The sequence below is a fragment of the Alienimonas sp. DA493 genome, from assembly GCF_043951915.1.
Taxonomy (GTDB): domain Bacteria; phylum Planctomycetota; class Planctomycetia; order Planctomycetales; family Planctomycetaceae; genus Alienimonas.
The window spans coordinates 1-56,347 of sequence record NZ_JBINJD010000018.1; the positions used below are offsets into that span (position 1 = coordinate 1).

At 70.5% G+C, this 56,347-nt stretch carries 49 protein-coding genes, 1 tRNA gene and 1 pseudogene; 26 read left to right on the plus strand and 25 right to left on the minus strand.

The window, feature by feature from the left end; translation table 11 throughout:
- Nucleotides 1–718: type IV pili methyl-accepting chemotaxis transducer N-terminal domain-containing protein (locus tag ACG2DA_RS04540; protein ID WP_395254286.1), on the minus strand; the 718-nt coding region annotated here is incomplete at its 3' end.
- Between the two features lie 101 nt (nt 719–819).
- Here ACG2DA_RS04540 and ACG2DA_RS04545 point away from each other — a divergent pair.
- Entirely contained in the window at nt 820–2,145 is a 1,326-nt protein-coding gene (locus ACG2DA_RS04545; RefSeq protein WP_395254287.1) for a molybdopterin molybdotransferase MoeA, read from the plus strand.
- A 14-nt stretch (nt 2,146–2,159) separates the two neighbouring features.
- Here the strand turns inward: ACG2DA_RS04545 and ACG2DA_RS04550 are convergent, their stop codons facing one another.
- The gene (locus ACG2DA_RS04550) at nt 2,160–3,068 is read right to left on the minus strand and encodes an NAD(P)-dependent oxidoreductase (RefSeq protein ID WP_395254288.1); all 909 of its coding nucleotides are present in this window, start codon (nt 3,066–3,068) and stop codon (nt 2,160–2,162) included.
- 183 nt (nt 3,069–3,251) lie between these two features.
- On the opposite strand from ACG2DA_RS04550, the gene ACG2DA_RS04555 reads away from it, so the two are divergent.
- The 4 genes from ACG2DA_RS04555 (at nt 3,252) to ACG2DA_RS04570 (ending at nt 7,866) form a co-directional block, all read left to right on the plus strand.
- Nucleotides 3,252–4,157, plus strand: a complete 906-nt coding sequence (locus ACG2DA_RS04555) for an aminotransferase class IV (RefSeq protein WP_395254289.1) — start codon at nt 3,252–3,254, stop codon at nt 4,155–4,157.
- A gap of 193 nt (nt 4,158–4,350) precedes the next feature.
- Nucleotides 4,351–4,683, plus strand: a complete 333-nt coding sequence (locus ACG2DA_RS04560; RefSeq protein WP_395254290.1) for a hypothetical protein — start codon at nt 4,351–4,353, stop codon at nt 4,681–4,683.
- A gap of 222 nt (nt 4,684–4,905) precedes the next feature.
- Nucleotides 4,906–5,901, plus strand: coding sequence for a 3'(2'),5'-bisphosphate nucleotidase (locus ACG2DA_RS04565; RefSeq protein ID WP_395254291.1), 996 nt, complete (start codon nt 4,906–4,908; stop codon nt 5,899–5,901).
- A 6-nt stretch (nt 5,902–5,907) separates the two neighbouring features.
- Nucleotides 5,908–7,866, plus strand: coding sequence for an SLC13 family permease (locus tag ACG2DA_RS04570; RefSeq protein ID WP_395254292.1), 1,959 nt, complete (start codon nt 5,908–5,910; stop codon nt 7,864–7,866).
- On the opposite strand, the gene ACG2DA_RS04575 is transcribed toward ACG2DA_RS04570, so the two are convergent.
- On the minus strand, nt 7,860–9,476 hold the full coding sequence (locus tag ACG2DA_RS04575) for a permease prefix domain 1-containing protein (RefSeq protein WP_395254293.1): 1,617 nt from the start codon (nt 9,474–9,476) through the stop codon (nt 7,860–7,862). The genes ACG2DA_RS04570 and ACG2DA_RS04575 overlap by 7 nt on opposite strands.
- 13 nt (nt 9,477–9,489) lie before the next feature.
- Nucleotides 9,490–9,888 carry a PadR family transcriptional regulator gene (locus tag ACG2DA_RS04580; RefSeq protein WP_395254294.1) on the minus strand — a complete coding sequence of 133 codons (399 nt, stop codon included), beginning with the start codon at nt 9,886–9,888 and terminating at the stop codon, nt 9,490–9,492.
- Nucleotides 9,889–10,222: 334 nt separating this feature from the next.
- On the opposite strand from ACG2DA_RS04580, the gene ACG2DA_RS04585 reads away from it, so the two are divergent.
- Nucleotides 10,223–11,740, plus strand: a complete 1,518-nt coding sequence (locus tag ACG2DA_RS04585; protein ID WP_395254295.1) for a cytochrome ubiquinol oxidase subunit I — start codon at nt 10,223–10,225, stop codon at nt 11,738–11,740.
- Nucleotides 11,741–11,791: 51 nt separating this feature from the next.
- Complete coding sequence (gene cydB, locus ACG2DA_RS04590) at nt 11,792–12,814, plus strand: cytochrome d ubiquinol oxidase subunit II (RefSeq protein ID WP_395254296.1); 1,023 nt, start codon at nt 11,792–11,794, stop codon at nt 12,812–12,814.
- An 87-nt stretch (nt 12,815–12,901) separates the two neighbouring features.
- On the opposite strand, the gene recG is transcribed toward cydB, so the two are convergent.
- From recG to ACG2DA_RS04615, 5 genes are all read right to left on the minus strand, one after another.
- Nucleotides 12,902–15,010 carry an ATP-dependent DNA helicase RecG gene (gene recG / locus ACG2DA_RS04595; RefSeq protein ID WP_395254297.1) on the minus strand — a complete coding sequence of 703 codons (2,109 nt, stop codon included), beginning with the start codon at nt 15,008–15,010 and terminating at the stop codon, nt 12,902–12,904.
- A gap of 65 nt (nt 15,011–15,075) precedes the next feature.
- A complete protein-coding gene (locus ACG2DA_RS04600) occupies nt 15,076–15,561 on the minus strand; it encodes a hypothetical protein (RefSeq protein WP_395254298.1) in 486 nt (161 codons plus the stop codon).
- 56 nt (nt 15,562–15,617) lie between these two features.
- The gene (locus tag ACG2DA_RS04605) at nt 15,618–16,001 is read right to left on the minus strand and encodes a hypothetical protein (RefSeq protein ID WP_395254299.1); all 384 of its coding nucleotides are present in this window, start codon (nt 15,999–16,001) and stop codon (nt 15,618–15,620) included.
- A complete protein-coding gene (locus tag ACG2DA_RS04610) occupies nt 15,995–16,396 on the minus strand; it encodes a hypothetical protein (RefSeq protein WP_395254300.1) in 402 nt (133 codons plus the stop codon). Before ACG2DA_RS04610 ends, ACG2DA_RS04605 begins: the two co-directional genes overlap by 7 nt.
- Nucleotides 16,386–17,387, minus strand: a complete 1,002-nt coding sequence (locus ACG2DA_RS04615; RefSeq protein ID WP_395254301.1) for a PQQ-binding-like beta-propeller repeat protein — start codon at nt 17,385–17,387, stop codon at nt 16,386–16,388. Before ACG2DA_RS04615 ends, ACG2DA_RS04610 begins: the two co-directional genes overlap by 11 nt.
- A gap of 340 nt (nt 17,388–17,727) precedes the next feature.
- On the opposite strand from ACG2DA_RS04615, the gene ACG2DA_RS04620 reads away from it, so the two are divergent.
- Nucleotides 17,728–19,146, plus strand: a complete 1,419-nt coding sequence (locus ACG2DA_RS04620) for a hypothetical protein (protein ID WP_395254302.1) — start codon at nt 17,728–17,730, stop codon at nt 19,144–19,146.
- Nucleotides 19,147–19,449: 303 nt separating this feature from the next.
- On the opposite strand, the gene ACG2DA_RS04625 is transcribed toward ACG2DA_RS04620, so the two are convergent.
- The 3 genes from ACG2DA_RS04625 to ACG2DA_RS04635 all read right to left on the minus strand — a co-directional run bounded on the left by ACG2DA_RS04625 (nt 19,450) and on the right by ACG2DA_RS04635 (nt 20,747).
- On the minus strand, nt 19,450–19,608 hold the full coding sequence (locus ACG2DA_RS04625; RefSeq protein ID WP_395254303.1) for a hypothetical protein: 159 nt from the start codon (nt 19,606–19,608) through the stop codon (nt 19,450–19,452).
- A 112-nt stretch (nt 19,609–19,720) separates the two neighbouring features.
- Nucleotides 19,721–19,821 (minus strand) — tRNA-Ser (locus ACG2DA_RS04630).
- Between the two features lie 194 nt (nt 19,822–20,015).
- Nucleotides 20,016–20,747: a hypothetical protein gene (locus ACG2DA_RS04635; protein WP_395254304.1), complete on the minus strand. Its 732-nt coding sequence runs from the start codon at nt 20,745–20,747 to the stop codon at nt 20,016–20,018.
- A 407-nt stretch (nt 20,748–21,154) separates the two neighbouring features.
- On the opposite strand from ACG2DA_RS04635, the gene ACG2DA_RS04640 reads away from it, so the two are divergent.
- The 10 genes from ACG2DA_RS04640 (at nt 21,155) to ACG2DA_RS04685 (ending at nt 29,201) form a co-directional block, all read left to right on the plus strand.
- Nucleotides 21,155–21,766, plus strand: coding sequence for a recombinase family protein (locus ACG2DA_RS04640; RefSeq protein WP_395254305.1), 612 nt, complete (start codon nt 21,155–21,157; stop codon nt 21,764–21,766).
- Between the two features lie 277 nt (nt 21,767–22,043).
- On the plus strand, nt 22,044–22,394 hold the full coding sequence (locus ACG2DA_RS04645; protein ID WP_395254306.1) for a hypothetical protein: 351 nt from the start codon (nt 22,044–22,046) through the stop codon (nt 22,392–22,394).
- Nucleotides 22,391–23,797 carry a hypothetical protein gene (locus ACG2DA_RS04650; protein WP_395254307.1) on the plus strand — a complete coding sequence of 469 codons (1,407 nt, stop codon included), beginning with the start codon at nt 22,391–22,393 and terminating at the stop codon, nt 23,795–23,797. Before ACG2DA_RS04645 ends, ACG2DA_RS04650 begins: the two co-directional genes overlap by 4 nt.
- 34 nt (nt 23,798–23,831) lie before the next feature.
- Nucleotides 23,832–24,335, plus strand: a complete 504-nt coding sequence (locus ACG2DA_RS04655) for a hypothetical protein (protein WP_395254308.1) — start codon at nt 23,832–23,834, stop codon at nt 24,333–24,335.
- A gap of 1 nt (nt 24,336) precedes the next feature.
- The gene (locus ACG2DA_RS04660) at nt 24,337–24,609 is read left to right on the plus strand and encodes a helix-turn-helix domain-containing protein (RefSeq protein ID WP_395254309.1); all 273 of its coding nucleotides are present in this window, start codon (nt 24,337–24,339) and stop codon (nt 24,607–24,609) included.
- A complete protein-coding gene (locus tag ACG2DA_RS04665) occupies nt 24,597–25,109 on the plus strand; it encodes a hypothetical protein (RefSeq protein ID WP_395254310.1) in 513 nt (170 codons plus the stop codon). The genes ACG2DA_RS04660 and ACG2DA_RS04665 overlap by 13 nt, the downstream gene beginning before the upstream one ends.
- A gap of 47 nt (nt 25,110–25,156) precedes the next feature.
- Nucleotides 25,157–25,693 carry a DUF2213 domain-containing protein gene (locus ACG2DA_RS04670; protein WP_395254311.1) on the plus strand — a complete coding sequence of 179 codons (537 nt, stop codon included), beginning with the start codon at nt 25,157–25,159 and terminating at the stop codon, nt 25,691–25,693.
- Nucleotides 25,694–26,144: 451 nt separating this feature from the next.
- Nucleotides 26,145–26,597: a hypothetical protein gene (locus ACG2DA_RS04675; RefSeq protein WP_395254312.1), complete on the plus strand. Its 453-nt coding sequence runs from the start codon at nt 26,145–26,147 to the stop codon at nt 26,595–26,597.
- 61 nt (nt 26,598–26,658) lie between these two features.
- On the plus strand, nt 26,659–27,330 hold the full coding sequence (locus ACG2DA_RS04680) for a hypothetical protein (RefSeq protein ID WP_395254313.1): 672 nt from the start codon (nt 26,659–26,661) through the stop codon (nt 27,328–27,330).
- Between the two features lie 134 nt (nt 27,331–27,464).
- On the plus strand, nt 27,465–29,201 hold the full coding sequence (locus ACG2DA_RS04685; RefSeq protein WP_395254314.1) for a recombinase family protein: 1,737 nt from the start codon (nt 27,465–27,467) through the stop codon (nt 29,199–29,201).
- On the opposite strand, the gene ACG2DA_RS04690 is transcribed toward ACG2DA_RS04685, so the two are convergent.
- From ACG2DA_RS04690 to ACG2DA_RS04700, 3 genes are all read right to left on the minus strand, one after another.
- Nucleotides 29,161–29,529, minus strand: a complete 369-nt coding sequence (locus tag ACG2DA_RS04690) for a hypothetical protein (RefSeq protein WP_395254315.1) — start codon at nt 29,527–29,529, stop codon at nt 29,161–29,163. The two genes, ACG2DA_RS04685 and ACG2DA_RS04690, sit on opposite strands and share 41 nt — an antisense overlap.
- A 112-nt stretch (nt 29,530–29,641) precedes the next feature.
- Nucleotides 29,642–30,904, minus strand: a complete 1,263-nt coding sequence (locus ACG2DA_RS04695) for a Gfo/Idh/MocA family protein (RefSeq protein ID WP_395254316.1) — start codon at nt 30,902–30,904, stop codon at nt 29,642–29,644.
- Between the two features lie 143 nt (nt 30,905–31,047).
- Nucleotides 31,048–33,240 (minus strand): hypothetical protein, encoded by a 2,193-nt coding sequence (locus ACG2DA_RS04700; protein ID WP_395254317.1) that lies wholly within the window; start codon nt 33,238–33,240, stop codon nt 31,048–31,050.
- A 95-nt stretch (nt 33,241–33,335) separates the two neighbouring features.
- On the opposite strand from ACG2DA_RS04700, the gene ACG2DA_RS04705 reads away from it, so the two are divergent.
- The 3 genes from ACG2DA_RS04705 (at nt 33,336) to ACG2DA_RS04715 (ending at nt 38,039) form a co-directional block, all read left to right on the plus strand.
- The gene (locus tag ACG2DA_RS04705) at nt 33,336–34,523 is read left to right on the plus strand and encodes a DUF6655 family protein (RefSeq protein ID WP_395254318.1); all 1,188 of its coding nucleotides are present in this window, start codon (nt 33,336–33,338) and stop codon (nt 34,521–34,523) included.
- Nucleotides 34,524–34,639: 116 nt separating this feature from the next.
- Nucleotides 34,640–35,299 (plus strand): DUF1080 domain-containing protein, encoded by a 660-nt coding sequence (locus tag ACG2DA_RS04710; protein WP_395254319.1) that lies wholly within the window; start codon nt 34,640–34,642, stop codon nt 35,297–35,299.
- A gap of 211 nt (nt 35,300–35,510) precedes the next feature.
- Nucleotides 35,511–38,039, plus strand: coding sequence for a M1 family metallopeptidase (locus tag ACG2DA_RS04715; RefSeq protein ID WP_395254320.1), 2,529 nt, complete (start codon nt 35,511–35,513; stop codon nt 38,037–38,039).
- 157 nt (nt 38,040–38,196) lie between these two features.
- Here ACG2DA_RS04715 and ACG2DA_RS04720 read toward each other — a convergent pair whose 3' ends face one another.
- Nucleotides 38,197–40,056 (minus strand): Na+/H+ antiporter NhaC family protein, encoded by a 1,860-nt coding sequence (locus tag ACG2DA_RS04720; protein ID WP_395254321.1) that lies wholly within the window; start codon nt 40,054–40,056, stop codon nt 38,197–38,199.
- Nucleotides 40,057–40,074: 18 nt separating this feature from the next.
- Between ACG2DA_RS04720 and ACG2DA_RS04725 the strand changes: the two are divergent.
- From ACG2DA_RS04725 to ACG2DA_RS04745, 5 genes and pseudogenes are all read left to right on the plus strand, one after another.
- Nucleotides 40,075–40,200 (plus strand): annotated as a pseudogene (locus ACG2DA_RS04725) (IS5/IS1182 family transposase); the annotation flags it as partial.
- Between the two features lie 298 nt (nt 40,201–40,498).
- Nucleotides 40,499–41,473, plus strand: a complete 975-nt coding sequence (locus ACG2DA_RS04730) for a universal stress protein (protein ID WP_395254322.1) — start codon at nt 40,499–40,501, stop codon at nt 41,471–41,473.
- 151 nt (nt 41,474–41,624) lie between these two features.
- Nucleotides 41,625–42,029, plus strand: coding sequence for a cupin domain-containing protein (locus tag ACG2DA_RS04735; RefSeq protein WP_395254323.1), 405 nt, complete (start codon nt 41,625–41,627; stop codon nt 42,027–42,029).
- Nucleotides 42,030–42,085: 56 nt separating this feature from the next.
- On the plus strand, nt 42,086–42,829 hold the full coding sequence (locus ACG2DA_RS04740) for an SDR family oxidoreductase (protein WP_395254324.1): 744 nt from the start codon (nt 42,086–42,088) through the stop codon (nt 42,827–42,829).
- Between the two features lie 151 nt (nt 42,830–42,980).
- A complete protein-coding gene (locus ACG2DA_RS04745; RefSeq protein WP_395254325.1) occupies nt 42,981–44,312 on the plus strand; it encodes a PQQ-binding-like beta-propeller repeat protein in 1,332 nt (443 codons plus the stop codon).
- Nucleotides 44,313–45,046: 734 nt separating this feature from the next.
- Here ACG2DA_RS04745 and ACG2DA_RS04750 read toward each other — a convergent pair.
- The 9 genes from ACG2DA_RS04750 to ACG2DA_RS04790 form a co-directional block, all read right to left on the minus strand.
- A complete protein-coding gene (locus tag ACG2DA_RS04750; RefSeq protein WP_395254326.1) occupies nt 45,047–46,651 on the minus strand; it encodes a sulfatase in 1,605 nt (534 codons plus the stop codon).
- Between the two features lie 54 nt (nt 46,652–46,705).
- Nucleotides 46,706–47,611 carry a family 16 glycosylhydrolase gene (locus ACG2DA_RS04755; protein ID WP_395254327.1) on the minus strand — a complete coding sequence of 302 codons (906 nt, stop codon included), beginning with the start codon at nt 47,609–47,611 and terminating at the stop codon, nt 46,706–46,708.
- Nucleotides 47,612–47,704: 93 nt separating this feature from the next.
- Nucleotides 47,705–49,213, minus strand: coding sequence for a DUF1501 domain-containing protein (locus tag ACG2DA_RS04760; protein ID WP_395254328.1), 1,509 nt, complete (start codon nt 49,211–49,213; stop codon nt 47,705–47,707).
- A gap of 59 nt (nt 49,214–49,272) precedes the next feature.
- Nucleotides 49,273–52,047: a PSD1 and planctomycete cytochrome C domain-containing protein gene (locus ACG2DA_RS04765; protein WP_395254329.1), complete on the minus strand. Its 2,775-nt coding sequence runs from the start codon at nt 52,045–52,047 to the stop codon at nt 49,273–49,275.
- A gap of 136 nt (nt 52,048–52,183) precedes the next feature.
- Nucleotides 52,184–52,423 (minus strand): hypothetical protein, encoded by a 240-nt coding sequence (locus ACG2DA_RS04770; protein WP_395254330.1) that lies wholly within the window; start codon nt 52,421–52,423, stop codon nt 52,184–52,186.
- A 60-nt stretch (nt 52,424–52,483) separates the two neighbouring features.
- Nucleotides 52,484–53,641 carry a sulfatase-like hydrolase/transferase gene (locus tag ACG2DA_RS04775; RefSeq protein ID WP_395254331.1) on the minus strand — a complete coding sequence of 386 codons (1,158 nt, stop codon included), beginning with the start codon at nt 53,639–53,641 and terminating at the stop codon, nt 52,484–52,486.
- A 63-nt stretch (nt 53,642–53,704) separates the two neighbouring features.
- On the minus strand, nt 53,705–55,423 hold the full coding sequence (locus ACG2DA_RS04780; RefSeq protein WP_395254332.1) for a LamG-like jellyroll fold domain-containing protein: 1,719 nt from the start codon (nt 55,421–55,423) through the stop codon (nt 53,705–53,707).
- Between the two features lies 1 nt (nt 55,424).
- A complete protein-coding gene (locus ACG2DA_RS04785; RefSeq protein WP_395254333.1) occupies nt 55,425–55,976 on the minus strand; it encodes a sigma-70 family RNA polymerase sigma factor in 552 nt (183 codons plus the stop codon).
- Between the two features lie 126 nt (nt 55,977–56,102).
- Nucleotides 56,103–56,347, minus strand: a 245-nt coding sequence (locus ACG2DA_RS04790; RefSeq protein WP_395254334.1) for an H-X9-DG-CTERM domain-containing protein, incomplete at its 5' end; no start/stop codon positions are given.

Below are 56,347 nucleotides of genomic sequence, written 5' to 3' on the forward strand. Positions count from 1 at the left end.
GGCCGGCCGGCCGCAGCACGAACAGGCCCACCGCCGCCAACGCGATCAGCACCAGGAACGTCAGCCCCCAGCCGGTCCGCCGCAGCGCCGCCACGCGGGCCTGCGCCTCGTCTTCGTAGAGGGACACGATCCGGTCCATCCGCGGCAGGTACTCCCGTTCGGCGGCGAGCAGCGCCCGGCGGCGCTCCGCCGGGTCGCCGCGGCCGGCGATCAGGTCGGCGGCGGCCCGGCGGGCGGCGTCGAAGTGCGGCTCCAGCTCGTCGAACGCGGCCCTCACCGGCGGGGGGTTCTTTCCCGGCAACTCCAGGGCGGCGTCGCCGTTCCGCAGCCCGCGGTGGGAGCGGGTCCACAGCGCCAGCGTGTCCCGCAGCTCCTCGCGGCGGGCGGCCCGTTCGTCGGGGGAGGCGGCGTCTTCCCCGGCCAGCGCCGCCTTCGCCAACCGCTGGCTGAGCATCCGCTGCCGGCCCGCCACGTTGATCACCGGCGCGTCGGTCGTCAGGTCCAGCAGGGCCGGCTGCACGAGCGTTTGGTTCGCCACCGCCAGCAGCGCCGCGGCGGTCATCGCGGCGGCGAACCGGCGGTTCAGCATCCGGCGCGGATCGGCCTCCGGGGCGGCCGGTTCCGGCGCCGCGGACGCGGTCGGTTCCGGCGCCCGGCGCGCGGTCGGCCCGGAAGATGCAGGCTCCGCGACGGCGGGCGGATCGGCGGGGTCGATCATGGGCGGTTCGGTTCGTGCTCCGGGAGGGGCGGGCCGCTTCGCTCCGACGGCGCCCGGGGCCAACTCCGACCTACCGTACTCTCTCGCCCCCGCATGCCGGCATGCCCACGTTCGCCTTCGACAGCCCCGCCGCCGCGATCGACGCCTCCCGGGCGGCGTTGGGGACGGTCGGCACGGAGGAGGCCCCCCTCGCCGAAGCCGTCGGCCGCGTGCTGGCGGTCGCCCCGACGCTGGACCGCGACAGCCCGGCCTGCGACCTGTCCGCGATGGACGGCTACGCCGTGGGCGCCCCGGACCTGCCGGAGGACGCCGGCTCGCTGTCGGTCGTGGGGGAGGCCGCCGCGGGCAGCCCGCCGCCGGAGCACGTCGCCGGGTCGGCGGTGCGAATCTTCACCGGCGCCCCGGTGCCGGAGGGCTGCGACCGGGTGATCCGTCAGGAACAGGTGACCCGCGGGAGCCGCGGCCAGGCCGGAACGGACCGCATCGCCGTGCCCGCCGGGCTGGCCCGGGCCGTGCCCGCCGGGGCGAACGTCCGGCGCCGCGGGGAGAACGGCTGGGCCGGCGACCCGATCGCGGCGCCGGGCGCGACGGTGAACGCCGCGATCGTCGCGGCGGCGGCGGCCTGCGGGTACGCCGTGCTGACGGTCCGACGCCGGGTGCGGGTCGCGGTGCTGGTCACGGGGGCGGAGGTGCGGTCCTCGACGCTGCCGGCGTCGGCCCCGCTGCGGGACGCCGACGCCCGCCTGCCCGTTCCGCGGGACCTCGCCCCCTGGGACGTCCGCGACGCCAACGGCCCCGCCGTCGCCGCCCTGCTGGCCCGCCGGCCGTATCTGCGCGTCTCCCCGCCGGCGTACGTCGGCGACGACCCGACTCTGCTGGCCCAGACCCTCGCGGTGCTGCTCGACCGGCACGACGCCGTGGTGACGACCGGCGGGGTCTCCGTCGGCGAGTACGACTTCGTCCCCGACGCCGTCCGGGCGATCGGCGGACGCCCGCTGTTCCATGGCCTGCCGGTCCGCCCCGGCAAACCGGTTTTCGCCGCGACGGTGGGGGCCGGACCGGGCGGCGCCGGGTCCGGCGGGGGGCGGTTGCTACTCGGCCTGCCGGGCAACCCGGCGGCGGCGCTGTGCCTGGCCCGGCGGATCGGCGTCGACCTGCTCCGCCACGTCGCCGGGTTCCCGGGGCCGGAGCCGACGGCGCCGGTGGAGATCCCGCCCCCGGACGATCCCGCCGACCGCCCCCTGCCGCTGTGGCGGTTCCGTCCGGTCCGACTGAACGAGGACGCCGCGACGGCGGGACGCCCGACGGCGGAAATCGTCGACGGCCGCGGCGCCTCCGACACCGTCGCCCTGTCCCGATCGGACGGGTTCGTCGAACTCCCCCCGCACGCCGCGTCCGCCGGCCGACAGACGTTCCGGGCCTGGTGAGGCCGCCCGCCCCACTATTCGCCCCACGGCCGGCCGGCGAGGTCCGCGACGACCCGCACCAGCGCCTGGGTGCCGTCCCGCCCGCCGCCGGCGGCGGCGACGGCGTTATAGAGCTGCCGGGCGAGGGCCAGCCCCGGCAGGCAGAGGTTCATGCGGTCCGCTTCGCTCAGGGCCAGGCCGAGGTCCTTGAGGAAGTGCTCGACGTAGAACCCGGGGGCGAAATCGCGCTTCAACATCCGCGGCGCCAGGTTCGAGAGGCTCCAAGAGCCCGCGGCCCCGCCGCTGACGCTTTTCAACACCGTCTCTAAATCCAGCCCCGCCCGGGCGGCGTAGACCAGCGCCTCGCAGACGCCGACCATATTGGAGGCGATGAGGGTTTGATTGACCATCTTCGTGTGCTGCCCGGCCCCGGGGCCGCCCTGCAACACGACCGTTTTGCCCAGCACGTCGAACAGCGGGGCGAGGGCGTGGAACGCCGCTTCGTCCCCGCCGCACATGATCGACAGCGCCCCGTTCCTCGCCCCCACGTCCCCGCCGCTGACGGGGGCGTCCAGACTGCGGACCCGCCGTTTCTCGGCGGCCTCGGCGATCTCGACCGCCAACGCGGGGGCGCTGGTGGTCATATCGACGAGGATTGAATGAGGTCTCGCCCCGGCGAGCACGCCGTCTTCCCCCAGCACGACGGCCCGCACGTCGTGCGGATAGCCGACCATCGTGATCGTCACGTCGCTGTTCTCCGCGACGGCCCGGGGATCGTCGGCGAGCGTCGCCCCCTTCGCCGTCAGCGGTTCGGCCTTCGCCGGGGTGCGATTATAAACGGTGAGGGAGTAGCCCGCGTCCAGCAGCCGCTCGGCCATCGCGGCGCCCATCACGCCGGTGCCGATCCAGCCGACGCGGGTCGTTTCGGGGGAGACGGGCGACATCTTTTGAAGGCGGAAGGGGGCAGGCGGAGGGCGGATGGGGAACGATCGCCAACACTAACCCGAAGCGTCAGCGAGGGCCTCCGCGCAGCGGGAGCCGCGTCCCGCCGGGCGGCGGGCGACGCCCTCGCTGACGCGTCGGGTTGGTGTGACGCGGGGGTCGGAGAGATTCTCTAAGCTGCCCCGGTGACCGCCGCCGCCCCGCCGCCCGATCGCCCCGTCGCCTACCTCGGCGGTCGGCTGCTGCCCGCGGCGGACGCGGCCCTGCCGCTGGACGACGCCCTGGCGACCGGCGGGGCGGCGGTGACGGAGCGGCTGCGGACCTTCGACGGCGTCCCCTTCGCCGTCGACCGGCACCTCGACCGCTTGGAACGCAGCGCCGCCGGGGCGTTCATCGATCTGCCCGCCCCGCGGGAGGAGTTGGCGGAGGCGGTCGCCGCGGTCGTGCGGCACAACGTCGCCCTGCTGACGCGAACCGGGGCCGCGGGGGACGAACTGAGCGTCGGCCTGTTCGTCTCCGCCGGTTCGCCCGGCGGGCCTTCGCGTGCAGGGGTGACGACGACGGTCCTCGAAGCCGAACGGTTCGCGGCGGAGTATCGCGAGGGCGTGCGGCTGGTCGTCCCGGCGACGCGGCAGATCCCCGCCGTCTGCCTCGATCCCCACATCAAAACCCGCAGTCGGCTGCATTGGCGGATCGCCGCCCGGCAGGCGGCGACGCTCGAGCCGGGGGCGAAGCCGCTCCTCCTCCACATCGACGGGACGGTCGCGGAAACGGACACCGGCAACGTGCTGAGCGTCCGCGGCCGCACGATTTGCGTCCCGCCGCTGTCCGGCACGCTGGAGGGCGTCACGCAGGCCGTCACCCGGGAGTTGGCGACGGACCTCGGCTTTCAATGGGAAGAACGCCCGTTGACCGTCGCGGACCTGTGCACGGCGGACGAGGCGCTGGTGGCCTCCACCACGCCCATCCTGTGGCCCGCGGTTAGCATCGACGGCCGCCCGGTCGGCGCCGGCGCCCCGGGGCCGGCGTTTGCGGAACTGATGGACGCTTGGGAGCGGCTCGTCGGACGGCCGCTGCGGCCGGAAGCGTAATCAGATCGATCACACCGGGTGCGATCACGCGACAGCCGGCGTCACCGCCCGCGGAGCAGACAAATCATTACAACCTAGTTATCCACATAGGGTTACGACGTTACCTGTCGGAACTGGCATCAATCCTGCGGGAACGAAGGATCGGTGCGACGCGAACCGCGTCCCCGTTGCCTTCCCCTCATTGAGAACTCCCATGTCGTCTCGACTCCTTCCGAAAATCGTCGCCGGCGCCGCTTTGTTGAGCCTCGGTTTGCTGGCCGCCCCGAATGCGGCGGAGGCCGGCGACCGCGGCCATCGCGGTCATCGCCACAGCGGGTATCACGGCCACTACGGCACGCCGATCTACGGCTATCACCCCGGGCGCTACCGCGGCCGGTCGTTCGGCTACGACCGGGGCTACTACGGCTCCCGCTACGGCCGCGGCTACCGCTCCTTCGACCGGGGCTTCGGCTATAATCGCGGCTTCGGCTACGACCGCGGGTTTACGATCGGCACCCGGAACTTCTACCTCAACATCCGTCGCTGAACCGCGACGGACGAGGGGAGGACCGGCGCCCGCACCTCGCCGACGGCCCCCCGCCGCCGACGTCGCTCAGGGCGCCCCGCGATCCGCGGGGCGCCCTGTTTTCGTTCGGCCCGGGCGGTCGTGCGCGGCGGGCGAGAGCCATCGACAGTCGCGGATGACGGGCGGCGGACGATCCGGCTAGACTGCCGCGCCCCGCCGCGTCTCCGCTCCCGTCGTTCGTCTATGTCCGAGTCCGCCGCTCTCTCCGCCGCCGTGCAGGCCGGCCGCTGGGCCGCGGCGGCGTGCCGGGCGGTCCGCTCCGCCGCCGATCCGGCGGCGCTGGATAAGAAGGACAAAAGTCCCGTCACCGTCGCGGACTTCGCCGCTCAGGCCCTCGTCTGCCGGGCGATGGCGGAGACGTTCCCGGACGACCCGGTCGTCGGCGAGGAGGACGCGGCCGCCCTGCGGAGCGGGGAGCAGGCGAAATTCGCCTCGCAGGTGTTGGACGCGGTGAACGTCGCCGGCCGGCACTTCGACCTGCCCGCGGCCACGCTGGACGACGTGCTGAACTGGATCGACCGCGGCGGCGCCGAGGGCGGCGCCGGCGGACGGTTCTGGACGGTCGATCCGATCGACGGCACCAAGGGGTTTCTCCGCGGTGGTCAATACGCGGTGGCGGTCGCCCTGATCGAAAACGGCGTGCCGGTCGTCGGCGTACTGGCCTGCCCGAACCTGCCGCTGGCGGGCGACACCGGGGCGCTGTTCGCCGCCGAGCGGGGCGCCGGAGCGACGGTGCGGTCGCTGGAGCCGGATTCGTCCCCCGCCGCGATTTCCGCCTCGCCCCAAACCGATCTGGCCGCGGCCCGGGTGTGCGAATCGGTGGAGTCCGGCCACACCGCCCACGGGGCCGCCGCGGAGATCGCGGAGAAACTGGGCGTCTCCGCCGAGCCGCTGCGGCTGGATTCGCAGGCCAAATACGCCGAGGTCGCCCGCGGCGGGGCGGAGATTTATCTGCGGCTGCCCACCCGGCCGGGGTACGTGGAACGCATCTGGGACCACGCCGCCGGCGTGGCGGTGATCGAGGAGGCCGGCGGCCGGGTGACGGACGTGGACGGCCGCCCGCTGGACTTCACCCACGGCCGCGGCCTGGAGAAGAACCGGGGCGTGATCGCCACGAACGGCCCGCTGCACGACGCCGTGCTGGAGGCCGCCGCCGCCGTGTTGACCCCGCGGCGTTAATCCGCCGTGCCGCTCACCTTCGACATCGGCCTGACGCTGGGCGTGCTGGCCGCCTGCGTGGCGGCGTTGGTGGCGACCGCCGCCGCCCCGGACGCCGTGCTGTGCGGCGGGTTGGTGTTGCTGGTCGCCTGCGGGGTGGTGCCGCTCAGCGGGACCTATGAGAACCCCGGGGCGCTGGACGGGCTGGGGAACCCGGGGCTGGCGGCGGTCGGCATTCTCTTCGCCGTCGCCGAGGGCCTGCGGCAGACCGGGGCGGTGGAGTACGCCGGCCGTCAGCTCTTGGGGCGCCCCTCCGGCACGGCGAGCGCCGTCTTCCGGGTGGCGGCCCCGGCGGCGGTCGTCAGCGCCTTTCTCAATAACACCCCGGTCGTCGCCGCGGCGCTGCCGGTCGTCAGCGACTGGGCGAAGCGGCACGGGATGAGCCCCAGTAAAGTGCTGATGCCGCTCTCCTTCGCCGCGGTGCTGGGGGGCATGTGCACGCTCATCGGCACGAGCACGCTGCTGGTGTTGAACGGGGAGCTGGTCAAGCTCCGCACGCCGGACGGGGGCACGCACCCGGGGTTGGAATTATTCGACATCACCTGGGTCGGCCTGCCGTGCGCCGTACTGGGCGTGGCGTTTCTGGCGGTCGCCTCGAAGTGGCTCCTGCCGGACCGCACCCCGGCCGGGGCGAACCTCCGCGACACCCGCGAATACGCCGTGGAGATGACCCTTCAACCCGACAGCCCGATGGTGGGCCAGACGGTCGAGGGCGCCGGCCTGCGGCATTTGCCGGGGGCGTATTTATTGGAGATCGTCCGCGACGTGCCGGCCGAACCGTCCGACGGGGGGACGGACGCCGACGCCCCGCCCGGGGCCGCCGCCGGCCCGCCGCCGCCGCCGGCCCGGACCGAGCAGGTCGTCGCCGCGGTCGGGCCGAACGAACGCCTGCGGGCGGGCGACCGGCTGGTGTTCGTCGGCGCCGTCGACAGCGTGAAGGACCTCCGCCGCCTGCCCGGGCTCACCCCGGCGGCCGATCAGACGTTCAAACTCGACACTCCCAGCCAAGGCCAGGGCGCCCGGCAACTGGTGGAGGCGGTCGTCTCCGACGGCTACCCCTTCCTCGACCGCACCGTCCGCGAGAGCCGCTTCCGCAGCCATTACAACGCCGCCATCATCGCCGTGGCCCGCGGCGGGGAGCGGGTCGTGGGCAAGATCGGCGACATCCGCCTCCGCCCCGGCGATACGCTGTTATTAGAAGCGCCGCCGGGCTTCGTGAAGCTGCGGCGGTTCGGCAAGCACTTCTTTCTGGTCTCCGGCGTGGCGGACAGCGTCCCGCCTCGGTTTCATAAAGCCTGGATCGCTCGCGTCATATTGGCGGCGATGGTGACGGCGATGTTCTTCGACGTCCCCCCCGCCCTGGCGGCGGCGATCGCCTGCGGGGCGATGATTTTCACCCGCTGTCTGCTGATCAGCGAGGCCCGTCGGGCCGTCGACTGGAGCGTCCTCATCACCATGGCCGCCGGGCTGGGGCTGGGGGCGGCCCTGCAAAACAGCGGAACCGACGACTACCTCGCCCACCACCTGACCACCCTGGCCGGCGCCAACGCCCACGCCCAGCTGGCCGTGACGTTCCTGCTGACCGCCGTGCTGGCGAACCTCATCACCGCCAAGGCCGCCGGCGTGCTGACCTTCGGCATCGCGCTGGCGGTGGCGGAGGGTTTGAATTTGGACCCGCTGCCGTTCGTAATCGCCGTGATGGCCGCCGCCAGCGGCGTGTTCGCCGGCCCGGTCGGGTTCCAGACGAACCTGATGGTCTACGGCCCCGGCGGCTATAAAACGAGCGACTACCTGCGGTTAGGCCTGCCGCTGACGGCGCTGGTGTTCGCGGTGACGATGCTCGTCGTCCCGCAGGTGTGGCCGTTCACGCCGGCGCCGGCGGCGACCGACCCGCCGCCGGCCGTCTCGGCCGCCGTTCGTTATTGATTCGAAAACGGCGTCCCGACGCCGGCCGGGGCGTCGCCCGTCGGGTCGTCGCCCGTCATGTCGGTGGCCGTCGTGTCGGCAGCCCGGAGCGCGACGTTCTTCAGCCCGGCGCGGTTGACCGTCCGGACCGCCTCCTGCACCGCCCGGTTGGGGACGCTCTCGTCCGCCTCGACGATGACGGGCCGCAGGGGCGTCCGCGCGGCCGCCTCCCTCAACGCCGTACGGACCTCCGCTTCGGACAGTCCGTCCCGGCCGTCGACGGAGAGAATGCCGTTCTCCCCGACGACGACCAGCAGGGTCTCCATCGACATGCCGGCCCCGGTGGCGCCCGCGTCCGGCTCCGGCATCGTCGCGGCGGCGTTCCAGTCGCGTTCGGCGGCGCTGCGGCGGAGGGCGGCGAGCAGGTCTTCAATTTGCCGGTGCACCGCGGCGGTCTGCCGGACGGCCAGCAGGCCGTTGAAGTGCTCAATCGTGCCGCCCGTGCCGTCGGCGATCAGCCACGGCCCACCGAACGCGTCGCCGCCGGTCACCGAGAGGATCATGTCGACCAGTTCGTCCGCCGGCCCGGACGGGGCGTTCGGAGCGAACGGCCCGTCCACATAGCCGCCCATGCCGCCAAGGCCCATACCGCCGCCGCCCATACCGCCGCCGCCCATACCGCCGCCGCCCATACCGCCGAGTTGGTTGTGGACCGGCGGCAGGCTGAACATCCCCGCGCCGCCCTCCTGTCCGCCGCCGAAGCCTTCCATGACGTCGGCGGGCTTCGACGCCCGCACGTTGATCAGCAGGTCGCGGACGTTATAGATGCGCGTTTCCAAGTCCAGCCCCGCCGCCTCCTGCGTGGTGACGAATAGGATGCCGTTCCGAGGGACCGCGGCAAGCGGCTCCTCGTTTTTGGCCGCGGACAGCAACACGTTCAACACCGTCCGCAGCGAATAGCCGCTCAACTTTGGTGGATTATCGATCGGCAGGTCCCGCAGATCCATCCCCTGCGGGGCGAGGGCGCGACTGTCCGGCAGGATGACGATCTCGTGCTGGCTGGCCAGACCGTCGAGCGCCTCCGCGAGCGTATCGCCGGGGCGAGCGTCCAGTTCCGTGGGAGCGTCCAGCGCCTTCTCCAACGCAATCATCTTCGCCTCGTCCGGCGAGGCGGGCGCGGCCGGTCCCCCGAACGGGTCGCCGGACGCCTCGGCCGACGCGGAGAACGGGTCGCCCGGCTCCGCCGCGGGGGCCGGCTCGTCCTGGGCCAGCGCCGGGCCCGGCGGGTTCACCGCCGGATTGGGCGGGGCGAATAAATAGGCGACGGCGATGCCGCAGGCGAGGGTCGCGGCGGCGGAGGCGGTAACGCGCATGACAGTCTTTCTTCGGCGGCGGCGGGCGTGAACGGCGAACGCGAACGACATCTGCGACGCCAGCCCGGCGGCGTCGCCGAATTCTTCCAACGCCTTCCGGACCGCCGCGGCGCGGGGCACGCCCTCGGCGGTCAGTTCCTCCAGACGGGTCTCCAGGTGGTCCCGCAACTCGTCCGACAATTCCGCCCGCCGGGCCGGCTTCAACCGCAGCCGGCCCGACAGCGTTTTGAGGTAGGCGTCGAACTCCTCGGCGGGCATCGGTCCGCTCCTCTCAGGCCGGTTTGAGGGCGGGGGCGGGCGGGCCGACGGCCGGCTCCAGCAGCCCGCGGACGGTCTCCGCGTAGGCGTACCACTGAGCGGCCCGGTCGGTTAGCTTGCGGCGGCCGGCGGCCGTCAGCGTGTACCACTTGCGGCGGCGGCCCTCCTCGGTCCGCCACTCCGCGGCGATCAGCCCGTCCGCCTCCAACCGGTGCAGCAGCGGGTACAGCGTGCCGGGGTTCGCTTCCACCAACCCCCCGCTGGCGGCCCGCAGTCGCTGCTGGATCGCCAGGCCGTACGTCGCCCCGTCGGACAGCGCGGCGAGCGCCATCAGGTCCAAACTGCCGCGGACCAGGTCCGGGGCGAAGCGATCCGGGGCCGCCCGGTCGGGCGGCGGAGTCGACGCGGCCATACAGAACCCCTTGCGGCAGAGGACGGACGCCCGATATCGCTCGACGATTGCGACCGGGCCGACGCACGTTATCGCCTCCCGATAACGGCGTCAACGGGTCGCATCGATTTTTCCCGAAACGAGGGCCGCCGCCGCATACTGCGACAACGGGGGACGCGACGCGGGACTCGGCGCGTCTCCGAGAGAGAGCGGAGCGATCGCGGGGGAAACTGTGCGCCCGCGTCAAACCGCCCTGTGACCGACGGCACGGTTGCGGTCCCCGGGCGGAGGCCGACAGTGACGTCGGCCCCGCGCCCCGCACGCCGCGCCGGTCCGGGCCGGGAGGCACGCTGCGATGGACGTCCTGCTGTTGAGCCGACTGCAGTTCGCGCTCACCATCATGTTCCACTATTTATTCCCCCCGCTCACCATCGGGTTGAGCGTGGTGATGGTGTATCTCGAGGGGATGCACCTGTGGACGAAGGACGGCCGCTACCACGCCGCGGCGAAGTTCTGGACCGGGCTGTTCGGGGCGACGTTCGCGTTGGGGGTCGTCACGGGCATCGTGATGGAGTTCGAGTTCGGCACGAACTGGGCCGCCTACAGCCGCTACGTCGGCGACGTGTTCGGCAGCGCCCTGGCGGCGGAGGGCATCTTCGCCTTCTTTCTGGAAAGCGGTTTTCTAGCCGTCCTGCTGTTCGGCTGGGACCGGGTGGGGCCGAAAACGCACTTCTTCGCCACCTGCATGGTCTGCCTCGGGGGGATGTTCAGCGCCGTCTGGATCGTGATCGCCAACAGCTGGCAGCAAACGCCCGCCGGCTTCGCCCTGGTGGAGCGGGAGATCAACGGCGTGATCTATCAACGGGCGGAGATCACGGACTTCTGGGCGATGCTGACCAATCCCTCCGCCGTCCACCGACTGATTCACGTTTATCTGGGGTCCTATATCCTCGGGGCGTTCTTCGTGCTGAGCGTCAGCGCCTGGTATCTACTAAAGAACCGGCACGCGGAGTTCGCCCGCCGCAGCTTCACCGGGGGGCTGATCCTCGCGACCACGGCCAGCCTCGCCCAACTCCTCAGCGGACACCTGCAGGCCCAGAACGTGGCGGAGCACCAACCGGCGAAGCTGGCGGCGTTCGAGGGGCTGTATCAAACCGAGCAGCCCGCCCCGCTGTACCTGTTCGGCTGGCCGGACGACCAGCGCCGCGAGGTGCGGTTCGGCCTCGCCGTGCCGGCCGGGCTGTCGTTTCTGGTGCACGAAGACTTTGAAACGGCCGTGCCGGGGTTGGACGATCTCAAAGAGGACTACGGCGAGCCGCCCGTCTGGATCACCTTTCAAAGCTATCACCTGATGGTGGCGATCGGCATGCTGTTTATCGGCGCCACGCTGCTGACGAGTTATTGGCGCTGGCGGGGCACGCTGTGGGACAAGACATGGCTGCTGCGGTTTTACGTGGGGGCCGTGGCGCTGGCGTTTCTCGCCAACGAGGCCGGCTGGGTCGCGGCGGAGGTCGGCCGGCAACCGTGGGTCGTCTACCCGTCGCTGATCGACGGCGAATTGCGGGGGGGCCTGCGCACCAGCGACGCCCTCTCCGAAGCGGTCGAGGCGAGCCAGGTGCTGTGGTCGATTATTATGTTCGCCCTGATCGACCTGCTGCTGTTCGCGGTGTGGGTCTCGGTGCTGCACACGAAAATCACCCGCGGCCCGGACTGGGACTTCCCCGAACCGGCCGCCGAGGGCGCCACGGAAGGCCTGCTCGACGCCGCCGCGTACCGGCCGGATCATGATCGGTCGCTGACGGAGGCGAAGGATTCGGGGAGGGGGAATGAGGGAGGGGGGAGGGGAGACGCCCCACCGCCCGGCCCCCCCTAGCTCCGCCGCCGTTTCCCCCTCCCTCCTCCCCCTTCACTCCTCCCCCGAAGCATGGACTACGCCACCCTCTGGTTCTGGCTGCTGGGCGTCCTCCTGGCCGGGTACGCGGTGCTGGACGGATTCGATTTGGGGGTGGGCATCCTGCACCCGCTGGCGAAAAGCGACGAGGACCGCAACGTGCTGGTCAAGACGATCGGCCCGCTGTGGGACGGCAACGAGGTCTGGCTGGTGACCTTCGGCGGAGCGCTGTTCGCCGCCTTCCCGGAGGCCTACGCCACGGCGTTCAGCGGGTTCTACGTCCCCTTTATGCTGCTCCTGTTCGCCCTGATCTTCCGGGCGGTCAGCGTCGAGTTCCGGCATAAATTCGCCCACCGCCGCTGGCGGCGGGCCTGCGACTGGGGGTTCACGCTCAGCAGTTCGCTGGCGGCGGTTCTGTTCGGCACGGCGGTGGGGGCGAGCATCGACGGGGTGCCGCTGAACGAACGCGGCATCTTCGTCGGCTCCCTGGCGGACGAACTGTCGCCCTACGCCCTGCTCATCGGCGGGCTGGCCGTCGCGGCGTTCGCCCTGCACGGGGCCACGTTCCTGCGGCTCAAAACGGTCGGCGAACTGCGGGAGCGCGTCACCCGCTGGGCGTGGGGCTGTTATTGGATCTATCTGGCGACGTTCGTCCTCGCCACCGGCCTGACGCTGGCCTTCGTGCCGGACGCCACCCGCAATTTTCGCGGCTTCCCCTGGGCGGCCGTGGTGGTCGTGTTGAACCTGCTGGCGCTGGCGAACGTCCCCCGCTGCCTGCGGCGGGACCGCCCCCGGGAAGCCTTTCTCAGCACCGGCGGCACGATCGCGGCGCTGGTCTTTTTGTTCGGCACGGCCCTGTACCCGAACATGATCGTCTCCAACCCGAACCCGGCCCACAGTCTGACGATCGACAACGCCGCCAGCAGCGATTCCACGCTCGCCCTGATGGCCCTCATCGCCGCGATCGGCCTGCCGTTCGTGGCGGCGTACACCTTCGTCGTCTACTGGACCTTCCGCGGGCCGGTCACGGCGGAGGACGCGGCGACTCACCACTAACCCGAAGCGTCAGCGAGGTCCGCGACGAGGTACGAAACGTCGGAACCGGGTGCGGGCGGCGTCGATCAGGCCGAAAGGAGGCCGCGTCTATCCGGTCTTCGCCAGTTCGAGCACCTCGCCGAAGCGGTCCAGCACCTCGGCCTTCACCATTGCCCAGTCCGGCTCGTCGAACTGGGCGGTCTCCACGAGGTGAAACGCCCGGCGGCGGGCCGTTTCCAGTAAGTCCCGGTCGCGTTGCGGGTCGGCGACGCGGAGGGCGCTTTTGCCGCTCTGCCGGGTGCCCAGCACGTGGCCGGGGCCGCGTTGGGCGAAGTCGGCCTCGGCGATTTCAAAGCCGTCGGTGGTGCGTTCCAATACGCCCAACCGCTCCGTCGCCGCGGGGCTCGTCTGGTCGGTGTAGAGGAAGCAATACCCCCGCCGGGAGCCCCGGGCGACGCGGCCGCGGAGCTGGTGGAGTTGGCTCAGGCCGAAGCTCTCTGCTTTTTGAATGACCATCAGCGTCGCGTTGGGCACGTCCACGCCGACCTCCACCACCGTGGTGCTGACGAGAACCCGCGTCTCGCCGGTTTTGAAGGCGTTCATCGCGGCGTCCTTTTTGTCCGCGTCCATGCGGCCGTGCACCAGGCCGACCGCGTAGCCCTTCAATTCCCCCTCGACCAGTTCCTTATAAGTCGCCTCGACGGAGGCGGAGAGTTCGTCGCTTTCGGCGTCGGCTTCGTCCGCCGAGCCGACCTTCGGGCAGATGACGTACAGTTGGCGGCCCTCGTCCAGCTTCTCCCGAATAAAATGCCAGGTCTTCTGCCGGGCCTTGGGGCCGGGCACGCGGCTGGTGACGACCGGTTGGCGGCCGGGGGGCAGGTCGCGGACGGTGGTCACGTCCAGATCGCCGAACTGGGTGAGGGCGAGGCTGCGGGGGATCGGCGTGGCGGTCATCACCAGCACGTGCGGGTCGCGGTCGCCGGCGCTGAAGGCGGCCCGCTGGGCGACGCCGAACTTGTGCTGCTCGTCCACCACCGCGACCCCCAACCGCGGGATCTCCACCCCCTTTTGAATGAGGGCCTGCGTGCCGACGATCAGTTGCACCGCCCCGCTTTTAATTCTCGCCCGCAGATCCTTCCGCTTCTTCGCCGTCAAACGGCCGGTCAACAATCGCCGTTCGACCCGGCTGTGGGCGAGGGCGTGCTGCACCGTGGCCCAATGCTGGTTGGCGAGGACCTCCGTCGGGGCCATCAACACCGCCTGCCGGCCGTGGGCCACGGCGGTCAACATGGCGTAGAGCGCGACCACCGTTTTGCCGGCCCCCACGTCGGCTTGAAGCAGCCGGTGCATCGCGATTTCGCTGGCCAGATCGGCGGCGATCTCTTTGACGGCCTGGTTCTGGCCGTCGGTGAATTCGAAGGGGAACAGCCGGCGGATGCGGGCGTCGATCTTGGCGGAGACCGGCAGCGGGTCGGCGCTCCCCCCGCTCCGCCACAGCCGGCGCCGCAGGGCGACGCCGAGTTGGAACTCGAATAGATCGTCGAACAGCACCCGGTCCCGGGCGGCGTTGAAGTCCTCCAGCGTCTGGGCGGCGTGCAGGTTCGCGGCGGCGTCGCGGAGGTGCGGCAGGCCGTGCTGGTCGCGGAACGCCTTGGGCAGCGGGTCGCAGATATAATGCCCGAACCCCTCCACCGCCCGGGTCGCCAGCATGTTGAGCCCCCGCTGGTTCACCCCCTCGGTGAGGGCGTAGCGGGGCTCGATGCCGCCGGCCGCCCCGTCCGGCTCGCCCTCTAAGCTCTGCACCTGCGGCGACGAAAACTCCCAGGCCCCGTCGTAGCGTTTCGGCTTGCCGGTCAGCATCACCCGCTGGCCGGGCGGCAACTTCTTGCGCATCCACGGCTGATTGAAGAAGCTCGCCCGAACCATGCCCGAGTTCGTCTCCACCACCGCTTTGACCAGCGTGCGGCCGTTGCGGGTGGGGCGGGCGTCGACGTCGACCACCACGCCGCGGACGGTGTGAATCGTGTCGGCGTTCAGCTCCTCGACCGACGCGGCGACGGAGAGGTCCAGCACGTCCCGCGGCAACAGAAAGAGCAGATCGCGGACCGTCAGAATGTCCAGCTTGGCCAGCAGCGCCGCCCGGCGGGGGCCGCAGCCGCGGACGTACTGCACAGGGGTGTCGAGCGGATCGTCGGCGAGGGGAACGTCGTCGGCCATTGCGGTCCCATCCTAAGCCCGCGGGGCGGTTCCGGCGTCCGTCCGCCGCGGGTTCCCGGCCGAGGTCAGAGGATCTCGCCGAGGACCGAGACCGCCGCCGCCCCGGACAGGTACAGCCACCCCACGCCGACGGCGTAGACCGCCGCCGCCCGCCGGGCCGGCGGCTCCCAGCGCCCGCGGCGGAGCAACCACAGACCGCCCGCCGCCGCGGCGGGGATCAGGCAGGGCACGAGGATCGTCCATTCCCAAAACGTGCGTTCCCACCAGCGCATCAACGACCAGACCGGCTCGATCCGCAGCCTCATGCAGACGACCAGCAGGACGAAGCTGCCGACGAACGCCAGCAGCGGGACGGTCAGCAGCCAGACCGCCGCCCGCCGCCACGGCCCGGCGGGGTCGAAGGGGTCCGGCTCCAGGAGCGTCGCCCAGTCGCGGCGTCGCGGCGCCCCCCCGGCCCACCACGGCTGCGGGAGGACGGCGGGCGTGACGCCCCACCACCGCGGCCGGGCTGCGGCCATCAGGTCGTCGTCGGGCGGCGGGGCGTCGGACATCAAGATTCCGGCGGGAACGAACGGCGGGCGGCGTCGGGCGCGGCGGCCGCTTCGGTTTAGAAGATCTCCCGGAACGCCGTGATCGTCGCCAGCCCCGTGCCCAGCCACCACGCGCCGCCGACGATCGCGTAGACCGCCGCGGCCCGCCACGCCGCCGGGTCCGCCCGCCCGCGCCAGACCAGCCAGGCGCACCCGGCGGCGGTCGCGGGGACGGAACAGAGACTCATCACATAGAGATCTCCTAACCAGCTCCGGCCGCCGGCGTTGTAGAGCGCGTTGATCAGGTCGCGGACGGGATCGACGCCGGACGTTTCGCAGATCAGCAGCAGGGCGAAGTTGCCGGCCACGATCGCCAGCGGCAGCGCCCCCAACCAGACGGCCCGCCGCCAGACGCCGGCGTCGTCAGCGCCGTCGAACGGGGGGAGAGAGGAGGTCACCACGGCATCCCGTTCCAAACTCGAACCGCGGTGATGGCGGCGAACACGAGGGCGGTCAGGGCGCCAAACGCGGCCAGCGTCGCGGCCAGCGCCCGCCCCACCCCGCGGCGGGTGACGCCCCAGCGTCGCAGCTCCAAGACGGCGACCGGAACCGCCGCGGGCGCGGCGAGCGCCGCGGCCACCGCCGCGACGCCCGTCCGGCCGCCGCCCGCGGCCTGATAAAGCCGCTGGACCACGTCGAACGAGCGGGGGAAAAACCGGCTGACCGCGACGGCCGCCGCAAAATTCGCGGCCACGATCGCCGCCGGGGCTCCGTACCGCCAGACCCAACGTCGGGCGTACCACGGTTCGACGACCCTGGGGAGCGGCTCATCGGCGGCGGGCGGTTCAGAACTCATAGGCGATCAACGCATCTAACGCCCGCACGAAGATCCGCCCGCCCTCGCCGTTCCCCGTCACGGCGACGTGGGCCCAGCTGGTGGCGTCGGTGACCGCCCGTTCGTCGAGGAGCCTGAACTCCGTCGGGTCGGCGGCGATCAGTTCCAGTTCGCCGCCCGATCCCAGCGACAGAATTCTCGCCCCGTCGGTGACGAGCGAGCGGTAGTCCGGCCCCGGCGGGCCGGTCCACGCCGCCTCGCCCGTCTCCAGGTCGTAGCAGACGAGCCGATCGTTCTTGAGGTGCTGATAGACGTACCCGTCGATCACGACCGGGCTGCTCATATAGCCCTGCCGGTTGTTCTCCCACTCGGTGGAGACGACCCACAGGCCGTCGGTTCGTTTGACCTCGCGCAGCGTCGTCCCGCCGCCGTACGTGCTCGTCAGCAGGCGGGCCCCGCCGCCGGTCTCGCCGCGTAACGGCAGGACGACGGGGGTGAGGATGTTCATCCCGCGGAACGCCTCGACGTCCGTGTGCCACAGGCCGAACCCGTCCGCCGGATTCACGCCGTACAACCGCGTGCGGGTCTGGACGAGAATCTGCGGCACGCCGCCGATCGTGGCGGCGACCGGGGAGGAGAACGCCCCTTCGGTCATCATGCTCTCGCCGTCGGCGCCCACGGTCCGGTCGAGCACGGTCCAGAGCGCCTCGCCGGCGGCGGCGTCCACCTTGCTGAAGCCGGCGACCGTGTGGACGTAGACGGCCGCGTCGCCGGTCTCGTCGGACAGCGCCAGCGGGCTGGCGACGTGGCCGAACGCCTCCGGATCCATGCCGGCCCGGGCGGCGAAGTCGACCCGCCAGCGCTCCTCACCGGTGGCGGCGTCGAGGGCGATCAGCACGTCCCGAATCCCGGCGACGAACAACAGGCCGTCGCCGTTCTCGTCGACGTGCAGCGCCGGGGTGCTGCGAATCCAATCGCCGTTGGCCTTCGCCTGCGCTGACAGGTAACACACTGGCCTTCACCGTGAGCGGGGAGACCCGGCCAGCGTAGCCCGAGCCCGCCCCCGCCGCACGCGGGACGGCCGCCGTTTTGCCGCCCAGGCGCGCCCACAGCGCGAGCCGAGCCCCCGCCGCGAGCCAACGCCCGGCCCGGGAGCCCAGGGCCGCAGGGAGCCGCACAGGTTGAACGAACCTGCTCCCACCGAATCGCCCGCCCGGTTCGCGCCGCGGGTCCGACGGTAGGGGTGTGGTTTGGGGGGTCGACGGACCTCCCCCAGGACACCCCCGGCCGTTCCGCACTGTGCAAGGGGCGGAACGGCCGGGGGGTCGCCACACCCAAACCCTTGCACGACCATGACAACGCGACCCCAGGTCGCCCCCCGCCCAGAGGCGAACGGGCCGACCCACGCATCCCCGACCGAGCCGCCGCGGGTCTCCGCCGTGCGGTGGATGGACGCCCGCAGGGCCGACCGCCTGCGGACCCTCCCCAGCGTGCCGCACGAACCGCGGCCGGTGGCGAGCCCGTTCTCCGAGCACTTCGAGAACGACGTGCTCCCCCTGCTCGACCTGCCCCGGGGCCGGAAGGCCCGCGAGGCCGCGGCCTGCGCCTTAGCGGACCTCTACGCGGCCGCCAACGCGGGCCGGGCGACGGCCGACGGTCGGGATACGAGACACAGCGGAACCAAGGCCCGAGTCCGAGCCTGGGACGCCCTGGTCGCCGCGGGGCTGGTGCTGAAACGCACCGGCAGCGAGCGGGCCGGGAAGACGACCCGGTACGGGCTGACCTTCCGGGGCGAACGCCTGCGACGCGCCCAGCACTTCACCCTCACCGACCTGATCGACGTGACCCCCGCCCCGCCCGCCTCCACCGCCCGCCGCGGCTCGCTCCCCAGCCGGTTCGCCCCGGTGGTCCTCCACGACGCGGACGGGAACCCCCGCCGCTGGCCCCGACTGGATCGCTACACCGCCGCGGAGGTGCGGGAGGTGGAGGAGGCCGTGATCCGGTTGAACGACGCCAACCTGAACCACGCCTGGAAGATTTACCGCGACCTCGACGGCCGCCCGGTGCCGGACCAGCCGAACGTCGTCGTGCGGGCGATCTACAACGAAGACTTCAAGCACGGCGGCCGGCTCTACAGTTCGACCGCGAACGCCTACAACGACCTCCCGCGGGCCGTGCGGCGCACCATGCGGATCGACGGGGAGCCGATCGCCGAACTGGACTACAGCGGGTTTCACCCGCGGGCGTTGTACCACTACGGCGGACACGAGTTCCGCGGCGACGTTTACCAACCGGCCCGGGTGCTGCCGGCCGCCTGCCCGAACGGGGACGCGCCCGCCGCGGTGCGGAAGGGGGTCAAGGTGGCCACGAACATCCTGCTCAACGCCGCCACCCGAAAGGCCGCCGTCGGGGCCGCGGTACAGGACGAGGCGATCGGCCGGAGCCCGGAGTTCCGGGCCGCGCTGGAAACCTGCGGGGTCGGCGTGGGCGACATGCTGGACGCGATCAAGCGGGCTCACGCCCCCATCGCCCGGCACTTTCACACCGGGGCCGGCCTGCGGCTCCAACGGCTCGACGTGCAGTTGATGCTCGCGGTGCTCGGCCGGTTCGTGGACGAGGGCAAGCCCGCCCTGGGCCTGCACGACGCGGTCCTCTGCCGGGTTTCGGACGCGGAGTTCGCGGCGGAGGTGATGGCCCGGGAGTACCGAAAAGTCTTCGGAGGAGACGCCGAAATCACCCGCGCCTGGCCGCCGTGTTCAAAACACCCGTAAAGCGCAGCAGGGTAAGGGGTTAGGGCAAAAGTGCTTGGGTAATGGGGAGCACCGCCCCCGGAGCCCCCCGTGTGTGTATGTTCGGGGAGCTTTTGGCGTACAGGAGTCAAAGGGGAGACCGGAGACAGTGAGGGTGAGGGGAACACGAAACCCCTCATCTGCGCAGGAGCACAACTTCTCTATCTCACCTGCTCAATGAACTCCTCCACCACCCGACCCGTTCCAGGTCGGCTGGACGGTGAACGGCGAACGCGCTAAAACGACACCCCCGTACGGGTACCAGCCGTACGGGGGCGTTCTCCGTTACGCCGCCACGGGCACCACGATCGGGAATGCCTTGATCCCGCGTTCGGAAGCGTGGATACGCTTACCGTTCACGGTGATCCAAGGCCGCCAGATCAGTCGGTGGCCGGGCGGGACCTTGATCTTGGTCTTCGTGCGCTTCTTTTTCGGCTTGCTCACGATGACCTCCTTTCAGGTTCCTGACGGAGGCCGCTTCCGCCTGGGCCGGTCCATCCCGTAGAATGGACCTGCTCGGCTCCCCCACGGCCCGGCCTCCGTGGCCTGGGGGACATGCGGCGGGCGGGGTTCGAACCCGCAAGGGACGTGTGCTCTGTCCAGGAGCGTCCCGCCGGATTTCGAATCCGGTGCGTTTGCCAGTTTCGCCACCGCCGCATCCGTCCCGTCCTCCGCAACGTGCGGGAGGCGGGGCGGCCTTGTTAGTAACTGCTTGACAGCGGCGGACCGCGGGCGACGATACACGCGCAGCCCGGCCGCGTTCTCACGGACACGGTGAAATCCTTCCAGGGATGAATCGGTTGCACGAGTCGGCGGTGTCCTACCACCGCCGACTCATTTACGTTGGACATCTACATTTCCGCCTCCCGCTCGTCGTCTGCTTGACCCCACGTTACCTCGGCAGGCATGTACCACCGCCGGCCACGCCGCTTCTCGGTGTGAACTAGACCTTTCCGGTACAACGTGTGCAGCGTCTTACGCATCACGTTTTCCGGGTCCTCGCTTCGAGTTTTGAACTTTCCCAGCAGGTTGTCGATGATGTCCGAGGCAGGAGCACCTGCGGGATTCTCGTCGAGCCACTGCAAGATCGCCTCCCGCACGCCGGGCAGGTCCTGATCGTCCGCCTCCTCGGGCTCTACCTGCTTACCTGACTCTGTATCACCGTCATCCGGTTGGCGGTCGTCGGTATCCGAGGTGGTACGGAGCGTCCAGCGGCGGCGCGTTGAGTGATCGGGGTGCGGGTGGAACTCGAACATCTCGCTCTTGGGTCCGTACAGGACGGTCCGCACCGCCGAAGCCGTAAGCCCCGTCCCCTCAGCGATCACGGCCGTCGCCACTGGGCCGCTCTGTTGACTCAGGAACCGCTCCACCTTCGCGGCGTCGGTCAGACCGGAGTCGTCATTACCCGCGGCAGCGGCGTTCCGCTTGAACTCTTCAACAGCCTCGAGGACGAAGTCGACGCCCTGGGCGGTTAGCACCTCCTCAAGCAACTCTAGGTGCTCGACCTGCTGCTGAAGTCGCGCAGCGGCCTCCTCTCTCTGTGCTTGCAGCCGGCGGAGGGGGGAGGAGCTGTCAGTAGCCATATCACCGGCGGGGAGCCCCGCGGCATCATGATTGACTACTCGTCACCGGAAGGCAAGAGCGCGATCTTCAAACGGCAGACAATCTGCTGCGACCGGTCTTACCGGTGCCCGTCGGAACGCGGAGAAAGGTGATCTGGCAAAACCTTGGCAGTGCGCTGGAGCAACGAACGGCACTCACCTCTCTCGCTCCCCCACCCCCGATCGACGAGGCCGGGCCGCCGCACCCTCTCCGAGGCTCCGCCGCACCTCTGGAAAGTACCAACCCCCGCCGGCGGAGCCCGCCCGAGCCCCAGCACGGCAGGGCCGCGGGAGACCCCGAAACTGTAAGGCTGGGGTTGTAAAACAAACTTGCGCACGGCGCGGAGCCGCGTGACGGTACGGGCTCACCCAGCCCCCCGCACGACGCCATGCCCCGCACCGCCCCCAAGCACGCCGCGATCTACGTCCGCGTCAGCAGCGACGACCAACGCCACCGCAGCCAACTGCCCGACCTGCGGCGGTGGGCGGAGGTCCGGGACGAGCCGGTGAAATGGTACGAAGACAAGGCCACCGGGAAGGTGATGGACCGCCCGGGCTGGAACGCCCTGATGAAGGACGTGCGGGCCGGGAAGGTGTCCGCGGTGGTCTGCTGGCGCCTGGACCGCCTGGGCCGCAACACCGCCGGGGTGGCCGCCCTGCTGGACGAACTGCGGGAGCGCAAGGTGAAGCTGGTCAGCGTGACCGAGGGGATCGACTTCGGGACCGCCATCGGAAAGGCCGTCGCCTCCATCCTCGCCGCCCTGGCAGAGTGGGAGACCGAGGTGCGGGGCGAGCGGGTGAAGGCCGGACAGGCCGCGGCGCGTAAGGCCGGGAAGCGGTGGGGCGGGGGCGTGCCGGGCCGCCGCAAGGTGACGCCCGCCAAGGAACGCACCATCCGCCGCCTGAAGGCCGACGGGGAGACGGTGGCCGCCATCTGCCGGGAGGTCGGGCTGTCCCGACCCACGGTCTACAGCGTGCTCAACGAACCCGCCGCCGCGTAGGACTCCGCGTTGCCGCCCAGGCGCGCCCACAGCGCGAGCCGAGCCGCCCGTGCGGGCAAACCCCTGCGGCGCACACACAATGCCGCAGGCGGCCGCAGGGGAGCCGCCGTGCGGGGCCGCGGGAGCGGTGGAAGGCTGGGGTATCTAGAAACAGGGCCGCGGGGGGAGCGTTATAGACCGATCCGGCGGTGAGATACGTCCCTAATCTGGGGAGACGTAAGAACCTCGGCCGGAGCGGTGCCGCCCCGGTCGGGACCGTATCTCCCGGACCCTCCCCATGCCTCGTAAACGGAACCTGATCCCCAGCACGTTCAAGCCGAAGGTCTGGGACCAGCTCGACCAGCGGGGCACCGTGGCCCGGGCCGTGAAGGACCGGCTGGCGGAACTCAAAAGCGACCACCGCATCGACTCCACCGGGAAGGAGATGCTGGCCGAGCGGGCGGTCTTTATCGAACTGACCCTCCAGACGATGGAGGTGAACGCCGCGGAGACCGGGGACATCGACCTCGGCAAGTACGCCCAGGCGGTGAACGCCCTCAACGGCCTGCTCACGAAGCTGGGTCTGGAACCGGCCGAGCGGAAGGCCCCCAGCCTCAAGGCCTACGTCAGCGAGAGGAAGGCCGGATGAATATCAACATCCTCGACGCCGCGGGCGATCCCAACCTGTTCCGCCCGTACCTCGTGGGGAAAGAAGGTCCTAAATCGTGGCGACACTGGCGGACCGCCCTGCGGGTGCTGTACGGCCTGCCCACCCGCCCGACGGACGAAGACCTGATCCGTAAATGCACCGGCCGAGACCCCGCCGGCCTGCCCGCGGAGGGGTTCGACACCGCCCTGTTCCTGGTCGGCCGCCGCAGCGGGAAGAGCCGCGTGGCCGGGTTGATCGCCGCCTACGAAGCCGCCCTGGGCGGGCACGAAGCGAAGCTGGACAAGGGCGAGCAGGGGCTGGTGGCCGTGCTGGCCCCCATCAAAACGCAAGCCGCCCTCGTCAAGAACTACATCCGGGCCGCCTTCGACACGCCCATGCTCGCCCGGGAGGTAATCCGCGAGACCCGGGACGGATTCGACCTGAACGGCGGGATCAGCGTGCGCATCCTCGCCGGGGACTGGCGCACCGTGCGGGGTTATACGCTGGTCGCCGCGGTGCTGGACGAAGCCGCGTTCTTCGGGTTCGACGCCGAAGCGAAGGTGAAAAGCGACTCGGAACTCATTGGAGCGATCAAGCCCGGCCTTGCCACCACCGGGGGCAAGCTCATCGCGATCAGCTCTCCCCACGCTCGGAAAGGCTGGACGTGGAAGCAGTATGAGAAGAACTACGGGAACGACGCGGGCCGCAACCTCGTCTGGAACTGCGCCTCCCGCACCATGAACCCCTCGCTGGATCCTCGTGTGGTGGAGGAGGCGATGCGGGAGGACCGGGCCAAGGCCCTGGCCGAATATATGGGCCAGTTCCGCGACGACGTGGCCGCGTTCCTGGACCGGACCCTGCTCGACTCGCTGGTCGTGCCGGGCCAAGGCGACCTGCTCCCGCGGAGGGAAGTGCGCTACTTCGCGTTCGCGGACGTGAGCGGGGGCCGGGGGGACGACGCCGTGCTCGCGATCGCCCACCGGGACGCCCGCGGGAAGGTTGTGATCGACTGCATCCACCGCGTTCGCCCCCCGTTCAGCCCCGCCCTCGCGGTGAAGGAGATGACCGCGACCGCCAAGCGGTACGGGGTGCGAAAGGTGGTCGGGGACAACTACGCGGCCGAATACACCGTCGAGGCCTTCAAGAAGCACGGCCTGAGATATGAGGACGTCAAGAAGTCGAAGTCGGAGCTGTATCTCGAACTGCTCCCCCGCTTGACCAGCGGGGAGGTGGAACTGCCCGACAACGCCGCCCTGCTGGATCAGCTCGCCGGCCTCGAACGCCGGCCCCACAGCGGGGGCCGCGACTCCGTCGACCACCCGCGCGGAGCCCACGACGACATCGCCAACGCGGTGGCCGGGGCGGTGTCCCTGGCCGGACGCAAACCCCGCGTGGCCGGCTGAATCCCCCTCCCCAAACCCCTCCCGAACCCCCGCCATGTACGACCACCAGACCGAACGCCCCTACGACTTTTCGCTCTCCCCGGCCAAGCACCTCGAGAACTGGGAGAAGGCGAACGGCACGGTCCACGAACAGGAGGGGGAGACCTTCTACGCCCCCAACGGGGCGCAGTGCTGCCCGTTCGCCTCGGGCGTCACTATGGACTTTACCTGCGGCCTGGACACGGTGCCGGGCCAGCCGTGGATCAACCGCGTGAAGTACGCGGAACTCAAACGCGACCGCCTCAAACTCGACTTCGACGATTTCAAGAACCACCTGCTGAACGGGACGATCTTTGAAGGCCGGGACGCGGACCTCGCCAAGCTGAAAGCGATGCAGCAGGAGGTGAGGCGGGCCGCCGAGGCCGTCGAAGCCGCCGAGCGGGAACGGCGCGAGCACGACCCGTTGAAGCGGCAGGAGGACCGCCGCGCGTTGTGGGAAATTCAACGCGACGAGGAACGGGCCGAATTTCAGAACCTCGTGAACTCCGTGCAGGTGTGACGTGGGAAGCATCACCAGCACGCCCGCCGCCGCGCCCGCGCCCGCGCCCGCGGACGCCCCTGACACACGCGATCGCCTGCTGCGAGTTTTCGCCCGCAGCCGAGCCCCGCTGACGATCGGACAGGCCGCGGCCCGGGCGGGGATCGCCCGGTTCGCCGCCTACCGGATCGTCGAAGACCTGGATTGGCACGGCTCCCTCGTTCAAGTCCGCGACGAATGGGCCGGCCTCGCAAACAAGACCACTTACACGACACCGAACCGATGCAAACGCTGACCAACGCCTACTGCTGCAACGCGGCCAGTCCGCCCGCAAACCGCACCGCCGGCGTGCAACCGCTGGGGCTGCCCGTTTACCGCCCTGGGGCCGCGCCTGCGGCCGCCCAGGGCTACACCGAGACCCAGGCCGCCCGCTACGCGGCCAACGCCGCAGGGAGCGACGACGGGCCGGACAGGCTCACCCCCGCGGACCTCGCGTTGATGGGGTACGGGGTGAATACGCACGCCAGCGTCCGCGACGCGCTGCGGGAGGACGGCCACGACGCCGGCCGAGACGACCGCACCCTCACCGACCTGCTGCGGGACGCGGGGTTCGACCCAGGGCCGACCGGGCGGGACGTGCACGAAGCGATCGCCGCGGACCAGACCCGCCGCCGGGCCGCGCCGGAGCCCCTGGGCCTGCCCCAGTGGACGCCGGAGCCCTCCGAAAAGGACCGGCCGAACCGCGGCCCCGCCCCCTCCTCCGGCCCGCAGCCCCTCGACCTGCCGGGCTGGTGAACCGCCCCGCGGTCCCTCCCCCGCCACGCCCAGCCGACCCTCCCCCGATGGCCAGAACCCGCTCCGCCACCCTCGAAGACCGCCCGCACCTCGTCGCCCCGGTGGTGATGCTGACGCCGGGCACGCACGCCGGGAATCTGGGGCCGGTGAACTATCCCGCCGAGGAACTCCGCCGCTCCGCCCCGCTGTGGAACGGCCGGCCGGTGGTCGTTTACCACCCCGGCCTCTATCAGGACAGCTACGCGGGCAGCCCGGAGGTGTTCAGCAAGCAGAAGATCGGCACGGTGTTCAACGCCCGGGTCGACGGCCGGGGCAATCTGATCGCCGACGTGTGGGTCGACGCGGACCGGGCCGAGCGGGTCGACCGGCGGGTCGCCGCCGCGTTGGCCGCGGGGACCGCCGTGGAGGTCTCGACGGGCCTCTACTTCGACGCGGACGGGGTGCCGGGGGTGGACTCCCGAGGGCGGGCCTACGAGGCGACCGCGACGAACTACCGGCCGGACCACCTGGCGATCCTGCCGGACCAGCGGGGGGCCTGTTCGATCGCCGACGGCTGCGGACTGCTGCGGGCCGACGCGGCGTGAGCGGAAGCGGCAACGCCCCGGGGGGAACGCCGGTTTGTCGGCCGGCGCCGGGGCGGGCGGAGCGGGGGGCCGGTTTTCACCCCCGCTCCGCCGGCCGCGACCGCTCGCGGGTGAGGCAGATTGTCGCACACAAACTCTCCGCCGGGGATGCCGAGACGCATCGGCATCCACTTTCTTATAGTCCGATGGGCTGTTTTTATAGACCGAAAAGGGGTGCGTCGATAATGCACGCGGACTTCGGCATTCTCTTCCGACAGTAGGGGATGGGGAACGGCTTTGATCCTGTTTTTGTAGGCCCGGGTCGCATTTGAAAATCTTCAAAATAGGCCGTTTTCACACTGGACAGGACGGCGGTTCGGAGTGTCAATGAGGGGGTCCAAGCCGCACGCCGCGGCCGACTTTCGACGCCGCCCCGACGACGGTGCGGCTTTCTCTCTTCTCGGAAAAGAAAATGCGTACCAACGCACCCGCTACCGGTCTGCGCACTGACAGCCCCGCCACCGCCACGCAATCCAAAAAGGCCCTCAGCCGCGACGCGAGGGGCCAGTTCGCGCCCAAGCAGGTCCCGTCGCCGTTCCCCCGCTGCGGCTGCTGGTACATCGACCTCTCCCGCTTCCCCTCCGCCGACGCTTTCACGGCCTCTCCGTCGGGGAGGACCGGAAGGCTGAAGGTGCCCAGGCGATACATCATCAACGCCTGCGGCTATCAACTCGAGGTGAGGCATATGGTCGGGGGAGGCTTCCTAATGACGGTGCCGCCGGAGGAAGACCTGTGGGCGGAAACGGACGTTTGCTTCAGGGCTCACCGCCTCTCCCTCGACCTCCTCGCGCTGCTCCGGCACGCCCGCCGGAACAACGTGGACCTGCTGCTTGTGACTTGCGTCGAAGAGGACGACGAGGAGTAGACCTCCATCGGTCCTTTCGACTTTTCAACCTTCACCATTTCCCCGACGCCAGAGCATCAAGATGAGCATTGTATTTGAGTCTGCCAACAGCCTCCGCGGCGACCTCGAACCGCTCGTTACGTGGAATCTCAGCCTGAACCATCTCACCCCAAGGGATCGCGTCCTGCTGGCCCGCTGCCGCGGGGAATGCGACCATCTACAGAGCGTAAACCGCTTCAACTTCGAAGGGTACGGCTTTCTGATCCGGGACTATCAACCGCTGCAACTCGGGCACCCTGATCGCGCCCCTTCGTACAGCAGTCTCCAAGATGAGGGCTTTTCTGGTGCCCTGCGGGAACTGATCGCAGAAGCGGTGAAGCAAGGCGTGTATTTTCTCCACCTGTCTTACCGCGGCCAGCGCGTCTCGACGTTCCCCTTACACCCTCATCCGGAAGTCATCGACTTTCGAAGCCGCCACGGCGACTGTCGATTCCATATGGACGAGTGGGACGTTCGGCACGACGAATGGATCGCTGACGTTATCTGGGCCACCCACAAACAAAAGGAATATGAGGAGACCGGGGCTGTCGGGAACTTATTAGAGAGAGCCGCCGTGAGGCAGCTTCTGGATGTCGGGATCAATGTGGCACCGGAGCCCGGCTCCCCGTTTGAGTTCAGTCCGCGCTGGGCAAGCCTGCTCTCCGCGGCTGAGCGGGCAGCACTTCTCGAGGGTTGGGGCGGTGATTCTGCGTAGCGCAGGAGCCGCGGCGACGTGACCATCGCCACCGCGGCAGCCGACCGGCCTGATCTCCGGGCGGTGGCGGGTCCCACCCCGACCGGGACCCGCCCGCCGCTTTTCCCCTTCCTGGTCGGGCTACAGGTCGGGACGTGGCTACCGAAAAGAAGCTCCGCATTGGCGCGCTCGTCCGCGTCAGCAGTGAACGCCAAGAGTCGAAGGGCGAGAGCCTGCCGGTACAGAGGCAGACTAGCGAGCGGAATGCCGCCGCCCTGGGCGGCACGGTGGTCGAATGGTACGACGGACAGGAGCACGCGACGCCGGGATGGGAACGGGCCGAACTGGACCGCCTGATGGCGGACGCCGAGGCCGGTCGGCTAGACGCGGTGATAGTGAGTGACCTGTCCCGGTGGAGCCGGGACAGTGCCACCGGCCTGCCGAACATCCGCAAGCTGAAGAAGTTGGGAGTGAGGTTCTTCGAGGGCACGACCGAGGTAGACCCGCACGACCCCGGGAACGCACTGTCCGCGTCGATTCAACTTTCGGTGCTCGAACACCAGGCCGCCGTGCAGCGGAAGAAGAGCATTGAGTCCCGCATCCACCGTGCTAAACGCGGGGTGCCGACCTGCGGCAAGCTTCCGTTCGGCCGCACCTTCGACAAGAAGACAGAGACTTGGGGAGTGGACCCCGAGAAGCAGGCGATGATCGAAGACGTAGCGGCCCGCTACTTGGCCGGAGCCTCCATACAAGCCCTCGCCGAGGAATACGGCCGCGGGGACGCGAACCTCTACAAGACCCTCGCCCACAAGTGCGGGGACACCTGGGAGCAGTCGTTCAAACTGACGGACTTTGGCATTGACGAGACGGTGCAGACCCCCGTGCCCCGCCTGCTACCGGAGGAGACCATCCGGGCCGTGCGGGAGCGGGCCGTACGCGGTCGCACCTACGCCGCCCGCGGGACCGGAGAAGCCTACCTCCTATCCAGCATGGTGTTCTGCGCCGAATGCGGATTCGCCCTGACGGGCATCGGAGCCCGCACGCCGGGAGGGCCGCGGTACTACCGCCACGGGGTCCGCGACAACGCGAAGAAATGCCCCCTCCGCCCCCGCCCGCACGTTCGCGGAGACGACTTAGAGGCCGCGGTTATACGCGAACTGTTCGACCTGTTCGGGAACCCCGCGATGGTGCAGCGGGCCATCGAAAAGGCCCAGCCGGACCCCGACGGAGCCGCGGACCTGCGAGCCCGGGCCGATCGCCTGAACAAACGACTGACGAAGCTCAACGCCGGACGCGACCGGGTGCTGAAACTGATCCTCGACGACAAAGTGACCGAAGAGCAGGCCGCGGCCCGGCTGGACAAAGCGAACGCGGACGAGGCCAAACTGCGGGAGGAGCTGAACGCGGTGAACCGCCAACTCACCGCGGTGCCCAACCCGGACGGGGTCCGAGCCGCCGCCGAGGCCGCGTGCGACGCCTGGGGTGCCCGCGTGGGGGTGGTGAGTGCCCGCCGCCGCATGGTCCAGCACAAGGCCGCCTACGACTTCGAAGCCCTCTCGCCGGAGGACCGCCGCGCCCTGGTCGAGATGGTGTTCGTCGGGAGGACGCCGGACGGGAACCCCGCCGGGGTGTACGTCGAGCCGATCCCCGGACAGAAGCCCCGCCGGCCGAAGCGGTGGAGATTCCACCTCCGCGGCCTGCTGATGGACGCCACCGCCGAGACAGGGGGCACGCCGGGTCACCAGCCCCTCGGGGCCTCGCTGCAACGCGACCTGCTCAAGGCCTCCGACGGTGCCCGTCCCAAGCCGGGCCGCCGGGGCCGCCCGCGAAAGGGCACGCCGACGCAGAGTGTTACCAAATCGCCTTCGGGTTGGCGAAGAACGGCACGCTGAGGAACCCTTTCCACTGGGTCTCCCACAGCAATTCGCCGGTGGCGGCGTCGAACGCTTTGGCGGCCTCAAACGTGTCGCCGACGGCTTCGGTGGTATAAACCCGGGCGCCGCCCTTTCCGTCGGGGCCGAGCACCGGGCCGGAGTAGCTTGCCCCCAGCGGGGCCCGCCACAACTCCTTCACCGTCGCCTCGTCCAGCGCCGTCGGCAGCGTGACGGCGGTGCGGCCGTCGCGGGTGGGGCCGCGCCACTGGTCCCACCCGGCGGAGGGTTCGCCCCCCGGCCCGGCGGCGAGCAGCAGAACGGCGAACGGCAGCAGCGGGGCGGACATGAGGGCGATCCGAACGGGGACGGGCCCCGGAGCGTCGACGCGACGCCCCGCCGCGGCCGGGGCCGGGGCGGGGCGTTCGTGGGACGACTCGTCCAACCGGCGGGGCGGTCGGTCAGGCGAAGCGCGTCTTGCCGGGCACCGGCGTGGGGCCGACTTCCAGTTGCTGATCCATGCTGGAGACGGTGTCCGGGCCGTACTGTTTGTTGCTGGTGAGCATCTGCTCCCAGCTGATCTCCTCGCCGGTGTAGGCGGCCTCGCGGCCGAGGATGCCGCAGAGGGTGGAGAGGGCCATATATTCAACGTCGTTGGGCGTCTCGCCCTTCCGCAGGGCTTCGAAGAACACGTCGTGCTCCGCCTGGTGCATCTGCGTGACGTTGCGGTCGCGGTTGCGGTAGCGGTTCTCGCCGGTGATCTGGAACTTCATCATGTCCGAGGAGCCCTTCGTCCCGAACACGAGGTTGCGGTATTTATTGGGCGTGCCGGGCTGCTGCCGGGTGGTGGCGTGCATGTTCACGCCGTCCTCGAAGGAATAGACGCAGGCGAAGTGATCGTAGATGTTGCCGTTCGCCTCGCCGACGCGGTTAATCCGCCCGCCGGTGGCGATGCAGCTTTTGGGGTACTCGCCCTTCGCCCAGCAGAGCATGTCGACGTCGTGGACGAACTGCTCCACGATAAAGTCGCCGGAGAGCCAGTTGAGGTTATACCAGCTGCGGAGCTTCCACTCCGTGTCGCTCCACTCGTCCCGCTTGGGGAGGGTGCGTTCGTAGCCGCTGTGCCGGATCGAATCGAGGACGACGAAGTCGCCGATCGCCCCGTCCTGCAGCCGGTTGACAAGGTCGACCATCCGGGTGTCGTACCGCCAGCAGAGGCCGCCCAGCAGGCCGACGTTGGTTTCCTTGGCCTTTTGGATCGTATCCAGCACGCGGCGGACGCCGGGGGCGTCGACGGCGACGGGCTTCTCGAAGAAGGTGTGGATGCCGGCGTCCACGCAGGCTTCGAGGTGCTCCGGCCGATAATAGGTGGGGGTCGCCAGCAGCATCACGTCCGGCTGCATGGCGATCAGCTTCTTATAGCCGTCCAGCCCGAGGAACGCGGTCTCCGGGGTGACCTTCACCCGGTCGGCGACGTCGGAGACCGCCAAGCCCTTCAGGCAGCGGTCGATCTTGTCCTGGAACGGGTCGGCGACGCCGACGAGCACGGCGTTCGGCTCGGCCCGCAGGGCCTGGGCGGCGGCGCCGGTGCCGCGGCCGCCGCAGCCCACCAGGGCGACCTTCACCGGTCCGCCCTCCTGGACATGGGCCCCGGCCAGCGGGGTGACGCCGAGGGCCGCCCCGGCGGCGGCGGCGGTGGACAGAAACGTGCGACGATCGGACATGGCTCGCAGTCGAGTGGAAGGCAGGGGGTGCGGTCGGGCGAGGGCTCCGCGGCGGGAACGGCCACCATAACGGCCTCGGGAACGCCCCGCACGCACTTTCGGATCGACCCCGTTGGCCGAGCCGCAGGCGGCCCGGAACCGGGTCAGGTGGCCCGGGTGCGTTGGTGCTGGCCGAGGTAGCCGACGACGATCGTGTCCGCGGCCCGGTCGTAATGAAACGCCAGCCGGATCGACAGCCGCGGGTCCTTGTTGTTCCCGCCCCGCAGGTGCCGGGTCAGCGGCACCTCCTCCCCGCCCCAGACGGTGCGGTAGTCCTCCGGGAACTGTCCCATCGTGCTGGGGGACTGGTTCGGGCTGTAATGCAGGCCGCACTGCCGCACGCACTCCGCGTCCAGGTCCGGGCAGGGCGCCCGGCCGGCGAGGGCGTCCCGCAGGGTCGTGGCGAGAAACTTCAGGCCTAGATATACCCGGTCGGGACGCTGGTACGGGTAGCCCTCCCGCACGCTTTTCGAATTGAACGCGAAGGCCAGCGCCTGCGGGAACTCCTCTGCGGCCCGGGCAAGGGCGGCGTCGACGCTGTCGGCGTAGCGGGGCGCCGGGGGGGCGTCGTCCTCCTCCTCGTCCTCCTCCTCCGCCGGGTCGGGCAGGTATTCCAGCACCCGGGCGAGCGCCGCGGCCCGCACTTCGGGGGAATCGACGGAGCCCGATTCCGACTCGGCGGCGTCCGCGGCCTCGTGCGGGTCGACGTCGTCCGGGCTGGCGTCGGCCAAACGCCGGGCGGCGGCCCGCAGCGGGGCGAGGTCCTCCGGGACGGCGTCGCGGAATCGCACGTCGCTGGCCGGCACGCCCAACGCCAGCAGCCGGGCGGCGAACTTGCCCATCCGCCCGGCGTGATAATCGAAGCGGTCCGGCGTTTCGTCGGCGGCGTGCTCCGCGGCCTTGGCGGCCGCGTGGGTGAACTTCTTGAACGCCTCCCGCTCCGCCTTCCCCCGCCCCCGGGCCGCGGCCGCGGCGCTGATCCGCGACGCCAGGTCCGCGTGATCGCCGGGATCGGCGTGGCTGCCCTCCCGCAGATAATTGCGGATAAAATAAGCGATCCCGGTGCGGGCGTCGGAGATGTCCCGGATCGTTTTATAGACCGCTACCTGATCGCGGTCCGGCTTCTCCCGCAGGTTGCGCACGGCGATCAACGCCATCGACTGGGCCTCCGCGGTGAGGTCCAGCGCCGTTTTCAGGTGCTCCAGTTCCTCCCCGCGCTGGGCCGCGGCGGCGTCGCCCTCGACGGCGGAGAGGTAGCGCTCCAGCGCCGCGTCCAACAGCAGGGCGGCTTCGGCGAGCACTTCGAACACCGCCGCGGTGCGGACGTAGTCCGCCGGGGCGGAGCCGGGCGGGGCCGGTTCGATCAGCGGCCACAGGGCGTCGCCGGGGTCGGCGGCCGCCTCCAGCGCCTCCCGCCGGCTCCGCAGCGGGCCGGTCTCCGCGCCCGCGGCGAGCCGGTCCGCCGCCCACCGCAGGGCGTGCGCCTTCGTGCGGCAGCGGTCCGGAATCCGCACCAGCCCGCGCACGTCTTCGGACTGCAACGTGGAGCCGTCGTCCAGAGCCGCCGTCGGCGCCGCCGCGGCGCCCCCCGCGGCGTCGCTCGAGGGGCTCGCGCCCAGCGTGAGGCGTTCCTGAATCTCGTCGAGCGACGCCCGCGGCTCCGGCGGCGAGGACGAACGCCCGTCCGACGACGGCTTCGCGGCCGATCGGGCGGCCGGCTCGGGCGGCGGAACGGGGGCGGGCGCCGCCACCCGGGCGAACGCCGACGGCGAAACGGCATGGCCGTCCGAACGCCCGTCCGCGGACGCTCGGTTCGAGGAACGCCTGTCCGCGGCCGGGTCGTCGGTCGGTTTGCGGTCCGCCGGTTTGTCCTCCGCCCCTGCGGGGGCGGACGCGGCGCCGGCCCGGCGGGCGGCGTCGGCCAGTTCGTTCAGCGCCCCGCGAACGCCCGGGTCGGCCGCGACGCGGGCCAGTTTCGCCGCCCACCCGTCGTCCGCCGCCCGGACGGCCCTCACGACCGTCCGCACCGCCGCCAACGCCAGCGCCTCCCACGGATCGTCGGCGCCGGCGGCGTCCCCGCGGGCGTCCTGCTGCGGTTCCGAAGTCGCCGTCGGTTCCGAGGTCGCCGTTGCGTCGCCCCGCGGCGTCTCGGACCGGGGGGGCGGGTCCTCCGCGGCCCGGTCCGGCCCGGAGTCGGCACGACCGGGCGTCCGGGCGTCGTCGCGGGGGCGATCGTCGCGGGAGCTGGCGCGGGGGCGTCCGCCGAGCGTGCGGACGGCAGGAGGCGAGGAAGGCATCCGGGCGGTCCGGGGTTGGAGAACAGTGGGCAAGGTCGCGGCGCGGCGGAATCGGGCGAAGCGTCGCGCGCGGGCATTGGCGAGGAATCGGCGATGTGCTAGCACCGGCCTCCCTCCCGACGGACGACAGCCGGGTTTCCCCGATCCGCCGACCGCCCCGCCGCCCCACGCGGCAAATCGACCCGCCGGTTCCGGCGGCCGACCGCCTAGTCTGCCGCCCTCGCCCCCGCCTCGCCATCCGCTTCGTCACGCCCCCGCGCCGGCTCTTCCGCGTCGCGGCGCTGCTGTGCGCCGCGGCGGCCGTCGTCGGGTTGACCGGCTGCGGCAAAACGATCGCCCGCGAGGCCACGGAGCAACTGCTCACCGCCGACAGCATCGACCGGGCCGTCGCCCAGCTGGACCTGTCCCCGTTCGAGGGACGCTCCGTGTACCTGGACACCAAGCTGCTGGAGCACAAGAAGCTGGACGGGATCGGCGTGGGCGCCCAGAACTACCTGATCGGTTCGCTCCGCCAGCAGTTCATGGCCGCTGGGGCGAAGCTGGAGGAGAAGGAGGCGGAGGCGGAGTTCGTCGTGGAGGCCCGGGCCGGGGCGGTGGGCACCGACTCCCACGAAGTGGTGTACGGCATGCCGGCGAACTCGCTGCTCTCCTCCGCCGCCACGCTCGTGCCGAACAGCCCGCCGCTGCCCGCGATCCCGGAAATGTCGATCGCCAAGCAGTCCCAGGAGCACGCCGCCACGAAGCTGCGGCTGTTCGCCTACCACCGGGAGCGGCGGGAGATCGTCTGGCAAAGCGGCGAGGCCGCCGCCGACTCCGAGGCCTCCCACACCTGGCTGCTGGGCGCCGGGCCGTTCGAGAAGGGTCAGATCTACGACGGCACCCGGTTCGCCGGCGAGAAGGTGTCCATCGTGCCGGATTGGCTGCGTCGGAGGGACGACGACGCCGAGTTCGATCCGATCGCCCAGTTGCAGAACTACAACGAACCCCGGGTGTACGGCTTCGATCCTCCCCCGCCGGAACCGGTCGTGCCGGAGCCGGTCGCGCCGGGGGCCGACGACGTGAAGCTGGCCTCCGCGGAGGCGCCCGCCGACAAAGCCGACGACAAGACGCCGGCCCAGGAGGACAAGCCGAAGGACGACGCTCTCAAGGCCGCCCCGCCCCCCGCCGAAACCGCCGCCGCCCCGCCCCCGCAGGAGCCCCCAAAGGGCGCGGCCGCCGACGACAAGAAGACCGCCGACGCGAAGACGGATCCGGCGAAGGCCGTCCCGCCGGCCGCGAAATAGGGCGCTTCCCGTCCCGGGGCGCCCCCGGGCGTCCGCGTCGGCCCCGCTTGACGCCGCGCGACGCGGCCCGGTCCACTGGCGGACGATTCCCGTTCCGTCTCGCCCGAGCTCGCCCGATGTCCGCCGCCCTCACGCTCGCCCTGCTCTGCACGCCCGGTTTCGCGGAGCATCACGACGCCGAACCGATCGCACTGTTCGACGGCTCCAGCCTGAGCGGCTGGACCCCGGTGCTCTCCAACGACGACGTCGACCCGGCGACCGTCTGGAGCGCCAAGGACGGCGTCCTGAGCTGCACCGGCCGGCCGAGCGGCTATATCAAGACGGAGCGGTCCTTCAAGAACTACAAGCTGTCCGTCAAGTGGCGCTGGACCGGCAACCCCGGCAACAACGGCGTGCTGGTGCACGCGACCACGCCGAACGCCCTGGGCGTGTGGCCGAAGTGCCAGGAGGTGCAGCTCGCCCACGAGAACGCCGGCGACTTCTGGGTGATCGGCAGCGAGATCAAGATCCCCCTGGAGGGCGTTCCCGGCTACGAGGACATGGTGCGGGGCCGCCGCCACCTGAACTTCGTCGACGGCGCCGAGAACCCGGCCGGCGAGTGGAACGAGATGACCGTCATCTGCCGCGACGCCACGATCACCGTGCTGGTGAACGGCCGGTTGGTGAACTACGGCTTCGACAGCAGCGTGACCGAGGGCAGCGTCTGCCTCCAAAGCGAGGGGGCGCCGATCGAATATAAAGACATCGTGCTCATCCCCCTGCACGACGGCGAATGAGCTCCGCCGCCGGATCGTCCGCCGGCGACGGCCCATCGACGATTCGACGACGGTCCAACGGAGGAGCGGCGAGGAGCGTATCGCCTGAGGGGGCTCCCGGTTGAGCCCCCCCGGTTTCCCCGGCTACCCTCGCCGCTACAGTCGTTCCGCCTTCCCCCGGGGCGTCGCCCGCGCGCCCCGGCCGTCGTCCCGCCGCTGAAATCGCCTGCTGATGACTCGTACGTTGCTTCTCTCCGCCGCGGCCCTGCTGGCCGCGGCCCCGGCCTTCGGGCAACTCTCGCCCACGAAAGACAACGGCCCGATCCCCGACAACGCCAAGTACGGCCAGGCGGACGTCTTCCGCGAACTGACGGAGATCCTGCCCACCCCCAACGACTACCGCACCGCCAGCGGCGCCCCGGGGCACGAATACTGGCAGCAGCGGGCCGACTACGACATCGCCGTCACGCTGAACGAGGAGGAGCACACCCTCACCGGCGCCGAGACGATCGTCTATCACAACAACAGCCCGGACCGGCTGGAATACCTGTGGTTGCAGCTCGACGCGAACCTGTTCACCCCGGACAGCCTCGCCCGCCGCACCGCGACCGGGCCGGACGAGTTCGAGGACATGTCCTTCGACGCGCTCAAGCAGATGCTCGCCGCGGAGACGTTCGACGGCGGATTTAAGATCGACGACGTCGGCGTCGGCCCCCGCGGCGGCGACGGCGCCGACCTGCCGCACACGATCGTCGACACGATGATGCGCGTCGACCTGCCGAAGCCGCTGGAGCCGGGGGCGAGCTACACCTTTCATGTGAAGTGGCATTACACGCTGAACAACAGCGACGAAGTCTACGGCCGCACCGGCTACGAGCCGCTGGACGACGGCAACGAACTGTTCTGCGTCGCCCAGTGGTTTCCCCGCATGTGCGTCTACGGCGACGCCGTCGGCTGGCAGCACAAACAGTATTACGGCCGCGGCGAGTTCGCCCTGGAGCTGGGCGATTACGACGTGACGATCACCTGCCCCGCCGATTTGATCGTCTCCGCCACCGGCGTGCTCCAGAACCCCGCGGAGTGCCTCACCCAAACCCAGCGCGACCGGCTGGAGACGGCGAAGACCTCCGAGGCGCCCGTCTTCATCGTCACCCCGACCGAGTCCGAGGAGGCCCGCAAAACCCGCAACGAGGGCGGCGGCACGAAGTCCTGGCGTTGGAAAGCGGAGAACGTCCGCGACTTCGCCTTCACCGCCAGCCGCGCGTTCATCTGGGACGCCTGGGGCAACACCGTGCCGGACGAAGACTCCGAAAGCGGCGAGCACTTCACCATGTGCCAGAGCCTCTATCCGATCGAGTGCGAGCCGCTGTGGAGCCAGTACAGCACCCAGGCGATCGCCCACTGCATCGAGGTCTACAGCAAGTTCACCTTCCCCTACCCCTACCCCAACGCGATCAGCGTGTACGGGGTCGTCGGCGGGGGGATGGAGTACCCGATGATCTGCTGGAACGGCCCGAAGCCGGAGGAGGACGGCACCTACACCGCCCGCACGAAGTACTTTTTAATCTCCGTGGTCATCCATGAGGTCGGGCACAATTGGTTCCCGATGATCGTCAACAGCGACGAACGCCGCTGGACCTGGATGGACGAGGGCCTGAACACCTTCCTGCAATACCTCTCGGAGCAGGAGTGGGAGGACGACTACCCCTCCCGCCGCGGTCGGCCGGAGGACATCGCCTCCTATATGAAGAGCACCAACCAGGTGCCGATCATGACGAACTCCGAGAGCCTGCTGCAGTTCGGCGCCAACGCCTACGCCAAGCCGGCGACGGCGTTGAACATCCTGCGGGAGACGGTTCTCGGCCGGGAACTGTTCGACAAAGCCTTCAAGACCTACGCCCGCCGCTGGAAGTTCAAGCACCCGGAGCCCGCCGACTTCTTCCGCACCATGGAGGACGCGTCCGGCCGGGACCTGGACTGGTTCTGGCGAGGCTGGTTCTACACGACCTCCCACGTCGACCTGGGCGTCTCCAACCTGCGGGTCTACACCGTGGACGCCGGCGACCCCGTCGAGACGGAGAACCGCGAACGGGCCGAGAAGGAGGAGGAGCCCAAAACCCTCTCCGACCTGCGGAACGAGGAGCTGCCCAAGCGGATCGAGTCCTTCCCGCAGCTGGAGGATTTCTATAACTCCTACGACGAACTCAAGGCGACGAAAAAGCAGATCAAGACCTACAAAGAGTTCCTCGAAGGCTTGGACGAGGAGCAACTGCGTCTGCTCAAGAACGACGCGAAGTTCTACGCGATGGACCTCACCAACGACGGCGGCCTGCCGATGCCGGTGATCCTGAAGCTGACCTACGCGGACGGTTCGACCGAGGAGGTGCGCATCCCCGCCGAGATCTGGCGGGCGAACAACCACAAGGTCACCAAGGTGTTGATGCGGAAAAAGACGATCGAAAAGGTCGAACTGGACCCCTACCGCGAGACCGCGGACGTCGACCGCGGCGACAATATGCTGCCCCGGGAGATCGTCGAAAGCCGGTTCAAACTCTTCAAGAAGAAGACCGACAAGAACCCGATGCAGGAGGCCCGCGAGGCTGAGGAGGAAGAGGCGAAGGAAAAAGCCGCGGCCGAGAAAGCCGCGGCCGAGAAAGCCGCGGCCGAGAAGGCCGCCAAAACGGACACCGAAAGCCCTGAGGAAGCGGCCGAGGAGAAGGCCGACGCCGAGGCCCCGCGGTCCGAGGGCGCCGGCGACTGACGCCGGCGATTCGACCGGCCGAAACGACGGGGGCGTCCGCACCGCGGACGCCCCCGTTTTCCATATCGGCCCTCACAATATAAACCCGAAGCGTGAGCGAGGGCCTTCGGTCGAACGAGGCGGTTCGAGCGTGTCGGGAGCGCCCGGCGGGAAGGCGTCAGCAGAACAGGACCACCGAAACGGTCCACAGCGCCGCGGCCGTCGCGGCGGCGTAGGAGGCGGGGACGAGCTGCGTTTTCACGTGATCCATTAAATCGCAGCCGGTGGTCATGGCGCTGAGGATCGTGGTGTCGGAGATCGGGGAGCACTGATCCCCGAACACGCTGCCGTTCAACACGGTGGCGAAGCAGATCGACAGGAAGATCTCCGGGTTCGCCAGCTCGCCGGCGCCGGCGACCTCCCACGCCAGCGGCATCGCCAGCGGGAAGGCGACGGCGAAGGTGCCCCAGCTCGTGCCGGTGGAAAACGCGATCACCATCGTGAGGAGTTGCAGCGCCACCGGCAGGGCCACGGGCGGGATCTGCTCGCCCAGCGACTCCACCAGATAGGCGCCGGCGCCGACTTCCCGGCTGATCCCCCCCACGGTGACGGCCAATAGCAACACGACGGACGCCAGCACCACGCCCTTCAATCCGTCGCCGATCCCTTCGATCGCCGCTCCTAAACTCATGCCCTTCAACAGCGCCGTCAGCACGGCGGCGAAGAACGCGGCCCCGAAGGCCCAGTTCACCTTCGGCGAGCCGGTCGCGACGAAGGTGCCCACGGCGACGCCGACCAGCAGCGCGAACGGCAGGAAGAACTCCAACACGTGCGGCTTATACCCCGGCGGCACCCGGGCCGCGGCGAGCTCCCCGGAACTCAGCGGCGACACGCCCGGGGCGTCCAACTGCCCCGTGGCCCGGGCCCGCCGCAGCGCCGCCCGGATGCCCCGCCCGGAGAACCGCGTGATGTCCAGGCTCAGTAAAAACGTGCCGGCGACGGCGAGCAGGCCGTAAAAGCTGAAGGGGACGCTTTTGAAGAAGAACGCGATCCGATCGGCCTCGGTCGCCAGGAAGCTCACGCCGGGCACGAAGATCAACGCCTGCACGTAGACCGGCCAGGCGTTGAACGCCAGCACCGCCGCGATCGGCGAGGCGGTGGAGTCGACGATATACGCCAGTTCCTCGTGGCTGACCCGCTCCCGGTCGGCGACCGGCTTCACGATCGTGCCGACCAGCACCACGCTGACGGTGCCCCCCTGAAAGAACAGCACGCCCATCAACCAAGCAACCAGCTTGGCCGACCGCGGCCCCCGCACGAAGCGGCGGGTCATAAACTCCGCGAACGCCTGCGCCGCCCCGGTGCGGGACCAAATCCCCATCAACCCGCCCAGCAGCCAGAGATAGAGCAACAGCACCGTCGCGGCGCTCTTGCTGGCCAAACTGGGCAGCAGCACGGCGTCCGTCACGTCGAACCGGCCGAGCATGAACGCCCCGACGACCACCGAGCCGAGCAGCGCCGAGAGCGGCTCCTTCGTCAACAGGCACAACCCCACGGCGATCGCCGCCGGGAGCAGCGACCAGGGGCCGAAGTGCCTGGCCGGCTCCAACAGCGAGTATTGGATCTCCGCGGCGTCGCCCTCGCCGGTCGTCTCCGCGACCCACTGGCTGTCCAGCGGCGGCTCCCCGTCAAGGGACGCCAGCGCCTCCGCCCGCAGCGGGGAGGATTCGTACGGCACGACCTCCCCGACGGGCAACTCCTCCCCGCTGTAGCGGTACGTCAGTTCGCCGGCGTCGTTCCGATAGACGTTGAAGGTTGTTTTGCCCTCCCGCCATTGGGGGGCGACCTCGGCGTGCACGTAAATCCCGCCGGCGAGGGCGGCGAGCAGCGCGAGCGCCGCCAGCAGGTGCGCCGGCCGGAACCGGCGGGCCTTCCCGACGGCGACGTGCGGCGGCTCGACCGTGCCGGCGCCGGCCTCCTCCACGACCGGCGCCGGTTCCGTCGAGACGCCGTCGGGGGGCGGGTACGCTGCGGTCATTGATTCTCCCAAGCGGCGGCCGCGATGGACGCGATCTTCTTCCGGCTCCGCACCGGCTGCCAGTGGAACGCGTTGAACGCGACCGGGATCTGCCCCTCCCCGGCCCACCGGCGGTTTCAGGAGCGGACCGCCGCCGGCGCGTTCCACGCGCTCCGGCGGCGGAGCTGACGGAGTACTACGCTCTGACAGGGATCGACTGATCGCGGCGAAACGCCGGCGGGGCGGCGGCTCCGCTCGGGGTTTCGCTGGCCCCGCCCGCCGCGAACTGAGCGGCCGGCGCGCGGTTTGCGCCCCGGAACGTGCAATACTGCACGCCCGGCGGGACGCAGGAGCGCGCGGGGACCCGCGTCCGCCGGGAGAACGGCGACGGCACGGGGCCTGCATTGAGAACGCGGCGGGCCGTTCGCATTCCCCGCCGGCCGTCCCCACCGCGAGATCGATCATGAATGCCGTCTCGGATTCCGCCGCCCCGACCCGCGTGCTGCTGGCGACGGATCTATCCGCCCCGGCGAAGCGGGCCGCCCGCTTCCTCGCCCGACTGCCGTTCCCGGAACCGCCGGCGGTGCGGTTGCTGCACGCGATCGAACTGCCCGTCACCCCGCTGAGCGATCACTTGGACGAGGAATGGCCGCCGCCGTTCGCCGCGACCCGCGACGCCGCCCAGGCGGCGCTGGCCGAGGAGGCGACGGCGTTCGCGGACGTCACGGAGCGGATCAGCAGCGCCGTCCGCCTCGGCCCGGCGGCCGAGGAGATCCTCGCCGACGCCGGTCGGTTCCGGGCCGACCTGATCGTCGCCGGCGCCGTCGGTCACGGCGTCGTGGAGCGGACGCTGCTGGGGTCCGTTTCGGACCGGATCGCCACCCACGCCCACTGCCCGGCGCTGATCGTCCGCGGCACGGGCGATCCCGCGGCGACGGAGGCGGAGCGGGCAACGACCGGCGGCGACGCCGGCCTGCCGGACCGCCCGCCCCGCCTCCTGATCGGCTGCGACGGCTCCGCCGCGTCACGGGCGGCGGCGCGGGCCTTGGCCGCCTTCGACTGGCCGCCGCAGACCCGGGTCACGCTGCTGAGCCTCGTGTTGCCGGTCACGCCGGACTGGGCGGCGACCGACTGGCCCGGCGTGCTCCCGACCGGCGATTACGAAGCCCTCTACCGGGCCGAGCGGGAGCGGGCCGCGATCTCCGTTGAACTGGCCGCGTTGCCGTTCCGCGATCGGGACCTCGACGTCCGCACCGAAGTCGCCGAGACCGATCACGTCGGCGAAACGCTCTGCGACCGGGCCGAGGGGCAGGACGCCGACCTGCTCGTCGTGGCGGACAAGGGCCACAACGCCTTCACCCGCTTTCTCGTCGGCAGCGTCACCCGCTTCGTGCTGCGGCACTCCTCCCGCCCGGTCTGGCTGCACCGGACCGCCTGAAGGCCGGAGGCCCGGCCCCCCGCCGGATCGGTTCCCCCGTCTTCGCCCCACGGCCGACGGCGGGCGGCCCCCCGGGCGCTCCCGGACGATTTCGAGGACGCTTTCCGCGTCCATGAGGATCCTGCGCACGGCGTCCGACGGAGAACGCGACATGCCCCAGACCCGGATCGCCCGCGTCGGCACGAACGAGTCGACCACGCCGCCGGCGGAGTACTTCACCGGCGCCGTGCGGCTGGACCCGCTGGCTTCCCCGAAGGAGCCGTCGCGGGTCTCGATCGCCAGCGTCACCTTCGAGCCCGGCGCCCGCACCCACTGGCACACGCACCCCGCCGGCCAGCACCTCTACATCACCGCCGGCCTCGGCTGGGTGCAGGAGGAGAGCGGCCCGATCGAAGAAGTTCGCCCCGGGGACGTCGTCTGGTTCCCGCCCGGGGTAAAGCACTGGCACGGCGCCTCCCCGAAGACCGCGATGACGCACCTGGCGATCCAGGAGGCGGTCGACGGCAGCCCCGTCGCATGGCTCGAACCGGTCACGGACGAGCAATACCGCAAGTGACCCGCCGTCCGCCGCTTCGGCCCCCATCATTTCGACTCTCTTAAAAGCCCTCCGCCATGAGCAACAACGTCGAACATAAAGTCGTCGTCATCACCGGGGCCAGCAGCGGCCTCGGCGAAGCGGCCGCCCGCCATCTGGCCTCCGCGGGGGCGCTGGTCGTCCTGGGGGCCCGCCGAAAAGAGCGGATCGACGCCCTCGCCGCGGAACTCGGCGGCGACGACAGGGCGCTGGCGGTCCGGACGGACGTCACCGATCGCGAGCAGGTGCAGCGCCTGGTGGACGCCGCCGTCGAGCGGTTCGGTCGCGTGGACGTGATGATCAACAACGCCGGCCTGATGCAGCAATCGCCGCTGGAGGCTCTGAAGGTCGACGAGTGGGACGCGATGATCGACGTCAACGTGAAAGGCGTGCTCTACGGCATCGCAGCGGTCCTGCCGCATATGAAGGAGCGGAAAGCCGGACACATCATCAACGTGTCGTCGGTCGCCGGGCATAAAGTCCTCCCCGCCGGGGCGGTTTATTGCGCCACCAAGCACGCCGTGCGGGCGATCTCCGAGGGACTGCGGAGCGAGGTGAAGCCCTACAACCTGAGGACGACGACGATCTCCCCCGGCGCCGTCGACACCGAACTGCCGACGCACATCACCCATGAGGAGTCGCGGAAGGGGATGCATGACTTTTACGAGCAGGCCGCCATTCCCGCCGACTCCTTCGCCCGGGCGGTCGCCTTCGCGATCGAGCAGCCGGAGGAGGTGGACGTGAACGAGATCCTGTACCGGCCCACTCAGCAGGAGGCCTGACCCGCCTTGGCCGCTCCGCTCCCGCGTGCCCTCCCGACCGACTGCCGCCCCGTTTCCGCCCGCTGCGGAGCGGCGACGGCGGCCAACCCGCTATAGTTCGGACCCCGCGGCGGTTCCCCGCCCTTCGCCCCTTCCCGTCGAGATCGCCCCCGTGAGAACCCTCGTCGTTTTCGCCGCCCTGCTCTGCCTCGCCGCCCCGGCGGTCGGGGCCGAGAAGTCCGACTGGCCCCAGTGGCAGGGGCCGGACCGCGACGCGGTCTCCGAGGAGACCGGACTGCTTCAGGAATGGCCCGAAGGCGGCCCGCCGCTGGCGTGGCGGACCGACGGACTGGGCGGCGGGGACTCCGCTCCGGCCATCGCCGACGGCCGGGTGTACGGCATGAGCAACCGCGACGGACAGGAGATCGTCTGGGCCCTCTCCGAGGAGGACGGCCGCGAACTGTGGGCCAGCCCGCTGGGCCCCGCGGTCGAACAGGACGCCCGCCAGTCCCGCGAGGGCCCCGGCGGCACCCCGACCGTCGACGGCGGGAAGTTGTACGTCATCGGCATGGGCGGGGCCGTCGCCTGCCTGAACGCCGCCGACGGAGAACTCCTCTGGAAACGCAGCATGACCGAGGACTTCGGCGGCGTCGTCCCCCGCTGGAGCTACCGCGAGAGCCCGCTGGTCGCCGACGGGAAAGTGTTCTGCACCCCCGGCGGCCCGGAGGCGCTGATGGCCGCCCTCGACAAAAGCACCGGCGAGACCGTCTGGACGACCCCGCCCCCCGCCGCCGAGCCGGTCGAGGAGGAGGACGACGACAACGGCCGCGGCCGGCGTCGCCGGGGCCGCGGCGGGCCGAGCTCCGGGGCGGCGTACGCCTCCCCGATCCTGATCGAGGCGGCCGGCGAACGGCAGGTCGTCCAGCTCGCCGCGGACGCCCTCGTCGGCGTGGACGTCGACACCGGCGAGCTGCTCTGGCGCTACGCGGCCCCGGCCAACCGGAACAAAATTAATTGCTCCACCCCGCTCTACGAGGACGGCCTCGTCTTCGCCTCCAGCGCCTACGGCAACGGCGGCGGCGCCGCGAAGCTGACGGAGGGGCCGGACGGCGGCGTGCAGGCCGAGGAGGTCTACTTCACGCGGGCGATGCAGAACCACCACGGCGGCATGGTCGTGACTGACGGAGCCCTGTACGGGGCGAACGGCGGCAACGAGGGCGGCTTCCTGACCTGCCTGGACTTCGCCACCGGCGAGGTCCTCTGGCGGGATCGCGACGCCCCCAAGGGCTCCCTGATGCTCGCCGACGGCCGCATCTACCTCCGGGCCGAGGGCGGCGAACTGCTCCTGATCGAACCGTCGCGGGAGACGCTGATCGTGAAAGGCCGGTTCGACCAGCCGGACCGCACCTCCTCCCCGGCGTGGGCCCACCCGGTCGTGGCGAACGGCAAACTGTACGTCCGCGACCAGGGCACGCTGTTCGCCTACGACGTCGCGGCGGATTAGCGGGCTCTCCCGTTCGCCCTCGCGGGGGGCGACGCCGGCGTCCCGGATCCTTCAGGGGTCCGGGACGCGACGCCGGCGGGAAAACGGCACGCGCCCCCGCAGCGGCGGAGGCCGCCGACATCGCCTCGCCGGCGCGGGACGAGCCGCTCAGGCCGCCGTCAGCCGGCTCCCCTGAAGGCCCATAGAGTTACGGGAGGGACGCCCCCGCCCATAAAACCTGTTCCCCCCTCACCGGGGGCGAACTCCGCAGCACGCGGAGGGAAAGACATCAAACGACAACTGGGCGCGGCGGGATTCGAACCTGCGACTTCCACCGTGTGAATCTGCCCGTCGAGTCCGCCGGGAAAGGGAGCATCTCACTGTTGAGTATAGGGGTGAGAAGCGGATCCTACGGCGTTTTCAGGATGGTTCCAGTGTTCTCATCCATTCGCACGCCGTCGCGTTCGCTCCCGCCGCGTCGCGTTCAAAGCTGGTCAAACAGGCCGCGGGAGGGGGTTTCCTGGTCAGGCTGACCAGCTTTCCGAACGCTTTTCTGAATCGGGCGACGGCGATAGAAAACGCCGGCCGATTCGGGCCGTGTTCGGCCGGACCAGAGGCGGTGCTGGAGTGGGCCGCCGGGTCTGACTGGAACGAGACTGCGCTGCCGGCAGACTGCTCCGACATGACCGCCCCCCTCGCCCGCAACGCGAACGGGGGGACGTCCGCCGCTTGAACGGGACTGCTGCCGCGGGGGCTCAGTCGGCCGCTGGGCGCCGCGACAGCCGGGCGACGCCCCCCGGATAGCAGTCGGCAACGTTCGTCGTCTCGGCCGGGTCGGCGTCGTGGTCGTAGAGCTCGATAAACACCGGGTCCGCATCCGGGTCGCGGACGTCCCGCCATTCGACCAGCCGGAAGTGGTCGGTGCGGGTCGCGTAGCCCATCAGGTGGTTCTCGAACAGGTTGCGGTCCCAGTCGGCGCCGTGCTGGGCGGCGACGCGGCCCTCGACCTCGGCGATCAGAGGGCCGAAGAACGTTTCCCGCATCCCCGCCGACAGCGGGTTGGCGGCCCACTCCCGCAGCGCCGGGCTGGGGAACTGGCTGCGGGCGACCGCCTTCCATTCGGCCTGCGGCTCGGTCAGCAGCGGGCAGAGGCTGCGGCCGGCCAGCCCGTCCGGGGCCGGCACGCCGGCGAGGTCGTACAGCGTCGGGTAGAGGTCCACTAGTTCGACCAGCGCGTCGGTCGACGCCCCGCGGGTCGCCCCCTCCAGCAGGCCGGGCGGGGTCCAGACGATCAGCGGCACGCGGGTGGCGATCTCGTAGTTGGTCGCCTTGCCCCACACGCCCATCTCGCCGAGGTGCCAGCCGTGGTCGCCCCACACGACGACGATCGTGTTCTCCCGCACGCCGGCCTCGTCCAGCGCCGCCAACAGCCGGCCGATCTGGGCGTCGACGTAGCTGGTGCAGGCCAGGTAGGCGTGAATTAATTCCCGGGCGAGGTCGTCGCCGATCGGCCCCTCCTTCGGGATGCCGTGCCGGGTCCGCAGCTCGAACGATGCGTGCAGGCCGAGGGCGGAGCCGTCCGTCGGCGGGGCGACGTGGTCCGGCAGTTCAATCTCCGCCGGGTCGTACAGATCGAAATACCGCCTCGGGCAATTAAAAGGCAGGTGCGGGCGGACGTAGCCCATGCCCAAGAACCACGGCTCGTCGCCTTCGACCAGTTCGCCGAGCGTTTGGATCGCGACCGCGGTGTTGTAGCCGTCGACGTAGGCGACGTCCGGCACGTCGCCGGCCTCGAACGCCGGGCCGTGGATCAACCCGCCGGACCGCTCCCGGCCGTACTTGGCGAGGATCTCGTCGCGGTTCTTGAAGAACGTCCGCTGGTTCTCGGGCACGTTGTACCCGCCGGGCGTCTGCGGGCGGGGGATCCCCTTCCGGCTGGCCGGGCGGGACCAACTGTGCTCCTCGTCGGTCATCTTTCCGTGATAGATCTTGCCGCTGTAGACCGTCTCGTAACCGTGTTTTTTAAACTGCTGCGGGAGGGTGACGACGTCCGGGTTCAACTCGCGGAAGTAGGCGGTGTTCTCCACGACGCCGATCTCGTCCGGCAGCTTGCCGGTCATCAGGCTGGCCCGGGACGGGCTGCAGATAGCCTGTTGACAGTAGGCCCGGTCGAACCGCATCCCGTCGGCGGCGAGGGCGTCCAGGTTTGGGCTGTGAACGAGCTCGTTCCCGTAACAGCCGAGTTCCGGCCGCAGGTCGTCGATCGCGATGAACAGCACGTTCGGCCGGTCGTCCCCGGCCGAGGACGGAACGGCCGCGAGGGCGAGCAGCAGCGTGGCGATCGGGCGGGCAGCGGTCATCGGGTTCGGCGGTTCGGAAAGACTGGGGGAAGTCGGGCGGGAGAAGAGGGGCGGTCAGCGGTCCAGTCCGTCGCCCGCTTCCGGGGCCGGCGAACGCGTCCACGCCCGGACGTAGTCGACCCGCATGTCGGTCGGGAACCCCTCGGCGGTCGCGGCGGACGGGACCGTCTGCATCTCCCCGTCCTTCCACCCGATGAACGGGCTGCGGAGGCCGAGCGACAGCGTCACGAACATCGGCCGGCGCCAATACTCGTTCTTCTCCCGCGCCCGCTCGACGCCGTCGACGTACCAGACGATCTCCTCCGGCGTCACATCGCAGCCGTAGACGTGGAAGTCCTCCCGCGGGTCGAACGGGGCTTCCCAGTGGCGCTCGCAGAGGTCGGGGGCGTTCGAAGGCCGCAGGAACTTGTCCTGCCCGTCGATCTCGACCCGCGCGTGCAGGTTCATGTCGACTTTGCGGACGCCGTTGACCGCCCCCGTCCGCGGGTCCCGGCCGCCCTGCTGGAGTTCGAACACGTCGATCTCGCAGTACTTCACCGGGGAGGGGGTCTCCGGTACGCCCTGGCTATACAGCCAGATCGCCGGCGACGCCCCGGGGAACCGCGAGCAACCCCGCACGCGGGCTTCGAAGTAGCCGTACGTCGTCTTTTCTCGGGACCGCAGGATGCCGGACTTATATTGGAACTCTTTGGGGCCGCGCGAGAATCGGTCGAAGCGTTGGTGGGGCTCGTGGGTCATCCGGAGGTTCAGCACCCCGCCGTTGACGAACACGTTCTTCTGAGACCACGTCCAGGAGCGAAGCTGCTCCGGGTCCGTTTGCCACTTATCGACATCGACGCGGGGGGCGTCGAACTCGTCCCAGAATGCGTCGGCGGGGACCCACTGCCGTCCCGACCCCGCGTCGACGCCGACGGGCTCCGGCGAATCCGCGGGCGCCGGCCCGGCGAGGGCGACGACCAAGAGCGAAGCGACAAGAGGGATTGGGGGGCCGAGAACCCCACGAAGCGCGATCATGGAGGGAGTTTCTCGAAGGGGGGCGGGGAGGAGCGGACGTTAAGCCAGCAGCGGCTCGACGACGTGGCCGTGCACGTGCGTCAGCCGGCGTTCCAAGCCATTGTGGTAGAAGGTGAGCCGCTCGTGATCGAGCCCCATCAAATGCAGCAGCGTGGCGTTGAAGTCGTAGACGCTGGTCTTGTCCTTCACCGATTCAAAGCCGAACCGGTCGCTCTCGCCGTGGCTGTAGCCGGCCTTCACGCCGGCGCCGGCGAGGAAGCAGGTGAAGGCCCCGGGGTTGTGGTCCCGGCCGGTGCCGTTCGCCTGCAGGAAGGGCATGCGGCCGAACTCGGTACACCAGACGACCAACGTGTCCTCCAGCATCCCCCGCTGCTTGAGGTCCGCGATCAGGGCGGCGGTGGGCTGGTCCATGATCTCCGCCTGCATCGCGTGGGTCTCCTTGATGTTCGAGTGGGAGTCCCAGTTGGTGATGCCGTTGCCGCCGGCCGGATCGCTGCCGTTGAACAGCTGAACGACCCGCACGCCCCGCTCCAACAACCGCCGGGCGAGCAGGCAGTTCTGTGCGTAGGCCCGCTTGAGCTTCGAGCCCGTCCCCGTGCCGTAGGCGGCGTGGGTGGCGGCGGTCTCGCCGGAGACGTCCATCACCTCCGGCACGCTGGTCTGCATCCGCCCGGCGAGTTCGTAGCTGGCGATGCGACCGGCGAGGTCGGCGTCGTCCGGGTACCGCTCCAGGTGCCCGGCGTTGAGCCGCTTGAGCAGGTCCACGCTCTCGCGGTCGGCCGCGGGGGAGACGGCGTCCGGCCGGGCGAGGTTCGCCGGGGGGGAGGCCGCGGTGAAGTCGGTCCCCTGGAACGCCGCCGGCAGGAAACCGCTGCCGAAATTGTTCTTCCCGCTGCGGGCCAGCCCGCGGGGGTCGTTGATCGCCACGAACGCCGGGAGATTCTGGTTCTCCGTGCCCAGGGCATAGGTCGTCCAGGCCCCGAAGGACGGGTAGCCCTCCTGCGTGAAGCCGGTGTTGAAAAAGTTCTCGCCCTGCGGGTGGGCGCTGGTCTCCGTGTGCAGCGAGTGCACGAAGCAGAGGTCGTCCGTCAGCTCCGCGAGGTGCGGGACGAGGTCCGAGACCATCTTCCCGGTCTCGCCGCGGGGTTTGAACTCCCAGAACGGCTTGGCGATGTTCCCCGTCGGGCCCTCGAACGTCACCGCCGGCAGGCCGGGCGGCTTCTGGCCGTGGATTTTGAACAGGTCCGGCTTGTAGTCGAACGTGTCCACGTGGCTGACCGCCCCGGGGCAGTAGATCACCAGCACCCGCTTCGCCTTTGCTTCGAAGTGGGGCTTCCGCGGCAGGTACGGGTTCGCCGGGTCGACGTCCGGGCGGATCGGCTCGACCCCGCCGGCCGTCCGGGGTTCGCCGTCCGCGGCGAGCAAGCCGTCGGCCGACAGCAACTGGGCCAGCGACAGAGCGCCCAGCGACAGCCCGGACTGGGCGAGGAACGACCGGCGGTCCAGCAGGCCGCGGCCGGCGGGCGTGAGGTTCTCGGGGTTCGACATGACGGTCGGGCGGGAAAGGAACGTGCGGGGCGGGGAGGCGAGGCCGGGGCCGGCGGCGGTCAGGGCAGGAAGACGAACTCGTTGGCGTTCATCAGCGTGCGGCAGAGGACCGGCAGCCCGTGCTCGCCGGCGACCGCCGCGGCGGCGGCCCGCTCGTCGTCGGCCGGTTCGCGGCCGAGGATCAGCAGGAAGGACCGCGTCACCGCGTCGTCGTCCCCTTCCTCGGCCTGGGCCTCCGCCCGTTCGGCGATGCAGCGGGCCTGATCGACGGCGAACTCGCTGTTCATCAGGTTCAGGGCCTGCAGCGGCGTCGTGGAGACCGGCCGCTTGCCCCTCACCTGACCGCAGTCCGGGAAGTCGAACGCGGTGAACATGCGGTCGTCCACCCGCCGCATCCGCTCCTGGTACAGCATCCGTCGCCACGTGTGCGGGCCGTGGTTGTCGACCACCTCCCACTGGGCGTAGCGCTTTTTGACGTTGTGGATGCGGTAGCTCGGCCCGCCGACCGTCTCGTCGAGACAGCCGGACGCCTGCAGGATCGAATCGCGGATCACCTCCGCCTCGACCCGCTTCGGCGGGTAGCGCCACAGCAGGGCGGCGCCGGCGTCCGCGGCGAGGCCGTCCTCCCGGGGCAGGCTCGACTGCCGGAACGCCCGCGACAGCGCCATCAGGCGGACCATGTGCTTCACGGACCACGGCTCCGCGTGCGGGCCTGCGGTCTGCGGGTCGACGAACTCCGCGGCGAGCCAGTCCAGCAGGTCCGGGTGGGTCGGCTCGGTGCCGGCGGCGCCGAAGTCGGCGGTCGTGGTGACCAGCCCGGCACCGAACAGGTGGTGCCACAGCCGATTAACCATCACCCGGGCCGTCAGCGGGTGGTCCGGCCGGGTCAGCCGCTCAGCGAACGCCTTCCGCCGGGCCGGGCCGGGGGCGTCCGTCGGCAGGCCGAGGCTCTCGCCGAAGGCGGCGGGGCCGTCCGGGGCGACCTGTTCGCCGGGGCTCTCCGGGCTGCCGCGGCGGAACACGAACGTCTCCCCCGGGTCGACGAACTTCCCGATGAAGCTGAGCTGCGGCCCCTCCTCCAGCAGGGTCTCGATCGACGCCTGCAGCGCGTCGTGCGTCGCCTTCGCCTCCCCCCCGCGGTTCAGGCGGCTTTGGATCGACTTCGTGTCCGCGACCGGCTCCCACTCCCCCACCGCGTTGCGGACTTCGACCGTGAAGTGCGGCACCCAGGAGGTCGCGAGCCCTTCCAAATAGTCCGTCGCGGCGAGGTCCTCGCGGTTCCGGCTGTAGGTCATCCGATCGACCCTCCGAACGTCCGGGAACTCGATCATGATCCAGGGCTTCTCGACGGAGCCGTCGGGGACCTTCGCCCGCCACGCCTCGGTGCCGGTCCGGCCGTCGTTCACCTTCCACGCCTCGCCCCGCGGAACGGCGGTCGCGGGGTTGGCGCTGGCGACGGCGCCCGTGGACGCCGCGGCGAGATTCTCCCGCCAGTCCGCCGGGCCGAACAGCTCCCACTCGTCCAGGCCAACGCCCTTCCCCTCGAACGTCAGCCGCACCGCGTCGGTCTCGACTGGGTTGAAGAACATCTCGCGGTGCGTCCGCCAGTCCTCCGTCCACGCCCCGCCGTCCTCGCGGAGCAGCCGGCGGTGGGAGCGGATCTCGTCCCACAGTTCCTCGCCCCGCTCCCGGCGGGGATGGCCCGGGGCGAGTTCCGGCCGGCGGGCGTCGTACTCCACGTCCGCGAACACCGCCGTCAGGGCGTAGTAGTCCTGGATCGTGACCGGGTCGAACTTGTGGTTGTGGCACCGGGCGCAGCTGACCGTGGTGCCCAGCACGGAGGCCCCAACGGTTTGAACGATCTCGTCCAGCCGGTCGGCCCGGGCCTGCCGGCGGGCGGCGGGCTCTTGCCCCACGGTCGCCGCCGGCACGTGCGGGCCGGCGACCAGGTAGCCGGTCGCCTCGCCCACGCCGAGTACGTCCCCGGCGAGCTGTTCCGTCAGGAACCGGTCATAGGGCACGTCCTCGTTGAAGGCCCGGACGACGTAGTCCCGGTAGATCCAGGCGTTCTTGCGGTACATGTTCGACTCCGACCCGTTCGTCTCCGCCCAGCGGATCACGTCCAGCCAGTGCTGGGCGAACCGCTCGCCGTACCGCGGCGAGGCGAGCAGCCGGTCGACCAGGGCGACGAGGGCGGCGTCCGGGTCCTCCTCGCAGGCGGCCTCGAACGCCGTCACCTCCTCCGGCGTCGGGGCGAGACCGGTCAGCACGATTGACGCCCGCCGGATCAGCGCCGCCGGCTCGGCCGGGGCGGAGTACGTCAGGCCGGCGTCGTGCAGCTTCTCCTGCAGGAACGCGTCGATCGGGGCGGCGTCGCCGTCGACCCCGGGGCCGGCCGGCGGGTCGGGCCGCTCGACCGGCTGGTAGGCCCAGTGGTCGGACTCCTCCCGCACCGGTACGTCGTCCATCTGGCCGGGCCAGACGGCGCCCTGTTCGATCCACGCCCTGAGCACTGCGATCTCCTCCACCGGGATCATCTCGGAGTCCGGCGGCATCTCCATGCCGGGGTCGCGGTGCCGGACGACGTCCAGCAGGTAGCTCCCCTCGGCGTCGCCGGGCTTGAGCACCGTGGAGCCGGTGTCGCCGCCGGTCTGCATGCCCAGCCGGCTGTCCAGCCGCAGGTTCGACTCCTGCACCCACTCGCCGTGGCAGTCGGTGCAATGGCCCTCCAAGATCGGCTGCACGTCGCGGGCGAAGTCGACGGCGCCTGCGTCCGCCGACGGGGGGGCGGCGAACGTCGCGGCCAGAAGGACGGCGGGGAGAAGAGGCGTCACGGCGATCGTCTCGGGGGGCGAGCATTGGAAAGGGGCGGACGCGTCCGCCCCCTTTGTCATTCCGTCAGCCCGCAGATTTCCGGGACGAATGCGGGACGAAATCGTCCCGACGGGGCGGCCCGACCGGCGGACCGGTCTATTTCGGCAGGCCCGTGGAGAACGTGCGGTCGTAGTTCGGCATGTCCGTCTCCTCCCAATCCCGGGCGGATTTGCGGTTGTGGAACCAGAGCGACTCGACATGCCCTTCGCTCCACCGCGCCGCGTCGGCGACCAGCACCCGGACCACGTCGGGGCGCTCGGCACTGAGGTCGGTCGTCTCTCCGGGGTCGCGGGCGACGTCGTACAGTTCCCACTTCGACGTCGGGCCGACCTTCACGACCTTCCAAGGGCCGCGGCGGACGCCGACGTTGCCGAACCCGCGGAAGTACCTGACCGCTTAGATCGGCGCCTCGTCACGGGCCGGGCGCCCGGACAGCAGCCCGTCCCACACGTCCACTCCCTCGAGCGGTTGGCTCGCGGGGACGTCCGCTTCGGCGAGGCGGGCGAAGGTGGGGTAGAAGTCGATCGCTGAGACCGGGTGCTCGTAGACGCGGCCCGCCGGCACCACGCCCGGCTGGTGCCAGAGCATCGGCACGCGAACGCCGCCTTCGTAGACGCTGCCCTTGCCCTGCTTCAGCGGCGTGTTGTCCGCCCCGGCCCCCAGCTTCCCGCCGTTGTCGCTCAGGAAGACGATCAACGTGTTCTCGAACTCGTCGGCCTCTCTTAGAGCCGCGACCAACTCCCCGACGCCGCGGTCCACGGCGTACACCATCGTTGCGTACGTTCGGCGGTCCTCGTCCTCAATATGCCCGAACAGGGCGAGGTCATCCTTCGCCTCCAGCGGCGTGTGCGGGGCGTTATAGGAGAGATACAGGAAGAACGGGGCGTCGCCCGCGGCGGACTCGGTCACGAACTTGGCCGCCTCGCGGGAGAAGGCGTCGGTCAGATATTCCGTCTCGCGGACCTCCTCCCCGTTGCGTTCCAGCGGAAGAATATAGTCGTTGAACGTCTGGGCCCCGTTCGCCTTCTGCCGTTCGTAGATCGGCCGGTAGCGGTTCGGAAAATAGGCGTGGCCGCCGCCGAGGAAGCCGTAGAACTCGTCGAACCCGCGGGCGTTCGGGTGGTAGGGGGCGTCGATCCCCATATGCCATTTGCCGACGACGCCGGTCCGGTAGCCGGCGGTCTGCAGCGTGGTCGCAACGGTCGTTTCGCCGGGCGGCAGGCCGAGGCGGTTGTATTCCTCGATGCCCTCCCCCGCGTTCGGCAGGTTGTATGGCCCGCCGAACAGGTGCGGGTACCGTCCGGCCATCAGCGCCATGCGGCTGGGCCCGCAGAACGGGTGGGCGACGTATCCGGAACTGCAGACCGTTCCCCCGGCGGCGAGGGCGTCGAGGTTCGGCGTTTTCACGTCCTCCCCGCCGTTGAAGCCGACGTCAGCGTAGCCGAGGTCGTCGCAGAAGATCAGCACGACGTTCGGCCGCTCGTCCGCCCGGCCGACGGCGGCGGACAGCAGGGCGAGCGGCAGGGCGAGCAGCCGAGCCGCGGCGGGGAGCATGTTCATGGGCGTTGAGGGGCGAGCGTCTTGAGAGATACAGCCTTCAGCAATCTCGATCCGCCGTCAGTAGCCCGGCGGTCGGCCGGCCTCGAAGAGCCGCCGCACGGCGTCCCCGGACAGCGGCGTCCGGTACACGGCCAGTTCGTCAATGACGCCGTTGAGGTTGCGGAGGGCGAACGCGGGCGACTTGCGAAACGGCTGGCCCCAGTTGCCGAGCTCCGCCGGGCCGATCCGCAGCGTTTTCACCAGCATGTCCGCCGGGATCGCTTCGTCGGCGACGAGTTCTCCGTCCACGTACTGCCGCACGCGGCCCGCCGCGGGGTCGTAGACCGACGCGAGGTGGAACCACCGCCCGCTCTTGGACAGATCCCACAGCGGCGGGGTGAGGTAAACCTTGTGCAGGCCGGCGTCGCGGACCATGCGGCCCTCGACTTTGCTGAAATATTCCACCTCCGCGGAGTCGTCGGCCATCACGCTGAACATCAGCCGGCCGTCGTCGCGGATCTGCCAGTGCGGCTCCCCGTTCTCGTACCCGTCCGCCATGAACAGGGCGTTGTACCGGCGGTCGAGCCCGTCGATTCGAACCCAGCAGCTCAGTGAGAGCGCCGGGAACTCCCCGTCCAGCACCGTCCGCACGCGGGCGCCGGGCCGCTCGAACGACAGCCCCGCGGACGCCTCCCCAAACCGCCCCTCAGTCTTCGAGACCATCCCCACCAGGGCCCCGTCGCCGGTTCCGTCCGCCGGCCCCTTGCCGGCCGCGGCGTTCGGCAGGACGCGGTCGAAGCCGCCGGCGGCGATCGGGTAGTAGGCGATCAACCTAGCGTCGTCAGCCCGCTCGGCCGCGGCGGACTGCCAAGCGGCGAACCGGCGGCGGGCGTCGACGGCCCGCTTCGCCTCCAGATCCGCCGCGGCAAGCCACGTCCCGCCGCCCCGAGGCTTCATGCCCTCGCCCAGCCAGACGCTCTGCCCGGTCGTCAGCCGCGACTTCCCGCCTCCGTGCGGCTGCGGACGGAGTTCGATCTCGCCGTCCAGCACTTCGGCGAAGGTGCCCCCGTCGGAGACCTCCAGGGCGAAGGTCGTCCCTAGGTCGAACACCTCCGTCTCGGCGGTCCGCACCGTGAACCCCCGGGCCGCGGGCGGGACGTCGGCCCGCATACGGCCCCGGTGCATCCGCAAGGCCCAGTCGGAGTCGACGACCAACGACGCCGGCCCCTCGACCACGACCGTCGCCCCGCAAAAGAAGTCGATCTCCAAGAGGCCGGAGTCGATCGCGACGGGGCCGGCCGGCAGCAGGTCGCCGCCGCGGTAGGCCGGGGCGTCCTCCGCCCAAGTCACGTCGACGGCCCGCCGCAGGGCGGCGTGCCCGACAACGGTCTCCTCCGCCGCGACGTCCGCCGCGGTGACTCCCCCGGCGTCCGCGAGGCCGCCCCCGGGGCGGCTGAAGAACAGCGCCAGCGGGGCCGCCGCGAGGACCGCGAGCGCCGCCGTCGCCCACAGAACCGCCTGCCGCCGCCGCGGGGCGGGCGGGGGAACGGCGGCCGGCGTGCTGGGCGCCGTCCCGTCGGCCGCCGGTCCGGCGGCGATCTCTTCGAGCGTGTGCGTGAGCCGCGAGACCCGCAGGTAGTACTCCACCACCGCCGGGTCGCGGCGGAGCGCCTCCTGCAACGCCTGAAAGTTCGCCGGGGAGATCGTGCCGTCCACCGCTTCGAAGCAGCGGCGATGGTCCTTCGGGCTGACGCCGGACGGGGAGTCCCCCCCCGGGGGGGCTGGGGAGTCGGTCATCTCAAGTTCTCCCGGACAATCGTGTTTCGACGCATGTGAGTAGGCCCGCCCGGAGCCGTTCGAGTTTCGAGTAGAGCCGGCGGGCCTTCTCCCCGGTCTCCGCGGCAATCTTGGCGACGGAGTCGCCCGCGGAGTGCACGCTGAGCAACAGCCGCCGGGATTCCTCGGCCATCGCCGCCAGGCAGGCTTCGACGGCGACCCGCTCCTCCCGGGCCGCTTCCTCGGCCGCGGTCGCCGCGTCGGCCAGTCGGACGAGGACGTCCGCGTCGAACACCAGCCGGCGGCGTTTCGCGTCCCGGAGGTGACTCAGGGTCTTGAACCGGGCGACCACGAAGGCCCACCGGCGAAAGTCGGTTCGCGGGTCGTCGCCGCCGGCGTCGAACTCCGAGAACTTGTGCCAGCACTCCAACGCGACGTTCTGCATCACGTCGTCCAACCCCTCTCCGCCCGGCAGCAGCGACCGCACGAACCGCCGCAACGCCGGCTCGTTATGCGTGAGCAGGCTCACGAACAGGTCGTACTGACGATCACAGGACGGGCGGGGCGAGGACATTGCGGGGCTTGGAGGCGACAGTTCATTCCGCGGCGGGAACGGTTTCCGAACGGGAGCTGAATTTCTTGCTCGAACTCTCGCCCGCCGGCGGCCGGTCGGGGCCGCCGGCGGGACGGAGGCCGTCGGTCAGAACTCGTCGACCACCTCGCCGCCGGCGCGGCTGCCGAGGGCGCCCCAGACGCCGTAGTTGCTGCGACCGCTGCGTTTGGCGTTCAAGGCGCCGTTCTTGCCGGCGTCGATCGTCTCGGAGATGAACCGGACCGACCCGTCGCCCAGGCACACCTGCACGCCGCCGGTGTGGAAGCTGCCGGCGGAGATCACGCCGTTGCTGCCGTCCCAGCCGGACTGCAGACAGCTCGGGCCGTTCGGCG

Coding starts and splice junctions, on each gene's coding strand:
- ACG2DA_RS04695 (WP_395254316.1), bottom strand. CDS start 30,904: ATGTCCGATCGTCGCACGTTTCTGTCCACCGCCGCCGCCGCCGGGGCG.
- ACG2DA_RS04760 (WP_395254328.1), bottom strand. CDS start 49,213: ATGTCGAACCCCGAGAACCTCACGCCCGCCGGCCGCGGCCTGCTGGAC.
- ACG2DA_RS04670 (WP_395254311.1), top strand. CDS start 25,157: ATGGCCAGAACCCGCTCCGCCACCCTCGAAGACCGCCCGCACCTCGTC.
- ACG2DA_RS04715 (WP_395254320.1), top strand. CDS start 35,511: ATGACTCGTACGTTGCTTCTCTCCGCCGCGGCCCTGCTGGCCGCGGCC.
- ACG2DA_RS04650 (WP_395254307.1), top strand. CDS start 22,391: ATGAATATCAACATCCTCGACGCCGCGGGCGATCCCAACCTGTTCCGC.
- ACG2DA_RS04580 (WP_395254294.1), bottom strand. CDS start 9,888: ATGGCCGCGTCGACTCCGCCGCCCGACCGGGCGGCCCCGGATCGCTTC.
- ACG2DA_RS04585 (WP_395254295.1), top strand. CDS start 10,223: ATGGACGTCCTGCTGTTGAGCCGACTGCAGTTCGCGCTCACCATCATG.
- ACG2DA_RS04785 (WP_395254333.1), bottom strand. CDS start 55,976: ATGTCCTCGCCCCGCCCGTCCTGTGATCGTCAGTACGACCTGTTCGTG.
- ACG2DA_RS04575 (WP_395254293.1), bottom strand. CDS start 9,476: ATGCCCGCCGAGGAGTTCGACGCCTACCTCAAAACGCTGTCGGGCCGG.
- ACG2DA_RS04550 (WP_395254288.1), bottom strand. CDS start 3,068: ATGTCGCCCGTCTCCCCCGAAACGACCCGCGTCGGCTGGATCGGCACC.
- ACG2DA_RS04655 (WP_395254308.1), top strand. CDS start 23,832: ATGTACGACCACCAGACCGAACGCCCCTACGACTTTTCGCTCTCCCCG.
- ACG2DA_RS04560 (WP_395254290.1), top strand. CDS start 4,351: ATGTCGTCTCGACTCCTTCCGAAAATCGTCGCCGGCGCCGCTTTGTTG.
- ACG2DA_RS04665 (WP_395254310.1), top strand. CDS start 24,597: ATGCAAACGCTGACCAACGCCTACTGCTGCAACGCGGCCAGTCCGCCC.
- ACG2DA_RS04775 (WP_395254331.1), bottom strand. CDS start 53,641: ATGCTCCCCGCCGCGGCTCGGCTGCTCGCCCTGCCGCTCGCCCTGCTG.
- ACG2DA_RS04640 (WP_395254305.1), top strand. CDS start 21,155: ATGCCCCGCACCGCCCCCAAGCACGCCGCGATCTACGTCCGCGTCAGC.
- ACG2DA_RS04565 (WP_395254291.1), top strand. CDS start 4,906: ATGTCCGAGTCCGCCGCTCTCTCCGCCGCCGTGCAGGCCGGCCGCTGG.
- ACG2DA_RS04680 (WP_395254313.1), top strand. CDS start 26,659: ATGAGCATTGTATTTGAGTCTGCCAACAGCCTCCGCGGCGACCTCGAA.
- ACG2DA_RS04740 (WP_395254324.1), top strand. CDS start 42,086: ATGAGCAACAACGTCGAACATAAAGTCGTCGTCATCACCGGGGCCAGC.
- ACG2DA_RS04675 (WP_395254312.1), top strand. CDS start 26,145: ATGCGTACCAACGCACCCGCTACCGGTCTGCGCACTGACAGCCCCGCC.
- ACG2DA_RS04720 (WP_395254321.1), bottom strand. CDS start 40,056: ATGACCGCAGCGTACCCGCCCCCCGACGGCGTCTCGACGGAACCGGCG.
- ACG2DA_RS04635 (WP_395254304.1), bottom strand. CDS start 20,747: ATGGCTACTGACAGCTCCTCCCCCCTCCGCCGGCTGCAAGCACAGAGA.
- ACG2DA_RS04735 (WP_395254323.1), top strand. CDS start 41,625: ATGCCCCAGACCCGGATCGCCCGCGTCGGCACGAACGAGTCGACCACG.
- ACG2DA_RS04750 (WP_395254326.1), bottom strand. CDS start 46,651: ATGACCGCTGCCCGCCCGATCGCCACGCTGCTGCTCGCCCTCGCGGCC.
- ACG2DA_RS04600 (WP_395254298.1), bottom strand. CDS start 15,561: ATGTCCGACGCCCCGCCGCCCGACGACGACCTGATGGCCGCAGCCCGG.
- cydB (WP_395254296.1), top strand. CDS start 11,792: ATGGACTACGCCACCCTCTGGTTCTGGCTGCTGGGCGTCCTCCTGGCC.
- ACG2DA_RS04780 (WP_395254332.1), bottom strand. CDS start 55,423: ATGACCGACTCCCCAGCCCCCCCGGGGGGGGACTCCCCGTCCGGCGTC.
- ACG2DA_RS04620 (WP_395254302.1), top strand. CDS start 17,728: ATGACAACGCGACCCCAGGTCGCCCCCCGCCCAGAGGCGAACGGGCCG.
- ACG2DA_RS04730 (WP_395254322.1), top strand. CDS start 40,499: ATGAATGCCGTCTCGGATTCCGCCGCCCCGACCCGCGTGCTGCTGGCG.
- ACG2DA_RS04545 (WP_395254287.1), top strand. CDS start 820: ATGCCCACGTTCGCCTTCGACAGCCCCGCCGCCGCGATCGACGCCTCC.
- ACG2DA_RS04690 (WP_395254315.1), bottom strand. CDS start 29,529: ATGTCCGCCCCGCTGCTGCCGTTCGCCGTTCTGCTGCTCGCCGCCGGG.
- ACG2DA_RS04610 (WP_395254300.1), bottom strand. CDS start 16,396: ATGAGTTCTGAACCGCCCGCCGCCGATGAGCCGCTCCCCAGGGTCGTC.
- ACG2DA_RS04645 (WP_395254306.1), top strand. CDS start 22,044: ATGCCTCGTAAACGGAACCTGATCCCCAGCACGTTCAAGCCGAAGGTC.
- ACG2DA_RS04700 (WP_395254317.1), bottom strand. CDS start 33,240: ATGCCTTCCTCGCCTCCTGCCGTCCGCACGCTCGGCGGACGCCCCCGC.
- recG (WP_395254297.1), bottom strand. CDS start 15,010: ATGGCCGACGACGTTCCCCTCGCCGACGATCCGCTCGACACCCCTGTG.
- ACG2DA_RS04710 (WP_395254319.1), top strand. CDS start 34,640: ATGTCCGCCGCCCTCACGCTCGCCCTGCTCTGCACGCCCGGTTTCGCG.